Origin of the sequence: Methylopila sp. Yamaguchi (assembly GCF_002897035.1) — a bacterium.
GTDB lineage: Bacteria > Pseudomonadota > Alphaproteobacteria > Rhizobiales > Methylopilaceae > Methylopila.
In genome coordinates this window covers 279,618-335,746 of sequence record NZ_BAUX01000003.1, presented here as the reverse complement: position 1 = coordinate 335,746, position 56,129 = coordinate 279,618, and the positions used below count along the sequence as shown (strand labels likewise).

The 56,129-nt window shown below is 69.6% G+C and carries 50 protein-coding genes (2 of these 50 cut by a window edge); 28 read left to right on the top strand and 22 right to left on the bottom strand.

From position 1 onward, the window contains the following. Positions 1-1,530, bottom strand: the 5' portion of a protein-coding gene (locus METY_RS05825) for a TadG family pilus assembly protein (protein WP_103120432.1). It extends 174 nt beyond the left edge of the window; the window shows 1,530 of its 1,704 coding nt (coding positions 1-1,530); its start codon is at positions 1,528-1,530; its stop codon lies beyond the left edge, outside the window. A 1-nt stretch (position 1,531) separates the two neighbouring features. Continuing rightward, positions 1,532-1,969: a TadE family protein gene (locus tag METY_RS05820; protein WP_103120431.1), complete on the bottom strand. Its 438-nt coding sequence runs from the start codon at positions 1,967-1,969 to the stop codon at positions 1,532-1,534. A gap of 338 nt (positions 1,970-2,307) precedes the next feature. On the opposite strand from METY_RS05820, the gene hisS reads away from it, so the two are divergent. Continuing rightward, the gene (hisS, locus tag METY_RS05815; RefSeq protein WP_103120430.1) at positions 2,308-3,789 is read left to right on the top strand and encodes a histidine--tRNA ligase; all 1,482 of its coding nucleotides are present in this window, start codon (positions 2,308-2,310) and stop codon (positions 3,787-3,789) included. 171 nt (positions 3,790-3,960) lie between these two features. Here the strand turns inward: hisS and METY_RS05810 are convergent, their stop codons facing one another. From METY_RS05810 to METY_RS05795, 4 genes are all read right to left on the bottom strand, one after another. Next, positions 3,961-4,236 carry a hypothetical protein gene (locus METY_RS05810; protein WP_103120429.1) on the bottom strand — a complete coding sequence of 92 codons (276 nt, stop codon included), beginning with the start codon at positions 4,234-4,236 and terminating at the stop codon, positions 3,961-3,963. An 80-nt stretch (positions 4,237-4,316) separates the two neighbouring features. Continuing rightward, positions 4,317-4,454, bottom strand: coding sequence for a cytochrome bd-I oxidase subunit CydX (cydX, locus tag METY_RS05805; protein ID WP_103120428.1), 138 nt, complete (start codon positions 4,452-4,454; stop codon positions 4,317-4,319). 12 nt (positions 4,455-4,466) lie between these two features. Continuing rightward, entirely contained in the window at positions 4,467-5,624 is a 1,158-nt protein-coding gene (gene cydB / locus METY_RS05800; protein ID WP_103120427.1) for a cytochrome d ubiquinol oxidase subunit II, read from the bottom strand. A gap of 29 nt (positions 5,625-5,653) precedes the next feature. Further along, positions 5,654-7,237, bottom strand: a complete 1,584-nt coding sequence (locus METY_RS05795) for a cytochrome ubiquinol oxidase subunit I (protein WP_103120426.1) — start codon at positions 7,235-7,237, stop codon at positions 5,654-5,656. A 151-nt stretch (positions 7,238-7,388) separates the two neighbouring features. Here METY_RS05795 and cydD point away from each other — a divergent pair, with 151 nt between their 5' ends. Both cydD and cydC read left to right on the top strand, forming a co-directional pair. After that, positions 7,389-9,155, top strand: coding sequence for a thiol reductant ABC exporter subunit CydD (gene cydD, locus METY_RS05790; RefSeq protein WP_103120425.1), 1,767 nt, complete (start codon positions 7,389-7,391; stop codon positions 9,153-9,155). Further along, a complete protein-coding gene (gene cydC / locus METY_RS05785; RefSeq protein WP_103120424.1) occupies positions 9,152-10,816 on the top strand; it encodes a thiol reductant ABC exporter subunit CydC in 1,665 nt (554 codons plus the stop codon). Before cydD ends, cydC begins: the two co-directional genes overlap by 4 nt. Positions 10,817-10,906: 90 nt before the next feature. Here cydC and METY_RS05780 read toward each other — a convergent pair whose 3' ends face one another. The 4 genes from METY_RS05780 to METY_RS05765 all read right to left on the bottom strand — a co-directional run bounded on the left by METY_RS05780 (position 10,907) and on the right by METY_RS05765 (position 14,215). Further along, complete coding sequence (locus tag METY_RS05780; protein ID WP_103120423.1) at positions 10,907-11,578, bottom strand: helix-turn-helix domain-containing protein; 672 nt, start codon at positions 11,576-11,578, stop codon at positions 10,907-10,909. A gap of 91 nt (positions 11,579-11,669) precedes the next feature. Further along, complete coding sequence (locus tag METY_RS05775) at positions 11,670-12,047, bottom strand: response regulator (RefSeq protein ID WP_200819605.1); 378 nt, start codon at positions 12,045-12,047, stop codon at positions 11,670-11,672. A 67-nt stretch (positions 12,048-12,114) separates the two neighbouring features. Next, positions 12,115-12,732, bottom strand: a complete 618-nt coding sequence (gene fixJ / locus METY_RS05770; protein WP_103120421.1) for a response regulator FixJ — start codon at positions 12,730-12,732, stop codon at positions 12,115-12,117. Continuing rightward, a complete protein-coding gene (locus tag METY_RS05765) occupies positions 12,722-14,215 on the bottom strand; it encodes a PAS domain S-box protein (RefSeq protein ID WP_103120420.1) in 1,494 nt (497 codons plus the stop codon). The genes fixJ and METY_RS05765 overlap by 11 nt, the downstream gene beginning before the upstream one ends. 125 nt (positions 14,216-14,340) lie before the next feature. On the opposite strand from METY_RS05765, the gene METY_RS05760 reads away from it, so the two are divergent. The 3 genes from METY_RS05760 to METY_RS05750 all read left to right on the top strand — a co-directional run bounded on the left by METY_RS05760 (position 14,341) and on the right by METY_RS05750 (position 17,405). After that, on the top strand, positions 14,341-15,186 hold the full coding sequence (locus METY_RS05760) for a universal stress protein (RefSeq protein WP_103120419.1): 846 nt from the start codon (positions 14,341-14,343) through the stop codon (positions 15,184-15,186). Positions 15,187-15,256: 70 nt separating this feature from the next. Next, entirely contained in the window at positions 15,257-16,606 is a 1,350-nt protein-coding gene (gene hemN / locus METY_RS05755; RefSeq protein ID WP_103120418.1) for an oxygen-independent coproporphyrinogen III oxidase, read from the top strand. A 121-nt stretch (positions 16,607-16,727) separates the two neighbouring features. Then, the gene (locus METY_RS05750; protein WP_103120417.1) at positions 16,728-17,405 is read left to right on the top strand and encodes an OmpW/AlkL family protein; all 678 of its coding nucleotides are present in this window, start codon (positions 16,728-16,730) and stop codon (positions 17,403-17,405) included. A 17-nt stretch (positions 17,406-17,422) separates the two neighbouring features. On the opposite strand, the gene METY_RS05745 is transcribed toward METY_RS05750, so the two are convergent. The 7 genes from METY_RS05745 to METY_RS05715 form a co-directional block, all read right to left on the bottom strand. Next, positions 17,423-18,154: an aspartate/glutamate racemase family protein gene (locus tag METY_RS05745; protein WP_103120416.1), complete on the bottom strand. Its 732-nt coding sequence runs from the start codon at positions 18,152-18,154 to the stop codon at positions 17,423-17,425. Next, a complete protein-coding gene (locus METY_RS05740; protein WP_103120415.1) occupies positions 18,151-18,978 on the bottom strand; it encodes an ABC transporter permease in 828 nt (275 codons plus the stop codon). Before METY_RS05740 ends, METY_RS05745 begins: the two co-directional genes overlap by 4 nt. A 2-nt stretch (positions 18,979-18,980) precedes the next feature. Next, the gene (locus tag METY_RS05735) at positions 18,981-19,829 is read right to left on the bottom strand and encodes an ABC transporter permease (RefSeq protein ID WP_103120414.1); all 849 of its coding nucleotides are present in this window, start codon (positions 19,827-19,829) and stop codon (positions 18,981-18,983) included. 100 nt (positions 19,830-19,929) lie between these two features. Further along, entirely contained in the window at positions 19,930-21,231 is a 1,302-nt protein-coding gene (locus METY_RS05730; RefSeq protein WP_103120413.1) for an ABC transporter substrate-binding protein, read from the bottom strand. A 30-nt stretch (positions 21,232-21,261) separates the two neighbouring features. Continuing rightward, positions 21,262-22,356: an ABC transporter ATP-binding protein gene (locus METY_RS05725; protein ID WP_103120412.1), complete on the bottom strand. Its 1,095-nt coding sequence runs from the start codon at positions 22,354-22,356 to the stop codon at positions 21,262-21,264. 150 nt (positions 22,357-22,506) lie between these two features. Further along, complete coding sequence (locus tag METY_RS05720) at positions 22,507-23,469, bottom strand: GntR family transcriptional regulator (protein WP_103120411.1); 963 nt, start codon at positions 23,467-23,469, stop codon at positions 22,507-22,509. A gap of 154 nt (positions 23,470-23,623) precedes the next feature. Further along, complete coding sequence (locus tag METY_RS05715; RefSeq protein WP_103120410.1) at positions 23,624-25,168, bottom strand: UxaA family hydrolase; 1,545 nt, start codon at positions 25,166-25,168, stop codon at positions 23,624-23,626. 277 nt (positions 25,169-25,445) lie between these two features. Between METY_RS05715 and METY_RS05710 the strand changes: the two genes are divergently transcribed. From METY_RS05710 to METY_RS05685, 6 genes are all read left to right on the top strand, one after another. Beyond that, positions 25,446-26,129 (top strand): amino acid ABC transporter permease, encoded by a 684-nt coding sequence (locus METY_RS05710; RefSeq protein WP_103120409.1) that lies wholly within the window; start codon positions 25,446-25,448, stop codon positions 26,127-26,129. Between the two features lie 13 nt (positions 26,130-26,142). Next, positions 26,143-26,787, top strand: a complete 645-nt coding sequence (locus METY_RS05705) for an amino acid ABC transporter permease (RefSeq protein ID WP_103120408.1) — start codon at positions 26,143-26,145, stop codon at positions 26,785-26,787. 13 nt (positions 26,788-26,800) lie between these two features. Then, a complete protein-coding gene (locus METY_RS05700; protein ID WP_103120407.1) occupies positions 26,801-27,529 on the top strand; it encodes an amino acid ABC transporter ATP-binding protein in 729 nt (242 codons plus the stop codon). A gap of 80 nt (positions 27,530-27,609) precedes the next feature. After that, positions 27,610-28,416 carry a transporter substrate-binding domain-containing protein gene (locus tag METY_RS05695; RefSeq protein ID WP_103120406.1) on the top strand — a complete coding sequence of 269 codons (807 nt, stop codon included), beginning with the start codon at positions 27,610-27,612 and terminating at the stop codon, positions 28,414-28,416. Positions 28,417-28,670: 254 nt separating this feature from the next. Next, positions 28,671-29,594, top strand: a complete 924-nt coding sequence (locus METY_RS05690) for a dihydrodipicolinate synthase family protein (protein WP_103120405.1) — start codon at positions 28,671-28,673, stop codon at positions 29,592-29,594. 52 nt (positions 29,595-29,646) lie between these two features. Beyond that, positions 29,647-31,224, top strand: coding sequence for an aldehyde dehydrogenase (NADP(+)) (locus METY_RS05685; protein ID WP_103120404.1), 1,578 nt, complete (start codon positions 29,647-29,649; stop codon positions 31,222-31,224). Between the two features lie 57 nt (positions 31,225-31,281). Here the strand turns inward: METY_RS05685 and METY_RS05680 are convergent, their stop codons facing one another. Next, positions 31,282-31,968, bottom strand: a complete 687-nt coding sequence (locus METY_RS05680) for a GntR family transcriptional regulator (RefSeq protein ID WP_103120403.1) — start codon at positions 31,966-31,968, stop codon at positions 31,282-31,284. 110 nt (positions 31,969-32,078) lie between these two features. On the opposite strand from METY_RS05680, the gene METY_RS05675 reads away from it, so the two are divergent. The 6 genes from METY_RS05675 (at position 32,079) to uxuA (ending at position 39,020) form a co-directional block, all read left to right on the top strand. After that, complete coding sequence (locus METY_RS05675; RefSeq protein ID WP_103120402.1) at positions 32,079-33,599, top strand: mannitol dehydrogenase family protein; 1,521 nt, start codon at positions 32,079-32,081, stop codon at positions 33,597-33,599. A gap of 70 nt (positions 33,600-33,669) precedes the next feature. After that, positions 33,670-34,641: a sialic acid TRAP transporter substrate-binding protein SiaP gene (locus METY_RS05670; RefSeq protein ID WP_444849067.1), complete on the top strand. Its 972-nt coding sequence runs from the start codon at positions 33,670-33,672 to the stop codon at positions 34,639-34,641. A 155-nt stretch (positions 34,642-34,796) separates the two neighbouring features. Beyond that, complete coding sequence (locus METY_RS05665) at positions 34,797-35,378, top strand: TRAP transporter small permease (RefSeq protein ID WP_103120400.1); 582 nt, start codon at positions 34,797-34,799, stop codon at positions 35,376-35,378. Between the two features lie 3 nt (positions 35,379-35,381). Then, on the top strand, positions 35,382-36,788 hold the full coding sequence (locus METY_RS05660) for a TRAP transporter large permease (RefSeq protein WP_103120399.1): 1,407 nt from the start codon (positions 35,382-35,384) through the stop codon (positions 36,786-36,788). Next, positions 36,785-37,837 (top strand): L-idonate 5-dehydrogenase, encoded by a 1,053-nt coding sequence (locus tag METY_RS05655; protein WP_103120398.1) that lies wholly within the window; start codon positions 36,785-36,787, stop codon positions 37,835-37,837. Before METY_RS05660 ends, METY_RS05655 begins: the two co-directional genes overlap by 4 nt. A gap of 4 nt (positions 37,838-37,841) precedes the next feature. After that, positions 37,842-39,020: a mannonate dehydratase gene (gene uxuA / locus METY_RS05650; RefSeq protein ID WP_200819604.1), complete on the top strand. Its 1,179-nt coding sequence runs from the start codon at positions 37,842-37,844 to the stop codon at positions 39,018-39,020. Positions 39,021-39,030: 10 nt separating this feature from the next. Here the strand turns inward: uxuA and METY_RS05645 are convergent, their stop codons facing one another. After that, on the bottom strand, positions 39,031-39,756 hold the full coding sequence (locus METY_RS05645; protein WP_103120396.1) for a GntR family transcriptional regulator: 726 nt from the start codon (positions 39,754-39,756) through the stop codon (positions 39,031-39,033). Positions 39,757-39,992: 236 nt separating this feature from the next. Between METY_RS05645 and METY_RS05640 the strand changes: the two genes are divergently transcribed. The 9 genes from METY_RS05640 to METY_RS05600 all read left to right on the top strand — a co-directional run bounded on the left by METY_RS05640 (position 39,993) and on the right by METY_RS05600 (position 50,125). Next, the gene (locus METY_RS05640) at positions 39,993-40,979 is read left to right on the top strand and encodes a 4-hydroxythreonine-4-phosphate dehydrogenase PdxA (protein WP_103120457.1); all 987 of its coding nucleotides are present in this window, start codon (positions 39,993-39,995) and stop codon (positions 40,977-40,979) included. 200 nt (positions 40,980-41,179) lie between these two features. After that, positions 41,180-41,680, top strand: coding sequence for a tripartite tricarboxylate transporter TctB family protein (locus tag METY_RS05635; RefSeq protein WP_160147311.1), 501 nt, complete (start codon positions 41,180-41,182; stop codon positions 41,678-41,680). A gap of 12 nt (positions 41,681-41,692) precedes the next feature. Beyond that, complete coding sequence (locus tag METY_RS05630) at positions 41,693-43,228, top strand: tripartite tricarboxylate transporter permease (protein ID WP_103120394.1); 1,536 nt, start codon at positions 41,693-41,695, stop codon at positions 43,226-43,228. Continuing rightward, positions 43,225-44,127, top strand: a complete 903-nt coding sequence (locus tag METY_RS05625; protein WP_103120393.1) for an NAD(P)-dependent oxidoreductase — start codon at positions 43,225-43,227, stop codon at positions 44,125-44,127. Before METY_RS05630 ends, METY_RS05625 begins: the two co-directional genes overlap by 4 nt. A gap of 68 nt (positions 44,128-44,195) precedes the next feature. Next, positions 44,196-45,191, top strand: coding sequence for a Bug family tripartite tricarboxylate transporter substrate binding protein (locus METY_RS05620; RefSeq protein WP_103120392.1), 996 nt, complete (start codon positions 44,196-44,198; stop codon positions 45,189-45,191). Between the two features lie 104 nt (positions 45,192-45,295). After that, on the top strand, positions 45,296-46,180 hold the full coding sequence (locus METY_RS05615; protein ID WP_103120391.1) for a helix-turn-helix domain-containing protein: 885 nt from the start codon (positions 45,296-45,298) through the stop codon (positions 46,178-46,180). Between the two features lie 173 nt (positions 46,181-46,353). Beyond that, positions 46,354-47,007 carry an aldehyde dehydrogenase iron-sulfur subunit PaoA gene (paoA, locus tag METY_RS05610; RefSeq protein ID WP_103120390.1) on the top strand — a complete coding sequence of 218 codons (654 nt, stop codon included), beginning with the start codon at positions 46,354-46,356 and terminating at the stop codon, positions 47,005-47,007. Further along, complete coding sequence (locus METY_RS05605; protein WP_103120389.1) at positions 47,004-47,993, top strand: FAD binding domain-containing protein; 990 nt, start codon at positions 47,004-47,006, stop codon at positions 47,991-47,993. The genes paoA and METY_RS05605 overlap by 4 nt, the downstream gene beginning before the upstream one ends. A gap of 11 nt (positions 47,994-48,004) precedes the next feature. After that, positions 48,005-50,125 carry a xanthine dehydrogenase family protein molybdopterin-binding subunit gene (locus tag METY_RS05600; protein ID WP_103120388.1) on the top strand — a complete coding sequence of 707 codons (2,121 nt, stop codon included), beginning with the start codon at positions 48,005-48,007 and terminating at the stop codon, positions 50,123-50,125. 27 nt (positions 50,126-50,152) lie between these two features. Here the strand turns inward: METY_RS05600 and fhuB are convergent, their stop codons facing one another. The 3 genes from fhuB to METY_RS05585 form a co-directional block, all read right to left on the bottom strand. Beyond that, a complete protein-coding gene (gene fhuB, locus METY_RS05595; protein WP_103120387.1) occupies positions 50,153-52,096 on the bottom strand; it encodes a Fe(3+)-hydroxamate ABC transporter permease FhuB in 1,944 nt (647 codons plus the stop codon). Further along, positions 52,089-52,988: an ABC transporter substrate-binding protein gene (locus METY_RS05590; protein ID WP_103120386.1), complete on the bottom strand. Its 900-nt coding sequence runs from the start codon at positions 52,986-52,988 to the stop codon at positions 52,089-52,091. Before METY_RS05590 ends, fhuB begins: the two co-directional genes overlap by 8 nt. Before the next feature lie 71 nt (positions 52,989-53,059). Beyond that, positions 53,060-55,318 (bottom strand): TonB-dependent siderophore receptor, encoded by a 2,259-nt coding sequence (locus tag METY_RS05585; RefSeq protein WP_200819603.1) that lies wholly within the window; start codon positions 55,316-55,318, stop codon positions 53,060-53,062. A 224-nt stretch (positions 55,319-55,542) separates the two neighbouring features. On the opposite strand from METY_RS05585, the gene METY_RS05580 reads away from it, so the two are divergent. After that, positions 55,543-56,129, top strand: partial view of an AraC family transcriptional regulator gene (locus METY_RS05580; RefSeq protein ID WP_103120384.1) — the 5' portion only. It continues 274 nt past the right edge of the window; 587 of the gene's 861 nt are visible here — the first part of the coding sequence; its start codon is at positions 55,543-55,545; its stop codon lies beyond the right edge, outside the window.

Below are 56,129 nucleotides of genomic sequence, written 5' to 3'. Positions count from 1 at the left end.
CGACAGCCCGATCCCGAGGAATTTGACCTTGGGGTCGAGACCGGCGATCAGGCTCGACAGCGTCGACTTGGCGATGTCGGTGGTCTTGACGCTCTTCACCGTCTGCGCCGCGATCGCCGCCGCGTCGAACGGCACCGCCGTCTCGTTGAGGTTTGTCGCCGCCACATGGGCCGAGCCGGTGATGGTGACCAGCAACGCGTTGACGAGCGTCGCCTCCCCGATCGCCGGGGGCTTCAACGCGTTCCAGTTCGCGAGGCTCGTCGGCTCCCCGATCCAGAGATCGGCGACCGACGGCGTCACGTTCAGCGTGGCCGAAGCGTCGGCCGCAGGCGTCAGGCCGCAGGACACCGCCGACAGCCGGGCCTTGCCCGAGGCGATGTCGATAGCGATCGGGAGCCGCACGGCGGCGCCAAGGATGCCGCCGCCAACCTGAGCGATCAGGCGCAGCCGGGTCTGCGCCGTGCTCACCGTGACGTCGTTCTGTCCTACCGAGAGCCACGGCGAGGACTGCGGACGCTCGCCGGTCACGATCGACGCCGTGAGCCCGAGAAGGCCCGGCGCCTGCAGGCCGAGGTCGAGGTTGATCGCGTTCGTCCCGTTCGCGATCTGCGCGGAGGTGGTGAAGATGTCGAGAAGGGAGACGCTCGTGGACAATCCCGCGGTCGCGCTGGACCCGACGCTCAGCGTGCCCAGCGGCCCGAGCGACGCAAGCTGGTTGAGCTTCACGACGTTCGACAGCTTCGCGCTCGCAAGCCGCGCCAGCGTCGCCTTGGTCGTGGCGCCGCCGCCGCCCACGTCGGCGAGGGCGCCGGCGATCTGGCTGATCGTGGCGTTCGCGGCCAGCACCTTGTCGTAGGACCCGGCCGTCGCCCCGGTGCGGACCGCGAGCGCGTCGAGGAAGGTCAGAAGGTCGACCTTGGCCGAGGCCAACGCGCTGTAGTCCATCACGCTGAGCGAGACCGAGCCGCCCGCGAGCGCCGACAGCAGGGCGTTCGCAACGCCGCCGTTGAGCGCGGCGAGCCGCGAGCCGATGGTGAACGACGCGTACTGCGTGCTGACCGCGAGGCCGGAGGCTTTCACGCGCAGGGCGGGCGTCTTGGAGATCGCCCTCCCGAAGAACAGCGGCGCGTTGACGCCCAGATCGACTTTGGCGGCGTTGATCGGCGTGGCGTTGGCGCGAAAGCGGCCCTCCGGCGCGAGACGGCTGTCGGGCGTGTAGTTGCCGAGCGTGACCGCCAGCGACTGAGGCGTCAGTCCGTTGGCGGCGAGCGTCGCGCGGGCCGCTTTCTCCGCCTTGCCGAGGTTCTGCGCGGCCGAGATGGCGGCCAGATCCACCGCGCTTTGCGCCCGGCGCCGCTCCACGAAAACGCGCGCGACGTCGACGCCGATCGCAAGCGACGCGATCGCGGCGAGGCCGAAGGCGGCCGTCAGGATGGCCGCGACCCCACGATCGTCGGCGGCGAACCCCTTGATCCAACGTCCAAAACACCGCGCGCGGCGGCCTCCGCCCGATCCGAGGACGCCGCACATGTCAAAACCCTCCGCGCTGGATCGCGGCGGAGCGCGTGATCGTCTTCGACGGCAGCGGGAGCAGGCCCTGAAGGCCCCAGATCGCAAGCTTGCTCGCGTCGTACGACACCGCGACTTCGAACACATTCGGGTTGGTCGAAGATACTTTCGCCGTCACCGAAGTCTTCGTGGGGTCGATGAGCGTAAAGCTTGGGGCGGCGCTGGCGACATGCGCGCGCGCGATCGCAATACGCTCCGCGTCGTTCAGCCCGGCGACGGAGGCGCGCGCCGCGTCGGCCGCCAGTTGTTGGACGCTGTTCGCGGCCCCAAGGTAGACGCCATAAAAGATGACGCCCGCGAGCATCGTGATCAGAACTGGGGCGATCAGCGCGAATTCCACCGCCATCGAGCCCGAGGCGGCCGCGTTGATCGCCCGCAGACGTGAGAACACACGTCTCATGGCGAGCCTCAACGGACGATTGCATTCGACGGGCGCGGCGAACCCGCTCGCCTGCGTTTGTGATCAGATGACCATCAACCCTTTAACAGAGTGTTGTGCTGATATTGAAAATGGAACCTATACGTGCATCTATCGGACCCTTAGGCCGCGGGTGTTTTCCGCGCGGCCTGGCGTCAAGAACAAAGCTCGGCTGACTCCGTTTTATAGATCCCGTTGCTGTCTCAACTGCCGCCGTCACGCGCCGGGCTCGTTCGCTCGCGGCGCTCCGTTGCCGAGCGCCTCCGCCTGCGCTAGGGAGCGGGGCCGCCGCACGGCCCCCGACGCATTGTGGACATCCGATGAACGCCCGCCGCACCGATCTCACCCAGGCGCGCACCCCGCGCGGCTTCGCCGACCGCGGCGCGGCCGAACTGGCCTCCACGCGCGCCATGGCGGACCGCATCCGCGAGACCTATGAGCTCTGGGGGTTCGAGGAGGTCGAGACGCCGTTCTTCGAATACACCGACGCGCTCGGCAAGTTCCTGCCGGACCAGGACCGCCCCAACGCCGGCGTGTTCTCGCTGCAGGACGACGACGAGCAGTGGATGTCGCTGCGCTACGACCTGACGGCGCCGCTCGCCCGTCATGTGGCCGAGAACTTCCAGAAGCTCGCCAAGCCCTACCGCAGCTATCGCTTCGGCCCCGTGTTCCGCAACGAGAAGCCGGGTCCGGGCCGCTTCCGCCAGTTCCTGCAGTTCGACGCTGACATCGTGGGCGCGCCCTCGGTCGCGGCCGACGCCGAGATGTGCATGATGATGGCCGACGCGATCGAGGCCGTCGGCGTCCGACGCGGCGACTACGTCATCAAGGTCAACAACCGCAAGATCCTCGACGGCGTGATGGAGGCGATCGGCCTCGGCGGCGAGGAGAACGCGGGCCGCCGGCTGACGGTGCTGCGCGCGATCGACAAGCTAGACCGGCTGGGCGCGGACGGGGTGCGCGCGCTGCTGGGCGCTGGCCGCAAGGACGAGAGCGGCGACTTCACAAAAGGCGCGGGGCTGGACGAGGCTGGCGCCGCGCGCGTTCTGTCGATCCTGGAGGCCAAGCGCGCCACCAACGCCGAGACGGCGGAGGCGCTCGCGGCCGAGTTCGCCGCCACGCCTGTCGGCGCCGAAGGCGCGACGGAGCTCAAGGCGATCGCCGATCTTCTCGCCGCCGCCGGCTATGACGGCCGCGTTTCGGTCGATCCTTCCGTCGTCCGCGGGCTCGAGTACTACACCGGTCCTGTCTACGAGGCCGAGCTGACGTTCCAGATCGCCGGCGACGACGGCAAGCCGATCCAGTTCGGCTCGGTCGGCGGCGGCGGGCGCTACGACGGGCTGGTCGGCCGTTTCATGGCGGAGAACACGCCGGCGACGGGCTTCTCCATCGGTGTCTCCCGCCTGCAGGCGGCGCTTCGGGCGCTCAAGGGCGAGGCCGGGGAGGCCTCGACTGGCCCGGTCGTCGTGCTGGTGTTCGACCGCGACCGCATCGGCGACTCGATGGCGCTCGCGGCGCGGCTGCGGGCCGCGGGAATCAAGGCCGAGGTCTATCTCGGCGGCTCCGGCATGAAGGCGCAGATGAAATACGCCGACCGCCGCAAGAGCCCCTGCGTCGTCATCCAGGGCTCGGACGAGCGCGAGAAGGGCGAGGTTACGCTCAAGGACCTCGTCGAGGGCGCCAAGGCCGCGGCCGCCATCGCCGACCGCGCCGAGTGGACCGAAAGCCGCCCCGCGCAGGTGACCGTGCCCGAGGCGCGGCTGGTGGAGGAAGTCCAGGCCATCCTCGCCCGGCATCGCTGAAGCGAGATCCCGTCCGAGCCCGATCTTCCGACGCGTTAGGCGAGATCGCGGCCGTCCTCGACAGGCGCGCCGTCATGCCCGGCGAAGCCGGGTATCCACGACTTAGCCGCCGCAGCGGTCGACGCCTCAAATCGTGGATACCCGCGCGAAGGCGCGGGCATGAGGGCGTGATCAGTCCGTCCCCTTGGCGAGCGCCGCGGCCACGTCCTCGGCGCTCGCCTGCGCCATCGGCATCAGGAGCTTCACGGCCTCGGTCTTGGCGCCGGCGCGCATGATGAGGATGACGGTCTCGGCGCCGCCGCAGGCGGGGTCCCCGCAAGCGATCTCGCTGACCGTCACCGCGTCGTCCTCGCCCAGTCCCAGCGCCTCGCGGGCGTAGGCGGCCACGCGGCGGGAGGCGTCGGCGCGGGCGGGATCCTCGACGCGGGAGCGGAAGAACAGGGCCATGGCCGCGTTCTACGCCAGGAGGCCCTCCCCCGGCCAGAGCCGAAACGCGAAGGGCGGCCTCGAGGGCCGCCCTCGCTCCTTCAGTCCCGCAGGGGCATCGACGGCTCGCGCAGGGCGTCCGGGGCGCGTCGGTCCTCGCGCATCTCGAACCACATCGCGTTGAGGATCGCGAAGGCGCAGGCGAGGCCGAGCCCGAGGATCCAGGAGAAGTACCACATGGCGGCTCGTCCTCAGTAGGCGTTGGGATTGCGGTCGATCGAGGCCGGCGTGACCGTCCCCCGCATCACCCGGAACACCCAGGCGGTGTAGGCGAGGATCAGCGGAAGGAAGATCGCGGTCGCGAGCAGCATGACGAACAGCGTGAGCTGGCTCGACGAGGCGTCCCAGACCGTCAGGCTCTGCGACGGATCGAGGTTCGACGGCAGCAGGAACGGGAACAGCGCGAGCCCTGCGGTCGCGATGATCCCCGCCACGCCGAGGCTCGTGCCGGCGAGCGCGGTCCAGCCGCGGCGCGCGGCGAAGCCGAGGAGCGCCAGCAGCAGTCCGGCCGCCGCCGCCATGGGCGCCGCGATCATCCAGGGATGCGCCGCGAAGTTGCCGAGCCAGGCGCCGGCTTCCAAGCTTACGGTTTTGCCCAAGGGGTTGGACGGGCCCTGCGGATCGACGACGCTCGCGTAGACGTAGCCGTCCATCAACGCGATCCAACCCCCGCCAATGGCGAACAGCACGAGCGCGGCGGCAGCCGCCGCCGCGCCGAACAGGCGCGCGCGCTCCGTCACCGGGCCATGGCAGCGCAGCGTGATCATCGCGGCGCCATGGGCCACGAGCATCGTGAGGCTGACGAGCCCGGCGAGCAGCGCGAAGGGGCGCAGCAGGCCGAAGAACTTCAGGAAAGTCCCGCCCTCGTAGATCGGCCGCAGCGTCGGGTCGAAGCCGTGGGGCACCCCGAGGAACAGATTGCCGACCGCGACGCCGAAGATGAGCGCGGGCACGAAGCCGCCGACAAACAGCGCCCAGTCCCAGGCCTCCCGCCAGCGCGGATCGTGCGCCTTGCCGCGAAACTTGAAGCCGACCGGCCGCAGGATCAACGCGAGCAGGATCGCGATCATCGCGAGGTAGAAGCCGGAGAAGCTCGCGGCGTAGAGCGGCGGCCAGGCTGCGAAGATCGCGCCGCCGCCGAGGATCAGCCAGACCTGGTTTCCCTCCCAGGTCGGGCCGACGAGGTTGATCAGGACGCGGCGCTCGTCGTCGGTCTTGGCGACGAAGGGCAGCAGCGCGCCGACGCCGAGATCGTAGCCGTCCATCAGCGCGAAGCCGATGAGCAGGACGCCGAGCAGCAGCCACCAGATCAGGCGCAGCGTTTCGTAGTCGAGCGGGATCGTGTGCATGGGTCCGTCTTTCCTGTCGCGGCTCAGTCTCAGCGATCGGCCGCAGCGGCCGCGCCCGCGGGCACGTGCGAGGCGCCGGCGAAGCCGTCGATGAGGACGTTGCGCGTGGAGGGGCCGCGCCGGATGATCTTGAGCATCAGGACGACCATGATCACGGCGAGCGTCGTGTAGAGGGTGAGGAAGAAGCCGAGGCTGATCGCAAGGTCGCCGAGGGTCAGGCCGGAGGCGGCGTAGAACGTCGGCAGCACGCCTTCGACCACCCAGGGCTGGCGGCCGTACTCCGCGACGAGCCAGCCGGCCTCGATGGCCACCCACGGCAGCGGGAGGCTGACGAGAGCGATCTTCAGCAGGGCGCGGTTGGCGTCGATGCGGTGACGCGTCGAGAGCCAGAAGGCGACCGCGAAGAACGCGATGAAGTAGAGGCCGAGAGCGACCATCAGCCGGAACGACCAGAACAGCGGCGCGACGGCGGGCACGGTGTCGAACGCCGCCTGCCGGATCTCTTCCGGCGTCGCGTTGGCGACGTCGCTCCGGTAGCGCTTCAGCAGCAGCGCATAGCCGAGGTCCCGCCAGTTCTCCGCGAACCGCGCCCGCGCGGCCTGGTCCTTCGGGTCCTTGCGGATCGCCTCGAGGTCCGCCGCCGACGCCATGCCATTGCGGATGCGCGTCTCCGCGTGCTCGACCAGCGGCAGGATGCCCGGCAGCTCGGTGTTCAGGCTGCGGGTGGTGATGAGGCCGAGGACATAAGGGATCTTGAGCTCGAACCGGTTACCGTCGGCTCCGGGCAGCGCGAACACGGTCAGGCCCGCCGGCGCGGGCTCGGTCTCCCACATCGCCTCCATGGCGGCGATCTTCATCTTCTGATGCTCGGTCGCGACGTAGCCGCTCTCGTCGCCCAGCACGACCACCGAGAGGCTGGCGGCCAGGCCGAAGCTCGCCGCCACCGCCATCGAGCGCTTGGCGAGGTCTTGGTGCAGGCCGCGCAGCAGGAAGTAGGCGCTGATCGCCATGACGAACATCGCGCCGGCGACATAGCCCGCGCTCACCGTGTGGACGAACTTGGCCTGCGCCACCGGGTTGAAGAGCACCGCGACGAAGTCGGTCACCTCCATCCGCATCGTGTCGGGATTGAAGGTCGCGCCGACCGGATTCTGCATCCAGCCGTTGGCGATCAGGATCCAGAGCGCGGAGAAATTGGCGCCGAGCGCGGTCAGCCAGGTGACGCAGAGGTGCGCGACCTTCGACAACCGGTCCCACCCGAAGAAGAACAGGCCGATGAACGTCGCCTCGAGGAAGAAGGCCATGAGGCCCTCGATCGCGAGCGGGGCGCCGAAGATGTCGCCGACGTAGTGGCTGTAGTAGCTCCAGTTCATGCCGAACTGGAACTCCATGACGATGCCGGTGGCGACGCCCATGGCGAAGTTGACGCCGAACAGCGTGCCCCAGAACAGCGTCATCCGCCGCCAGATCTCGCGGCCGGTCATCACGTAGACGCTCTCCATGATGGCCATCAACAACGACAGCCCGAGCGTCAGGGGAACGAAGAGGAAGTGGTACATCGCCGTGGCCGCGAACTGCAGTCGCGACAGGTCGACGACCGTGAGGTCGATCATGGTCTGCCCGCCTATTCTGAGGCCCGGCCAAGACAGGCGGCCGGTTCGACCATGGCGGTACGCCGACGCTTCGGGCGTCGCTTTGATCTGGAACAAGGTGACAGAAAGCCCGCGTCCTTAAGCGCTGGAGCGTGATCCAAAGGACTGCTCCATGACGAACGACGCGCGCACGACCTCCGCCCGCACGGCCGCGCGGGCCGCCGCGCGACGGCTGTCCGCCCTGAGCCGCGGCGCCGCGGCCCCCCTCGCTCTCGCCGCCGGCGCGCCGCTCGTCGGCGGACTGCTGCTGATCGCCCAGGCGGCGCTGATGGCGCGCGCGCTCGACGGGGCGATCTCGGGCGGGACGACGCGCGCGGACCTCGCCCCCGTACTGCTCGCGATCGCTGGACTGATCGTCGCCCGCGCCGGCCTCGGGTTCGTCGGCGACTGCGCCGCGGCCGCCGCAGCCGAGACGGTGAAGCGCCGGCTGCGGAACGACCTGTTCCGGCGCCTGCTCGCGGGCGACGCGGTCGCCGCCGCGGACCGGCGGTCCGGCGCGCTCGCGAGCGCGCTCGTAGACCAGGTCGAGGCGCTCGACGGCTTCGTCGCCCGCTTCCTTCCGGCCGCCGTGCAGGCCGCGCTGCTGCCGCTCGCCTTCGCCGCGGCGGCCTTCGCCTACGACGTGACGGTCGGGCTTCTGTTTCTGCTGACCGCGCCGCTGATCCCTGCGTTCATGGCGCTCGTGGGCTGGGGCGCGCAGGCCGCCGGCGACGCGCAGGCCGCGGCCCTCGCTCGCCTGTCCGGGCGCTTCGCCGACCGGCTGCGCGGACTGACGACGCTGCGTCTGTTTGGCCGGCTGGAGGCGGAGGCCGCCGCGCTGGAGGCCGCCACCGACGAGCTGCGCGTCCGCACGCTGCGCGTGCTGCGCATCGCGTTCCTGTCGTCGGCGGTGCTGGAGTTCTTCGCAGCGCTGGGGGTCGCGGGCGTGGCGCTCTACGTGGGCCTGTCCTACCTCGGCCTCGTCGATCTCCGCGCCGCGCCGCTGACGCTGGGCGCCGGCCTCGCCTGCCTGCTGCTCGCGCCCGAGGTCTACCAGCCGCTCCGGCTTCTCGCCGCCCATCACCACGACCGCGCCGCGGCCATCGCCGCGGTGCAGGAGATCGAGCGCCAATTCGGCGCGCTCGCAACGTCAGACTTCACCCTTGCCGCCCCGGCGCTCGTCCGCTGCGACGACGGCCCATGGGCGATCGAGGCGAGCGCTTTGACGCTGCGCACGTCCGACGGGGTCACGATTCTCGACCGGGCTGATCTGCGCGCGTCGGCAGGGGCGCGGATCGCCGTCGTCGGCCCTAGCGGCGCCGGGAAGTCGACGCTGCTCGACGCGCTCGCACGGCTGCGCCCGGCCGAGGGGACGATCCGGCTGGGCGCCCGGGCGCTCGCGGGGATCCCGGAGGCGCGACTTCGCGCCGGGCTGGGCTACGTCGGCCAACGCTCCCGCCTGTTCCACGGCACCATCGCCGACAACATCCGTCTTGGGGATGCCTCCGCCAGCGACGACGCCGTGCGCCGCGCGGCGGACCGCGCCGCAGCGCTCCCCTTCGTGGAGCGGCTGCCGGACGGATTCGAGACCCTTGTCGGCGAAGGCGGGCTTGGCCTGTCCGGCGGCGAGGCGCAGCGGATCGCCCTCGCCCGGCTCTATCTCCGTGATCCCGCCGCGATCCTGCTCGACGAGCCCACGGCCCATCTCGACGCCGCGACCGAACGCCTTGTGCTGGACCGACTGCTGACCTTCGCGCGCGGCCGCACGATGCTCGTCGCCACCCACTCCGCGACCGTCGCCGACGCGATGGACGGCGTGCTGCGCTTCGAAGCGGGTCGTCTCGCGCCATGCGGCCCGCGTCAGCCGCGCGCCAGCCTCGTCAAGGACGCCGCGGCATGATCGCGCTGCTCTCGTTCCGCCGCCTGTTCGCGGCCCACGCCGGCCGCTTCGTTGCGGCGCTCGCCCTGTCGCTCGCGACGCTCGCCGCCGGCGTAGCACTGCTTGGCCTGTCCGGGTGGTTTCTGACCGCCGCCTTCCTCGCGAGCGCCGCCGCGAGCTTCAATCTGTTCGGGCCCTCGGCCGCGGTGCGGGGCCTGTCGATGCTTCGCATCGCCTCCCGCTACGGCGAGAAGCTCGCGGGACACGACGCGACACTGAAGGTTCTGGCCGAGATCCGGGGCTGGACCTTCCGCGCGCTCGGACGCGGCGGGCTCGACCTCGGCCGTTCGCTGCGCCGCGGCGACGCGGTCGCGCGGCTGACCGCCGATGTCGACGCGCTCGACAGCGTCTTCATCGTGGCGGCGGGACCGCTCGCGACCGGCGCTCTCATCGGACTCGGGCTCACGGCGCTGCTGGGCGTCCTGCTGCCCGCCGCCGCTCCGGTCTACGGGCTCGCCATGGCGTCCGCGCTCATTGGCGCGCCGCTGCTGCTGGTCGCGGCCACGCGACGGCTCGGGGCGGACGCGGTGAGGCTCTCGGCCGAGTTACGGATGGCGACCCTCGACGCGCTCGAAGGCCGCGCCGACCTCGTCGCCTTCGGCGCGACGGAGGCCGCGCGCCGACGCTCCGCCGCGATCGCCGAACGGCTTGCGCGGGTGCGGCGAGGCCTCGCGGCGCGCGCCGGCCTCGCCTCCGCCGCGGTCGCGGTCTGCGCCGGCGCTGGCGCCCTCGGCCTGCTGGTCGCAAGCCTTGAGGCGCACGCCGCGGGCGCCCTGAGCGGCCCGCTTGTGGTCGGCCTTGTTCTGGCGGCGCTCGGCGGCTTCGAGGCGACGGCCGTCGTCGTGCGCGCGATCGGCAAGTTTGGCGCGGCCGCCGCGGCGGCGGAGCGGCTGAAGACGATCAACGACGCCGTCTGCCCGGTGGCGGAAGCGCTCCGTCCGCCGCCGCTGCCGCGCGGCGGCGGCTTCGCTTTCGACCGCGTGACCTACGGCTATGACACCGGCCGTCCCGTGCTGCGGGCCCTCTCGTTCTCGGTCGCCGCCGGCGAACGCGTGGCGATCGTGGGGCCGAGCGGCGCGGGAAAGTCGACGCTCGCCGCATTGCTGCTGCGTCTGGCGGATCCCCAGGCCGGCCGCGTCAGCGTCGCCGGTCGTGATCTCCGCGAGGCGGCGTCGAGCGACCTGCTCCGGCGTGTGGCGCTGCTCGAACAGCACGCGCCGATCTTCGGCGGCTCGGCGCGCGAGAACCTCGCGATCGGCGACCCCTTCGCCGACGACGCCGCGCTGTGGGCCGCCCTTCGGAAGGCGCGGCTGGACGACGTGATCGCGGCGCTTCATGGCGGTCTCGACGCGCCGCTCGGCGAAGCGGGCGGGACGCTGTCCGCCGGCCAGGCCCGCCGGCTGTGCCTCGCCCGCACGCTGCTGTCTCCGGCGGAAATCCTCGTGCTGGACGAACCGACGAGCGGCCTCGACCGCGCGACCGAACGCGCCTTCCTCGAAGATCTCGGTCCGGCGACCGAAGGACGCACCGTGCTGCTGATCACCCACGCCGCGCTGCCCGAGGGCGTCGCCGACCGGACGCTGCGGCTCGTCGACGGTGTGGCGATCGAAGCGACGCCGTGATGGCGCGCGGCGCGCCGACGGACATGCGAACGCCCCGGCTTTGCGGCCGGGGCGTTCGTCGATCGCTCGAAGTGGGGAAGCGCGTGACGCTCAGGCGTCGAGCCGGCGTAGCGCGGCCTTGTCGCGCAATACGATCGATCGGCGATGGGCGGGAAGCTCGATCACCCCTCGACGCTCCAGTTCCGTCAGCGTGCGGGAGACGGTCTCGATCGTCAGGCCGAGATGATCGGCGATGTCGATGCGGGCCATCGGAAGGTCGACCGCGCCGGGATGCGGCAGCCTGCGCGATAGCCCGAGCAGAAAGGTCGCGACTTTCTCCAGCGCGCATTTCCGCCCGAGCAGCAGCATGTGGTCCTGCGCCCGCTCCAGCGCGTTCTGCATGGCCGACACCACCTGCCGGGCGAGCGCCGTGTCGCCGGCGGCGAGGGCCTCGAGTCCGCACGCGCGGTAGGCGACGACCGTCGCCTCCCCAAGCGCTTCCGCGGTGAAGCGGTGCTCCTCGCCGGCTTCGACGCCGAAGATCTCGCCAGGGAGGTGGAAGGCGTCGATCTGCCGGCGGCCGTCGCTGAGCAGCTTGTAGGTGCGCACCGCCCCCGTGATGACCTTGTAGAAGTAGGCCGCCGGCTCGCCTTCCGCAAAAATCTCCGCGTCCTTGATGAACGCGCGGATCGGAGCGGCCGCGCGTGGCGTGTGAAGCTCGTGGATCGGGGCGAGCGCGACGGCCGGCGAGACGGCCTCAACTGCGGCGTGAGAAGCGAGCATCGGAACCTCCGTCGGCGATGACCTGACGGGGACCAGCGTTAGGCCCGACTTCACAGTCCGAAAATTCAGATGCTCTCCTAAGGGGAAGCCCTTAAGGAGCGGCCAGGGCGCCGCGAATGCCCGCGACAAGAGCGCCGTCGTGCAGCGGCTTCTCCAGCACGAGGCCGAAGCCTGCGGCGTGCGCCCTTGCGCGAAGCCCGTCGCTCGCCTTCGCCGTGATCATGATGGCGGGAAGGCGCACCTGGCGCAGACGCAGATGCGTCATCAGCTCCACGCCTTCCATGCCCGGCATGAACTGATCGACGACGAGACAGCCGGTCGCCGGCAGATTGGCCTCGTCGCCGAGCAGCGCCGGCCCGTCGACGTAGAGCCGGACGTCGAGGCCTTCGAGCTCAAGCGCGAAGCGCAGCGAGCGGCGGACCGCCTCGTCGTCGTCGACCACGAGCACTGGGCCTCGGGAGGCGGGCATGGGAGCGTCCTGACTGAGCCGGAGGCTGAGCCCTACGCCCGAACGCTCAAGCGCTCCTTGATCTTCCTCAACGGGCGCCGCGCTCCGCCGCAAGCGACAGGCGGACCAGCTCCGACAGGCTCGCGGCCTGCATCTTCGTCATCACATGGGCGCGGTAGATCTCGACGGTCCGGGCGCTGATGCCGAGGTCGTAGGCGATCACCTTGTTCGCCTTGCCTGCAACGAGGCCCTCGAGCACCTGCGCCTCCCGCTCGGTCAGGCTGGCGAGCCGCTCGCGGATCGCGGCGGTCCGGGCGTCGGTCTCGCTCGCGGCGGCTCGGCGCGCGAGCGCCCCGCGGACGGCGGCGAGCAGGAGGTGGTCGTTGAACGGCTTCTCGATGAAGTCGATCGCGCCTTGCTTCATCGCCTCGACCGCCAGCGGGACGTCGGCGTGACCCGTCATGACGATGACCGGAATCCCGACGCCGCGCGCCTTCAGCCGGCGCAGCAGCTCGATGCCGTCAACGCCGGGCATGCGCACGTCGGTCAGCACGCAGCCCGGTTGAATGGCGTTGAGGCCGTTGAGGAAGGCCGAAGCCGACTCGTGGAGGCGGACCGGCAGCCCGTCGGAGGCGAACAGGAAGGCGAGCGACTTCCGCACTGCGAGGTCGTCGTCCACGACGTGCACGACCGCGTCACTGGACATCCGCAAGCTCCTTCTCGTCCACCGCCCGAAGCGTGAAGGCGAAGCGCGCGCCCTGCCCCGGCTCGCTCTTTGCCCAGATCCTGCCTCCGTGCGCCTCGACGATCGTACGACAGATCGACAGGCCGACGCCCATTCCCTGGGCCTTGGTCGTCTGGAAGGGCTGGAACAAGTGGTCCGCAATCTCCGGCGCGAGCCCGGGGCCGGTGTCCATCACCTCGACGGTCACGAGACCCGCCTCTTCGCCGGCGCGCGTCGCGACCGTCAGCTCCCGCCGCGCCGCTGACTCCATCGCCTCGATCGCGTTGCGCACCAGATTGAGCAGCACCTGCTGGACCTGAATGCGGTCGGCCAGCACCAGCGTCGCCCGGGGGTCGAAGTCGAACGTGACGCGGACGCCCCGCTCCTTGACGCCGACGAGCGCCAGCGCGCTCGCTTCCTCGATCAGCCGCGGCAGGCTCTCGACCTGTCGCTCGCTGTCGCCCCGGCGCACGAAGTCGCGAAGGCGCCGGATGACGAGGCCCGCGCGCATCGCCTGTTCCGCGGCCTGCCCCACGGCGTCGCGCAGGAGGTCCACCTGCTCGCCCTCCATACGCTCCAGGATGCGTCGCGAGCCGGTGAGGTAATTGGCGATGGCGGTCAGCGGCTGGTTGATCTCGTGGGCGAGCGTCGAGGCCATCTCGCCGAGCGCGGTGAAGCGGGACATGTGGATGAGCTCGGCCTGGAGCTCCTGCAGGCGCGTCTCGGTCTCCTGCCGCTCGGTGAGGTCGCGGATGAAGCCGGTGAAGTAACGCGCGCCGGCGGAGCGCATCTCGCCGACCGAAAGCTCCATCGGGAAGGTCGAGCCGTCCTTGCGCCGGCCGACGACGACCCGGCCGACGCCGATGATGCGGCGCTCGCCGGTCGCGAGGTAGCGGGCCATGTAGCCGTCGTGCTGGCCGCGGTAGGGCTCCGGCATCAGCATGCTGATGTTGCGCCCGACGACCTCCTCCGGGCTGTAGCCGAACTGACGCTCGGCGGTCGTGCTGAAGGACTGGATCGTCGCCTGCTCGTCGATGACGATCATCGCGTCCGGCACGGTCTCCAGGATCGACCGTAGATGCGCCTCGCGGGCGCGCAGCGCGTTGTCGGAGGCGAGGCGTTCGCCGAGATCGCGAATGGCGACCGCGAAGACCTCCGTGTCGCCCTCGCCCGCCGTCGCCGCGATCGCGACGAGCGCCGGAAACGAGCCGCCGCCGGCGCGAACGAGATCGCAGCGCGCTTCCGCCGAGCCCTCCGTCTGCGCGCGGGCGAAGACGGCCGTTCCCGTCGCGGCGTCGGCGTGCAGCGTCGCGAGGCGTCGCCCCTGCGCGTCCCCCGCGCTCAGGTCGAAGATGCGCTCGGCCGCCGGCGGCCAATGGATCACGCGGCCCTGCGCGTCCACGAGCACCAAGGCGAGGTCTGTCGCGGTCTGGGCGATCGGGTCGTCGGGCGGGGCGGAGGTCATTGCGCGATCCTATAGCGGCTTCCCGACCCGGGGCCACAGCCGGCGGCGCGCGCGCATTGCGCAGGATCAAGGCGGGCTCGTCCGCACCGCGCAAAGATCGAGCGTCACCAGACGGGAGATCGACGATGACGCCTCTGACGGACCCTGCGCCGGGCTACGCGAGCCTCGCGGTCCATTTCGACCTGACGCCCGCGGCCCGGGACCGCGGCCGGCTCGCGGTCGACCTCGCCGACCGCTTCGGCGCCCACGTCATCGGCCTCGCGGCCGAGCAGATGCTGCTGCCGATCTACGGCGACCTTGGAGGTCCGCATGTGGCGGCCACCATCGCCGAGGACGAGCAGGGCCGCGTCGAGGAGGAGCTGGCGGGCGCCTACGCCGCGTTCAAGGACGTGGTCGGCTCGCGCAACGACGTCGAGTGGCGGCAGGCCCTTCAGGAGCCGAGCCGGCAGGTCATCGCCAACGCTCGCGCCGCGGACTTGATCGTGCTCGGCCGGCGCTCCAGCAAGGACGCGGTCGACGTCAACCTCGGCGTCGCGCCCGGCGCCGTCACGCTCGAATGCGGTCGGCCGGTGCTGATTGCGCCGCCCGGCGTCGACCGCCTGTCCGCCCGCTCGATCGTCATCGCCTGGAAGGACACGCGCGAGGCGCGCCGGGCGGTGCGCGACGCGCTGCCGCTGCTCCTGCGCGCCGAAACGGTCGTCGTCGTCACCTCCAGCGGGTCGTTCCGGGACGAGAGCGCCGAGGACGTCGCGGCCTTCCTCGCGCGTCACGGCGTCAACAGCCGCCCGGAGGTGCGCGCGGGCGAGATCTCGTCGATCGCCGACGAGATCATCGACGCGGCGGACGAGATCGGCTCGGACCTCATCGTCGCCGGCGCTTACGGCCACAGCCGCACGCGCGAGTGGATGTTCGGCGGCGTGACGCGGTCGCTGCTCGAGACCTCGCCGATTCCGCTGCTCCTGTCCCACTGACGCGACGGGCGTCTGCGCCGCCTTTGATCTCGGTCAAAGCCTGCGCGCGCGCCGAGTGCAGGATGGCTCCATGCTCCCGCTTCGCCTGACCGACCTGGCTGATCGCCAGGTCCCCCGCTACACGTCGTACCCGACCGCGCCGCAGTTCCACGACGGCGTCGGGGCGGAGGATTACAGTCGCTGGCTCGGCGCGCTGCGCGAGGCGGACGCTCCCGTCTCCCTCTACCTGCACGTCCCCTACTGCCGGTCGATTTGCCATTACTGCGCCTGCACGACCAAGGCGACCCGGCGCGACGAGCCGGTGCTAGCCTACGCCCGGCGGCTGACGCGCGAGATCAGCCTCGTGGCCGAGCGGACAGGGCGGTTGCGGGTGTCCCACATCCACTGGGGCGGCGGCACGCCCAACCTGCTGCCGCCGGACCTGTTTGACGCCCTTGTCGCGGACCTCTGCGACCGCTTCGACGTCGACCCCTACGCCGAGCACGCGATTGAGCTCGACCCGCGGCATGTGACCCGCGAAAGCGCCCGGCGGCTCGCCGCCTCCGGCGTGACGCGGGCGAGCCTCGGCGTGCAGGACTTCGCGCCCGAGGTGCAATCCGCGATCGGCCGCATCCAGCCGCACCGGGTGGTGGCCGCCGCGGCCGAGGCCGTTCGAGCGGCCGGGATCGAGGGGCTCAATTTTGACCTCATCTACGGCCTGCCGCGCCAGACGCTGCGCTCGGTTCGAGAGACAGCGCTGCGCGCCGTCGCCCTGGCCCCCGATCGCATCGCCCTGTTCGGCTACGCGCACGTGCCCTGGTTCCGGGCGAACCAGCGGCTCATCGACGCCAAAGATCTTCCCGACGTCGAACTCCGGCTCGAACTCGCCGCGACCGCCCGCGAGGCGATCGAGGCGGCCGGCTACGTCCCCGTCGGGATCGACCACTTCGCCCGGTCGGACGACAGCCTTGCGACGGCGGCCGCGTGGGGGACGCTCCGCCGCAATTTTCAAGGCTACACGACCGATCGGGCGGAGACCCTCATCGGCCTCGGCCCTTCCTCCGTCGGGCGCCTGCCGGAGGGCTATGTCCAGAACGCCGCCGACGTCGGCGCCTGGGCCCGCGCGATCGACGACGGCCGGCTCGCGGTCGCCAAGGGACGCGCCCTCACCCCGGACGACCGGCTGCGCGGGGCGGTGATCGAACGGCTGCTCTGCAGCTTCGAAGCCGACCTCGGCGCGATCGCGATGGCCCACGGCGCCTCGCCCGCCGCTCTCCTGCCCGCGCTCGAGCGCCTGGAGCCGCTGATCGCCCAGGACTTCGTCCGCCTCGAGGGATCCCGCCTCAGCATCGTGCGCGACGCGCCGGCGCTGGCGCGGATCGTCGCGAGCGCGTTCGACGCCTACCTTGGCGCGGGCGCGCGTCATTCGCTGGCCGCGTGACGAAAAACCGTTTTCCAAAGCCGGCTCTACGTTTGACGCACGTCAACGAAAGCCCCGCCGCTGGAGTCTAAATCTCGAAGCGCTCCCAAGCACTTGGCTCGCACTTTGAGGATATGGACCCATGAAATTCCTGCTTGCGCCGGCGCTCGCGCTCGCCGCCCTTGCGCCCGCCATCGGCGTCGCCCGCGCGGCGGACGCGCCCCTCGACCCGCCCACCTTCGAGACCGCAGCTCCGTTCGACTGGAGCCGCTTCATGGTGAGAGGCCGGGTGATCGGCGTGGTTCCGCACAAGTCGAAGGCCAACTTCAACATCCCCGGCAGCGCGCATATCTCGTCCGACGTGATGCCCGAGATCGACTTCACCTATTTCTTCACGCCGAACCTCGCGATCGAAGTGATCTGCTGCGCCTCGAAGCACAGCATCAAGGGCCGCGGCGCGCTGAAGGGCCTAAACGTCGGCGACACCTGGGTCATCCCGGCGACGGTGACGGCGCAGTACCACTTCACCAACTTCGGAAAGTTCAAGCCCTACGTGGGCGTCGGCGTGAACTACTCAATCTACTTCAACGAGGACGGCGCGGGCCCGACCGTGCGGCGGCTCAACCTCAAGAACTCGGTCGGCGTCGCTGGCCAGATCGGTTTCGACTACATGATCGACGAGCACTGGGGCGTGAACGTCGACGTGAAGAAGATCTACATGGAGCCCAAGATCTCGCTCGCGGCCGGCGGCGCGAACGTCCATGGGCGCGCCAAGATCAATCCCTGGGTGATCGGCACCGGCGTCACCTACCGCTTCTGAGCGTTCGACGGCGGCTCTCAGGCCGGCGGCGCGAAGGCCGAGAGAACGCCCGAATATGGCTTGGAGCGCGGCGTCGCATAGGCGCCGCGCTTGCTTGTCTTGAGGCCGAGCAAAACCAGAGCCTCGGCCTGCTTCACCGCGGCGGCGACGCCGTCGACGACGGGCGCGCCGAAGCGCTCGGACAGGGCGGCTGCGAGGTCCGCCATGCCGGCGCAGCCGAGCACGATCGCGTCCGCGCCGCGGCCGAGCGCACGTTCGATCTCCGCCTCGAGCTTCGCGCGGGCGTCCGATCCTTCGTCCTCGAGCGCCAGCACCTCCACGTCGCAGGCGGAGACCCGCACGCGGGCGGCGTAGCCGTAGCGGGCCACGATCTCCTCCAGAGGCACGACCGAACGTTCGAGCGTGGTCACGACCGCGATGCGCTTCGCGAGCTGGCCCGCCGTGACGAGGGCCGCCTCGCAGATGCCGACGACGGGGATCGCGACCGCCGCCCGGGCGGCGTCGAGCCCGGTGTCGTCGAAGCAGGCGATGATCGCGGCTTCCGCTCCCGCGCCTTCGCCCTCCCGAATCGCCGCGATCAGGCCGGGAACCGCGAAGGCCTCGTCGTAGTAGCCCTCGATCGAAGCCGGCCCCATGGCGGAGGTCGCGGCGACGATCTGCGTGTCCGGAGCCGCCGCTGCGCCGGCCGCGGCCGCGATCTTGGCGGTCATCGAGGCGGTGGTGTTGGGATTGACCACGAGCAACTTCATACCGGCTTCAACGTCTTGCGGCGCCGCGCGATGGCCGACATGGCGACGAGCGCCGCCGCGATCGCGGTGAACGAAACCAGGGTGGTGACCGCGCCCAGCGCGTAGAGCACCGGCGTCGTGACGTTGGTGGTCATGCCGTAGATCTCGAGCGGAAGGGTGTTGAAGCTGCCGGCGGTCATCAGGGTGCGGGCGAACTCGTCGTAGGACAGCGTGAAGCCGAACAGGCCGACGCCCACGAGGCTCGGCGCGATGATCGGCAGCACCACGTGGACGAAGGTCTGCCAATTTGAGGCGCCGAGATCGCGCGCGGCCTCTTCGTAGGCCGGCGAGAACCGATTGAACACGGCGAACATGATCAGCACGCCGAAGGGCAAGGTCCAGGTGAGATGGGCGCCGAAGGCGGAGGTCCACCACGCCGGCTGCACGCCCGCCACCTGGAACGCGAGGCCAATGCCGAGGCTGACGAGGATCGACGGCACGACGAGGCTCGCGACTGTCAGGTAAAACAGCGCCGTCGAGCCGAGGAAGCGGCGGCGGAAGGCGAGCCCGGCGCACAGCGACACCGCAACGGTCGTCAGCGTCGTCATCACGCCGAGCGCCAGCGAGCGGGCGAACGAGCCTCCGAAGTCGCCGACGGCCTGCTGCTCGAACAGGTTCTCGAACCAGCGCGTGGAGACGCCGTTCATCGGGAACGTCAGCCCGCCGCCCGGGCCCTGGAACGACAGGATCAGGATGGTCGACAGCGGACCATAGAGGAACAACACGAAGAGCGCGAAGAACGCCGCCAGCGCATAGAACTCCAAGCCGCGCCCTTCGGACGCCATCCTCAAAGCTCCTTGCGGATGTCGACGATGCGCAGCATCGCGGCCACCATCAGCAGGACGAGCGCGAGCAGGGCGACGGCGTTCGCCGCCGCCGCCGGGTACTGCAGCAGCGAAATCTGGTTCGCGATCATCAGGCCGACCGAGGCCGACTGCCCGCCCGACATGAAGCGCACGGTGACGAAGTCGCCGAGCACCAGCGTCACCACGAAGATCGAGCCGATCGCGATCCCGGGCTTGGCGAGCGGGATCACGACGTTCGTCAGAGTCTGCCATCCGTTCGCTCCGGCGTCGCGCGCGGCCTCGATCAGGGCGCGGTCGATGCGCATCAGCGAGTTGAAGATCGGCGTGACCATGAAAAGCACGTAGAGGTGCACCATCGCGAGCACGACGGCGAACTCCGAGAACAGCAGGAACTCCAACGGCGCCGGGACGATCCCGAGTTCCACCAGCGTCGTGTTCAGCAGTCCGTTGCGGCCGAGGAACGGCACCCAGGAGATCATGCGAATGATGTTCGAGGTCAGGAACGGCACCGTGCAGATCAGGAACAGGACCATCTGCATGGTCGCGCTGCGGACATGGAACGCGAGGAAATAGGCGACAAGGAAGCCGACGACTGTCGTGATCGCCCATACGATCGCCACGAACTTCAGCGTGTTCAGGTAGGTCTTCCACGTGACCCAGGAGCCGAGCGCCTCGACGTAGTTCAGCGTGATGAAATCCGGGTAGATTTGGACGCTGTCGTAGTCCCAGAAGCTCACCGCCACGATGGCGGCGAGCGGCAGCAGCAGGAACGCGCCGAGGATCAGCGCGAGCGGCGCGGCCTGCAAATAGGGGGCGAGCCGGGCGATCATGGGCGCGCCCCGAAGCGCGCGCAGCAGCCGCTCCGCCTTCGAGCCTGGCTTTGCTGGGTCCCGGCGTTTCCCAAGACGCGAAAGCGGAGCGTTGCGACGGTCACGCGGCGATGAACTCGTTCCACTTGCGGACCATGTAGCGGTCCTTGTCCATCACGGCGTTCCAGCACGCGACCTTTCCCATCCGCTCCTCGAACGAGCCGCCGTCGCGCACCGCCCCGGCCTTCTCCAGCAGCTTGCCGTCGGGCGAGAGAATGTCCGAGGCCGCGGGCTTGCCCTCCATCCAGAAGCCCCACTCGTCCGCCGACATGTGCTGCTTCGCGGTCGACAGGCAGGCGGAGTAGTAGCCCTGGCGGTTGAGATAGGCGCCGCACCATCCGGACAGGTACCAGTTGATGTATTCGTAGGCTGCGTCGAGCACGAGGCCTTTGACGTTCTTGCCGATGCCGAGCCCGCCGCCCCAGGCGCGATAGCCTTCGGCGAGCGGCTGGTAGACGCAAGGAACGCCCTTCGCCCGCACGGCGGTGACGGCCGGCGACCACATCGACTGGATGATCACCTCACCGGAGGTCATCAGGTTTACGCTCTCGTCGAATGTCTTCCAGAAGGCGCGGAACTGGCCGGCCTTCTTGGCCTCGATCAGCGTGGCGATCGTCGTGTCGATCTCCGCTTCGGTCATGTTGCCCTTGTCGCCGTACTTGATGATCCCGGCGCTCTCGCAGATCATCGCGGCGTCCATGATGCCGATCGAGGGGATGTTGAGGATCGACGTCTTGCCCTTGAACTTCGGGTCGAGAATGTCCTTCCAGTTTGCGATTGGCCGGCCGACGAGGTCGGGCCGGATGCCCAGCGTGTCGGCGTTGTAGATCGTCGGAATCAGCGTCATCCACTCGGTCGGCGCCTTCGCGAACGTTTTCGCGCCGGGACCTTCCACGAAGCCGACCGTGCTGGGCGCCGTCCCCTGGGCGACCACGCTGTCGGGCGTCAGCTTGCCGGTGGTGAAGATCGGGACGATCTGGTCGTAGTACTTGATCTTCTTGACGTCCATCGGCTGCAGCGCGCCGGTCGGGAAGACCTTCTTCGCGATCCAGTACTCGATGTCGGCGATGTCGTAGCTGTCGGGCTGGGTCACCGCGCGCTGGGTGACGCTGTCGCTGTCGAGCGCCGTCATGCGCAGGGTGAAACCGAGATCCTTCTTCACCTGATCGGCGATGGCGTTGAGGTTGGAGACGCCGGTGCCGAACTGGCGCAGCGTGACGTCCTTGATGTTCTGAGCCCAGATCGTCGGGAACCCGGTCACCGCGCCGGAGCCGGCGGCGGCGCCGACCGCGGCCGCCGCGCCTTTGAGCACGGCGCGGCGATTGAGGCCGGGGGTCGGATCGTTGGTCTTCGGATCAGTCATGGCCGGTCCTTGCGTCATGCGGGGTCGGGATCACTGGAGCGAGGGGAGGAGCACGTGGACGTCGGCGAGGCTCCAGGCGAGCGGCGCGGCCTCACCGATCTCGTGCGGCGCGGAGTCAAAGACCGCCTCGTCGGCGTAGACGGTGAAGTCCTCAACGCCCGGCGCGTCGAGGGTCATCTTCATGGACCCGCCCCGGTATTCGACGTTGCGGACGTGGCCGGTGAAGCCAAGGCCCGGCGCGGCGGCCTCGCCGATCCGGATGCGATCGCGCCGGACCGCGGCCTGGGCCGGTGCGCCGAGCTCGAGATGGGCCGCCGCGGGCAGACGGAACGACGCGCCGCCTGAACACGTGAGGATCGCGCCGGCGTCGTCGAGGGCGGTGACCTCGCCGGACAGCACGTTGTGCTCGCCCATGAAGCTCGCCACGAAGGCGGTGGCGGGCCGGTGGAAGATGTCGCGCGGGGCCGCCGCCTGCTCGATCCGGCCGTTCGACATCACCACCACCAGATCGGCCAGCGCCATGGCCTCCTCCTGGCTGTGGGTGACGTGGACGAAGGTGACGCCGAGATCCCGCTGCAGGCGCTTCAGCTCCTGCCGCATCTTGACCTTCAGGAACGGGTCGAGCGCCGACAACGGCTCGTCGAGCAGCAGCGCCTGAGGGCTGGTGATCAGCGCCCGGGCAAGCGCCACGCGCTGCTGCTGGCCGCCGGAGAGCTGCGCGGGGCGCCGCGAGGCGTACTGATCCATGTGCATCAGCTTGAGCATGCCAAGCGCCTTCTCCCGCCGCTCGGCCTTCGCCACGCCCTTCATCTTCAGCGAGAAGGCGACGTTGTCGACGAGGTCGAGATGCGGGAACAGCGCGTATGACTGGAACATCATCGAGGTCCCGCGCCGGGCGGGCGGCAGGTCCGTCACCACGACGTCGCCGAGGCGGATGTCGCCCGAGGTGACGCTCTCGTGGCCGGCGATCATGCGCAGCGTCGAGGTCTTGCCGCAGCCGGAGGGACCGAGCAGGCAACAGTAGGTCCCGGCCCTGATCTTCAGGCTGATCGCGTCGACGGCGACGGCGTCGTCGCCGTAACGCTTGGTGACCGAGGCGAGGTCGATCTCGGCGGCTTGCGGCATCTGTGCTCCGGACTGGGTCGCAGACCAGCAACGCGCGTGCCAAGCGCGGGTCGCTCGGAACGGACGGAGCCTGCCGTTCAGCTGATGGCCGCACAGCTTAAAACAGCGTCAACCGCCCAACCGATGCGCAGCCGTCGGAGGCGAGCGCGCTCACGCCATCAGGAAGGCCGGCGCGGAGGGCCCCCCTTGCGCGCGGAACGCCTCGAGACGCTCCGCCGCCTTCCGCATGCTCGACAGCAGATGGTCGCTGAGCGCCGCCGCGGCGCGGTCGCCGTCGTTCGCCTCCAGCGCCGCGAGAATGGCGAGATGCTCGTCCATGAAGGGATCGATGCGGGGCGCCTTGGCGATCGCCGCCTGGATGTGCTTGCCGACGACCAGCAGGCAGCGCGTGCGTTCGAGCGCGGCCCGGGCCTCCGCGTTGCGGCCGAAGCCGAGGCAGGTCACGTGGATGTCCGCTTCGAGCGCATCGAGCTCGGCGACGCCGTAGTCCGGAGCCGCCCGGTTCGCGGCGGCGTGCCGCGTGGCCATTTCGCGGAGCAGGTCGCCCGGCACGCGGCCGGCGGCGCTTTTGATCAGGGGCGGCTCCAGCATCAGCCGAAGCTCGTAGAGATCGCTGATGCGGGCTTCGTCCATCGGCACGATCTGCCAATGGCCGCTGTCGGTCTTGACCGCGATCCCCGTGCCCTGCGCCCGCAGCAGCAGGTTGCGCGCCACCGTCCGCCCGACGCCGAAGTGGCGCGCGAGCGCCAGTTCGTTGATGCGAAAGCGCCCGAAGACCGAGGCTTCGATGACCGCGCGCTCCAGCGCGTAGTAGAGCGTGTCCCAGGCGTCGTCGCGCGCGGCGCCTGTCGCGAGCCCCAGAATCTCGGCGGTGAGCGCCACCCGCTTCGGCGGCCCGTCGCCGACGAGGACGCCGCGCCCGTCGAACCGCCGCACCAGCTTCTCCGCCTCGAGCTGCGCGAAGGCCTGCTTCACCGGCGAGCGGCTGGCGCCGAACAGGCTCGCCAGCGCGCCCTCGGCCAGCACCGCGCCCGCCGGCAGCCGCCCGGACGCGATCGTCTCGCGCAGCGTGTCCGCAATCAGGGCGTAGGCCGGGCGCTTGCGTTCGAACATCTTTCTGCCGACTCACGGGACCATTGAGACGCCCGGAAGCATCGCGTCATACCCGCCTTCGGGCGTCCACGACGTCCGTCCCGGGACTCCGTCCAAGTGATGGATGCTGCGAAGTCGGGGCCGACGCCGTCCCTCGACGCCTGACGTCCAGTCGTCAGGTCACCGCGCCGAGCGGCCAGGGCACGAACTCGTTGTCGCCGTAGTCGAAGGTCTCGCTCAAGGACGGCTCGCCGGAGGCGACCGCGATGATCTTCTCGAAGATGCGCTCGCCCGCCGCCTCAATGGTATCGGCGCCGGTGACGATCCCGCCGCAGTTCACGTCCATGTCCTCTTCCATGTGCTCGTACATGGCGTCGTTGGTCGCGATCTTGATGCAGGGCGCCGGCTTGAAGCCCGAGACCGAGCCGCGCCCGGTCGTGAAGCAGATGATGTTGCAGCCGCCCGCCACCTGGCCGGTGACCGCCACCGGGTCGTAGCCCGGCGTGTCCATGAACACGAAGCCGGTGCGATCGATCGGCTCGGCGTATTCGTAGACGGCTTCGAGCGGCATCGTGCCCCCCTTGGCGACAGCGCCCAGCGACTTCTCGAGGATGGTCGTCAGGCCGCCGGCCTTGTTGCCGTGGGACGGATTGTTGTTGAGCTCCGCGTCGTTCTTCGCGGTGTAGTCCCGCCACCACTCGATGCGGTCCATCAGCTTCTGGGCGACCTCGGGCGTCTGGGCCCGGCGGGTCAGCAGATGCTCGGCGCCGTAAATCTCGGGCGTCTCCGAGAGCACCGCCGTGCCGCCATGGCGAACGATCAGGTCCGCGGCGTGGCCGAGAGCCGGGTTCGCCGAAATCCCGGAGTAACCGTCCGAACCGCCGCACTGGAGCGCGAGCTTGAGCTTCGACAGCGGCTGCGGCGTGCGCTCCGCCGCGTTGACCGTGTCGAGCATGCCGCGGATCGCCTCGGACGCCGCCTCGATCGACTTGCGCGTGCCGCCCGTGCGCTGGATCGTCATGGTCTTGAGGAACGGCCCCTCCGCGAGGCCGGAACGCTCCAGCAGCATGTCGATCTGGTTGGTTTCGCAGCCGAGCCCGATCATCAGGATGCCGCCGAAGTTCGGATTGCGGGCGTAGCCCGCGAGCGTCCGGATCAGGAAGCGGTAGCCTTCCGAGGCGGTGTTGATGGCGCAGCCGCCGCCGTGCGTCAGCGCGACGACGCCGTCGACGTTGGGATGGCCGGCGAGCCCGCCCTTGTTGTTGAAATGGTCCGCGACCGCCTTCGCGACGGTCGCGGAGCAGTTCACCGAGCTCACGATCCCGATGTAGTTGCGGGTCCCGACGTCGCCGTTCGCGCGGGCGAAGCCCAGGAACGTGCGCCGGTCCCCTTCCGGCAAGAGCGGCGTCGGACGGGCGTCGGCGGCGAAGTGGTGCACCACCTCGCTGTCGTGCATGGCCATGTTGTGCAGATGCACATGGTCGCCTGCCGCGATGTCGCGCGTCGCGTAGCCGATGGTCTGGCCATACTTGATGACCTCCGCGCCGCTGGCGATGAACGCCACGGCGACCTTGTGACCGCGGGGCGTCTCGCCCGACGTCACGACGCCCGCGACGCCGATCGGCGTTCCCGCCGCGACGCCGGAACGGACCACGGCGACGTTGTCGGCGGGGTTCAGAAGGATGGCCTCGGCCTGACGATCAAGTGCTTCCACGGACATGTGCGCGCCTCCTCCGGACGATGCGCCGACCCTGGGTGCGCCGGGCCGATCAATTTATTGGCTATTGCGTGCAATGTACGACCATGATAGGCGATGAAAGTCAACAGCGACGTCAGAGCGCTGATCATGAGGAAACCGGACGGATCGATCGTTTCGACCGTCTTCACGTTCTTTCGGCTCGTATTCCTGCCCATCAGCTCCAAGACGACGTCGCAACGCGACTTGTCCTGAAGACGAAACGCGGATTGACGACAGCCAGTCTGGAACGGATCGAGGAATGGGCTACGAGTTCGACTTCAGTTTTCTGAGCGAGTACGCCCCGGATCTGTGGCGGGGGGTGTGGCTGACGCTCTGGATGACGGTCGTCTCAATTGTGCCGGGCTTCGTCCTGGGGACCCTCTGCGCGATCGGCCGGATCTACGGCTCGCCGCCGGTGCGGCGCGTGGCGACGATCTATGTCGAGGCGATCCGCAACACGCCGCTCGTCATCCAGGTGTTCTGGCTGTTCTTCGGCCTGGCGGTGCTTGGCGCCCGTCTCGACGCCTTCACCGCCGCCGTCATCGCGCTTTCGATCAACGTCGGCGCCTACACCGCCGAGATCATGCGGGCGGGCTTCGAAAGCATTCCGCGCGGCCAGCGCGAAGCCGCCTCCTGTCTTGCGCTCAGCGGACCCCAGCGGGTGCTCTACGTGGAGCTGCCCCAGGCGGTGGAGCGTGTTTACCCGGCGCTCGTCAGCCAGTTCATCCTCATGATGCTTGCGACCTCGATCATGTCGCAGATCTCAGCCGAAGAGCTGACCGGCGTCGCCTACCAGATCCAGTCTTTCACCTTCCGCGGCTTCGAGGCCTACCTCGTCACCGCCGGGATCTACCTCGTCCTCGTCACCATGCTCCGGCTCACGCTGCACGGAGTCGCGCTCGCCGCGTTCCCGCGCCGGCGGCGGCTCGGCACGCCGCTTTAGAGGGATCGGCGCGATGCTCGGACTGACCGTCGATCAACTCCTCTTCCTCGTCCGCGGCGCGGGCTGGACCCTGGTTCTGTCGCTGCTGGGCTTCGTCGGAGGCACGATCCTCGGCCTGCCGGTGGCGCTCGCCCGCTCGTCGAAGCTCAAAGCGCTGCGGATGATCTCGAGCGCCTATGTCCAGCTGATCCAGGGCGTTCCGCTGCCGGTGATCATGTTCGTGGTCTACTTCGGGCTATCGATCGGCGGTTTCGAAGTGCCGGCGCTGGTCGCGGCCGGGCTCGCGATGACCGCCTACTCCAGCGCCTATCTCGGGGAGATCTGGAAGGGCTGCATCCAGGCGGTGCCGAAGACGCAGTGGGAGGCGGCGGAGTGCCTCGCCCTGACCGGACCGCAGCGCTTCGTCCACGTGATCCTGCCCCAGGCGCTCAAGATCGCGGTGCCGCCCACGGTCGGCTTCCTCGTCCAGATCGTCAAGAACACGTCGTATTCGGTGGTGATCGGCTTCTTCGACCTGACCTATTCGGCCAAGGTCCTGAACAACTCGACCTACAAGCCTTTCCTCGTCTTCTCGGTCGCCGCCGCGCTCTACTTCGTCATCTGCTACCCGCTGTCGCTGCTCGCCGGTCGGTTCGAGCGCAAGCTGAAACGCGTCTGAGGAGACATCTTCCATGGATCCCATGGTCCGCTTCCAGGACGTCCACAAATCCTTCGGCGCCGTCGAGGTGCTGAAGGGCATCACGCTCGACGTGCCTCGCGGCGACGTCGTCGTGCTCGTCGGGCGCTCGGGGTCCGGAAAGAGCACCGCGCTCCGCTGCATTAACGGCCTCGAGACGGTGAACGGCGGCGAGCTGCACGTCTGCGGCGAGAAGCTCCACGACGGCAAGACCGACCTGCGCAAGCTGCGCCAGGAGGTCGGGATCGTGTTCCAGAGCTACAACCTGTTTCCGCACCTCACGGTCGAGCAGAACGTCACCCTCGCCCCGCGCAAGGTGATGAAGGTCGGCGCGAAGGAGGCGAAGGAGCTCGCCGCCCATGTGCTGGCGCAGGTGGGCCTGTCGGAGAAAGCGCAGAGCTATCCCGAGCAGCTGTCCGGCGGCCAGCAGCAACGCGTCGCGATCGCCCGCTCGCTAGCCATGAAGCCGAAGCTGATGCTGTTCGATGAGGTCACCTCGGCGCTCGATCCCGAGCTTACCGGCGAGGTGCTGCGCGTGATCGAGCGACTCGCCCAGGACGGCATGACCATGGTGCTGGTGACGCACGAGATGGGCTTCGCCCGCGGGGTCGCCGACCAGATCGTCTTCATGCACCACGGCAAGGTTTGGGAGCGAGGCGGCGCGGAGATGCTGCGCGCGCCCCAGACGCCCGAACTGCAGCAGTTCGTCGCCACGGACCTCTGACGTCTCGCGACGTCTTTGACGCATCACGCCTTCATTCAATCGGCCGCGGTAAGACGGCCGGCCCTCGAGAGGAACAACCCATGACCTTCGCCACCGTCTCCCGTCGCTCCGCGCTCGCGCTGGCCCTTGGCCTCGCGGCGTTCGCCGCCCCCGCTTACGCGGGCACGCTCGAGACCATCAAAGAGCGCGGCGCGGTCCTGGTCGCGATCGACGTGAGCCATCCGCCCTATGGCATGCTCGATTCCTCCGCCAAAGAGACCGGTTCCGACGTGGAGACCGCCAAGCTCCTCGCCGACGACCTCGGCGTGAAGCTGCAGATCGTCCAGGTGTCGGGCGCCAACCGCGTGCCCTTCCTGCTCTCCGGCAAGGCGGACGTCGTGATCGCCTCGTTCTCGATCACCGAAGAGCGGAAGAAGGTCGTCGCCTATTCGAAGCCCTACGGCGTCGTGCCCGTCGTGATCTCCGCCCCTAAGGACGCGACAATCGCGAAGCCCGAGGATCTGGACGGCAAGACCATCGCGGTCGCCCGCGGCACCACCGCCGACATCGAACTGACCAAGGTGACCAAGGCCTCGGCTCCGGGCGCCCGCGTCGTCCGCTACGAGGACGAGGCCACCGCCAACGCGGCGGTCGCCACCGGCCAGCAGGACATCCTGGCGGCCGCGCTCTCGACCGCGAACGCCGTGCGCGACGCCAACCCGGGCAAGAACCTCGAGGTGAAGCTGACCATGGCCGCCTACCCGATGGCGATCGGCCTGCGCAAGAACGACGAGGCGTTCCAGGCCAAGCTCGACGAGTGGGTGTCGGCGAACCTCAAGAACGGCAAGCTCAACGAGATCTACCAGAAGTACTTCGGCATGGCGCTGCCGGCCGAACTGACGAACTGATCCCCCGGCGAGAGCGCGCGGCGGCTGGAACGCCGTCATCCCCCTGCTTGTCCGGGGGATCGATGCCTTCCCCTCGCGTCGACGGTCCCTTGGCCTGGACGGCACGGGCAGGCCGAGCTTGACGCCGTCATGGCAGGCGCCGCGGGACGCGGCTGCCGCGCTCCGCCCAGGCATCGCGCCACGTCCGGCTTCCCCTCTCCCGCGCATTCCGCTATCTCACCCTCGAACAAATGTTCGATTGAGGATCATTTGATATGGCCAGCCCCGCTCCCTATCGCGGCGTGTTTCCCGTCGCCCCGACCGTGTTCGACGCCGACGGGCGGCTCGACCTCGACGGCCAGCGCCGCGCCGTCGACTGCATGATCGACGCGGGTTCGAACGGCCTCTGCATCCTCGCCAACTTCTCCGAGCAGTTCGTGCTGACCGACGCCGAGCGCGACCAGGTGCTGGACTGCGTGCTTGAGCACGTCGCCGGCCGCGTGCCCGTGATCGTCACCACGACCCATTTCGGCTCCCATGTCTGCGCCGAGCGCTCGAAGCGGGCGCAGGACGCCGGCGCCGCGATGGTGATGGTGATGCCGCCCTACCACGGCGCCACCTTCCGGGTGCCCGAGCCGCAGATCTACGCCTTCTTCAAGACCGTCTCGGACGCGATCGACATCCCGATCATGGTGCAGGACGCGCCTGTCGCCGGCACGCCGCTTTCGGTGCCGTTCCTCGCCAAGATGGCGAAGGAGATCGAGCACCTCTCCTATTTCAAGATCGAAGTGCCCTTCGCCGCCGCGAAGCTCCGCGCGCTGATCGAGGAGGGCGGCGACGCCATCGTCGGCCCGTGGGACGGCGAGGAGGCGATCACGTTGATGGCCGACCTCGACGCCGGCGCGACCGGCGCCATGACGGGCGGCGCCTACGCCGACGGCATCCGCCAGATCGTCGACCCCTATTTCGCCGGCGACCGCGAGGCGGCCGCGACGGCCTACGAGCGCTGGCTGCCGCTGATCAATTACGAGAACCGCCAATGCGGCCTCGCCGCCTGCAAGGCGCTCATGAAGGAGGGCGGGGTCATCAAGCACGAGACCTTGCGCTCGCCCCTTCCGCCGTTACATCCCGCTACGCGGGCCGGCCTGATCGAGATCGCCAAACGCCTCGACCCGGTGGTGCTGCGCTGGGGCAAGTGACGCGGGTCTCTCCAACGATCGCGCGCTCCCGAAACGTCCGAAGGAAAACCACATGTCCATCACCGGCGAGAACCTGATCGGCGCGAGCGCCGTCCGCGGAACAGGCGAGAGCTTCCAAGCGATCGAGGCGGCGACCGGCAAGCCGATCGAGCCGGCGTTCGGCGGGGCCTCGCTGGAGGACCTCGACCGGGCGCTCACGCTCGCGACCGAGGCCTTCGGGACCTACGCCGAGACCGACCTCGAGACGCGCGCGAAATTCCTCGAGACCATCGCCGACGAGATCCTCGCCGTCGGCGACGAGCTGATCGAGCGCGCCATGGCGGAGAGCGGCCTGCCGCGTCCGCGGCTCGAAGGGGAGCGCGGCCGCACCGTCGGCCAGCTCAAGATGTTCGCCGGCGTCGTGCGCGACGGAACGTTCCTCGACCTCCGCATCGACCCCGCGCTGCCGGAGCGCAAGCCGCTGCCGCGTCCGGACCTGCGGCTGCGCAACATCCCCGTAGGCCCGGTCGCGGTGTTCGGCGCCTCGAACTTCCCGCTCGCCTTCTCGGTCGCCGGCGGCGACACCGCCTCGGCGCTCGCCGCGGGCTGCCCCGTGGTGGTGAAGGCGCATCCCGCGCATCCCGGCACGTCGGAGCTCGTCGGCCGCGCGGTGCAGAAGGCTGTCGCGGCCTGCGGCCTCCCCGAGGGCGTGTTCTCGCTGCTGTTCGACGCCGGCCGGACCATCGGCCAGGCGCTCGTCGCTGATCCGCGCATCGCGGCGGTGGGCTTCACCGGCTCCCGCGCCGGCGGTCTCGCGCTGATGAAGATCGCCCGGGAGCGCGACGTGCCGATTCCGGTCTACGCCGAGATGAGCAGCATCAACCCCGTCGTGCTGTTCCCCGGCGCCCTCGCCGCGCGCGGCGACGCGATCGCCAAAGCCTTCGCCGGCTCCGTCACGCTCGGCGCCGGTCAGTTTTGCACAAATCCGGGCCTGATCCTCGGGCTTGAAGGCGAAGGGCTCGACGGCTTCGTCGCCGCCGCGGGCGCGGCGCTGTCCGAGACGCCGGCCTCCACCATGCTGACGCCCGGCATCCACGCCGCCTACGAGAAGGGCGTCGCGAAGCTCGCCGGCCATGCGGCCGTGAAGGAGATCGCGCGCGGCAAGCCCGGCGCAGGCACTGCGGGACAGGCCGGCCTCTATGAGGTCGACGCCGAGACCTTCCTCGCTGATCCTGCGCTGCAGGAGGAGATCTTCGGCGCGACCGGCCTTGTGGTGCGCTGCGCCGACCTCGACCAGCTGCGCCGCGTGCTCGCGAGCCTCGAAGGCCAGCTCACCGCCGCGATCCACATAGACGAGGCGGACCACGACGCCGCCCGTTCGCTGCTGCCGCTGCTGGAGCGAAAGGTCGGCCGCATCCTCGTCAACGGCTTCGGCACGGGCGTCGAGGTGGCGCACGCCATGGTGCATGGCGGCCCCTTCCCCGCGACCTCCGACGGCCGCACGACGTCGGTCGGCAGCCTCGCCATCAACCGCTTCCTGCGGCCGGTGAGCTATCAGGATCTGCCCGACGAGCTGCTGCCGGCCCCGCTGAAGAGCGACAACCCGCTCGGCGCGCCGCGCCGCGTCGACGGCGCCGCCCCCGCGCGCTAACCGTCCACGAGGCCTACACGATCATTCGCCCGCCGCATGCCGGCGGGCGAACGCGTTTCAGGGCTCGAACAGCTCGGCATGCGCCGCGGCGAGCCGCGGCATCGACTCGAGGATGAGCGTGAGATGCGCGCGCATCGCGCTCTCCGCCGCGTCCGGGTCGGCGGCGATCACGGCCTCGGCGATCGCGGTATGGTGCGCCGCTACGATCGCCATAGGGACGGCCTCGGCCATGTCGATGTAGCGCACGCGGTCCATCTGCGCCTTGACGTCCTCCAAGACGTCCCACGCCGCGGTGCGGCCGGCGACGCCCGCCAGCAGGCGGTGGAAATCCTCGTCCAGCGCGAACAGCGCCGCGCCGTCGCGCGCCGCGACCGCCGAACTCTGCCGCTTCAGGCTCGCCTTGAGCAGGACGCGCGCCTCGCGATCGACGCGCTGGGCCGCCTCCCTCACGACGGCGCATTCGATCGCCTCGCGCACGAAGCGGGCGTTCTCAACGGCCATGCGCGAGATCTTCACCACCAGCGTTCCCCGTTGCGGGCGGATCCTCAGCAGCCCCGCGTCCCCGAGCCGGATGAAGGCCTCGCGAACGGGCGATCGGCTGACGCCATACCGCGTCGCGATCTCCTGCTCCGAGATCATCTCGCCCGGCCGCAGCTGCATGGTCACGATCGCGTTGCGTAGGGCGCGGGTGAGCTGCCGGGTCACTGGGACGGCGTCGTCGAAAACGAAGCCTAAAGCGTTCATCGCAGCGTCCGCGATAGATAAGTTCGAGAGGCGAACATTTGCGTCCGCGTGGTTGCCGCGGTGAAACTACCATACTAGCATAGCGAAAAGCTCGCTCTGGGAGGAGCGTCATGACGCCGAATGCGGCGCACAGGATCGACGGCGTCGCGGCGCCGAGGGCGCGGCTCAACGCCGACACGCTCGCCCGGCTGCCGGCGGCGGTGCGTCGGCCGGCGTACGACCGCGCCGCCCTGTCCACCGGGATCGTCCATCTCGGCGTGGGCGCGTTCCACCGCGCGCATCAGGCGGCGTTCACGGACGATCTGCTGGCGGCTGATCCGCGTTGGGGCATCGCCGCCGCGAGTCTTCGAACTCCCGACACCCGCGACGCCCTCGTCCCGCAGGACGGGCTCTACACTTTGCTGGTGCGCTCGGGGGCCGGCGACGCGCCGCGGGTGATCGGCTCAATCACGCGCCTGCTCGCCGCGCCCGACGAGCGCGACGAACTGCTGCGAACGATGTCCGATCCGGGCGTCAGGATCGTCAGCCTGACCGTCACCGAGAAGGGCTATTGCCACCGGCCCTCCACCGGCGAGCTCGACGAAGACCACGCCGACATCCGCCACGATCTCGACAATCCGCACGCGCCCCGCTCGGCGCCGGGCGTGATCGTCGAGGCTCTACGGCGGCGGCGGGAGGCGGGCGCGGCGCCCTTCACCGTGCTGACCTGCGATAACCTCCCGTCGAACGGACGCGTGGCGAAGCGCGTCATCGCGCGGCTCGCCGCCTTGCGCGACCCGGAGCTCGGCGCCTGGGTCGAAGGCGAACTCGCCGCGCCCTCAACCATGGTCGACCGCATCGTGCCCGCGACCACCGACGCGGACCGCGCCCGCGTGGCCGAGGCGCTCGGGGTTGAGGACGCCTGGCCGGTGACGGCGGAGCCGTTTTCTCAGTGGGTGATCGAGGACCGGTTTCCGACCGGCCGCCCGGCGTGGGAGACGGTCGGCGCGGAGATCGTCGGCGACGTCGAGCCCTATGAGAACATGAAGCTGCGGCTGCTCAACGGCAGCCATTCGATCATGGCCTATCTCGGCTATCTCATGGGCTACGAGACCATCGCGGAGGCCGCCTCCGACGAGGCTCTCGCGGCCCTCGTCGGCGCCTACATGGACCAAGAGGCGACGCCGACGATCGCCGTGCCCGCGGAGGCGGACGTCGAGGCCTACAAGCGGGCCCTGTTCGAGCGCTGGCGGAACCCGGCGCTCCGCCACCGCACTTGGCAGGTTGCCATGGACGGCTCGCAGAAGCTGCCGCAGCGGCTCGTCGCTGTGGCGCGCGAGCGTCTCGCCGTGGGCGCGCCGATCGGCGCCTCCGCCCTCGGGCTTGCGGCCTGGATGCGCTACGCGACCGGCGTGGACGAGCAGGGAGCGCCGATCGACGTGCAGGACCCGCTTGGGCCCCGGCTCCGCGCCATCGCCCAAGACGCAGGCCCGGTCGCGGAACGGCTCGCCCCCGCGATGATCGGCGTGCGCGAGGTTTTCGGCCAAGACCTGCCGCGCGATCCGCGCTTCGTCGAGGCCGTCACCCGCGCCTTGGCCCGGCTCTACGACCGCGGCGCCGCCGCGACCGTCGCGGCTTACGGAGGCGCCTGACCTTCCAGCCTCGCTTCAAGCGTCAACGAACGCGACAGAATAAAAAAGAACACCTGAGGGAACGCCAATGATGAAACGCACGCTCGCCGCGCTCGGCGCGGCCTTCGCCATGATATCGGTCGCGCCGGCCTCGGCCCAGACCGCGCTGAAATGGGCGCATGTCTACGAAGCCTCAGAACCGTTTCACACCGAGTCGGTCTGGGCGGCGGAGGAGATCAAGAAGCGCACCAACGGACGCTACACGATCACGGTGTATCCGGCCTCGCAGCTCGGCAAGGAAGCCGACATCAACCAGGGCCTCACGCTCGGCACCGTCGACATCATCATCTCCGGCTCGAGCTTCGCGGCCAAGGAGTACAAGCCGATCGGGGTGACCTATTACCCCTACATCTTCCGCGATCCCGCCCATCTCATCGCTTACACCAAGAGCGACGTCTTCCGGAAGCTCGCCGCGGGCTACGAGGAAGAGACCGGTCACCACATCCTGGCCGCCACTTACTACGGCACCAGACAGACGACGACGTCGAACCGGGTGATCAAGACCTGCGCCGACCTCAAGGGACTCAAGATCCGCGTGCCGGACGCGCCGGCCTACCTCGCCATGCCGCGGGCTTGCGGCGCCAACACCGCGCCGATCGCCTTCGCCGAGGTCTACCTCGCGCTGCAGAACGGCACCGTCGAGGCCCAGGAAAACCCGCTGACCGCGATCGACGCCAAGAAGTTCTATGAGGTTCAGAAGAACGTCATTCTGACGGGCCACATCACCGACCACCTCAACATCATCATCTCCCAGAGCCGCTGGGCCTCCCTCTCGGATGAAGACAAGAAGATCTTCACCGAGGTGACGCAGCAGGCGGCGGAGCGGGCGACGAAGATCGTCGAGGAGCGCGAGGCCAAGCTTCTGACAGCGTTCAAGGAGCGCGGACTCAACATCGTCGAAGTCGACAAGAAGGACTTCGAGAAGACGGTGCTCGAGAAGGCGCCGGTCGAAATGTACGGCTACCGGAAGGAAGACTACGACGCCATCCGCGCGGTGAAGTGACGCCGAGCGAGCGCGAGGCGTCATCCCGGCCGACGCGCAAGCGGAGAGCCGGGATCGCCCGCCGATAGCGGCGCCCCTTCCTCACGACGATCCCGGCTCTCCGCGGCTACGCCGCGGCGGCCGGGATGACGCACCTCCCTTCCCCGGATCCGCCCATGTCAGCCGATTTCGCCCAGCCCCACACCCCCGTCACGGCGGAAGAGCTCGCCCACGCCTTCGAGGACCAGCCGGTCGTCGTCGATCTCTCGAAGTACGCTTTCGAGGACTGGCTGACGCTGGCTCTGTTCGTCGGCATGGCGGGCTGCGTCGTCCTGCAGTTCGTCACCCGTTACGTGCTGAACGACAGCCTCGCCTGGACTGAGGAGATCGCGATCAACGCGCTCGTCCTCGTCGTCTTCCTCGGCTCCGTGATGTGCGTGCGCATGTCCCGGCACATCCAGGTCGACGTGCTCTACCACTACCTCGGCGCGACGGCGGGCCGGGCTCTGGCGACCGGCGTCGACCTCGTCCGGATCGGCTTCTTCGCCTACGGAACGTACCTGATGTTCCGCTACGCCCGGCTCGTAGCGCGCGAGCGGATGACCACCATCGACCTGCCGCGCAGCGTCGTCTTCTACCTGATCCTTGCAGCCTTCGCGTTGATGCTGGCCCGCGCCATCCAGGTCGCGGTCGCCAACTGGCGCCGCGGCTATTCCGTGCTCGAGCGCCCCGGCGCCTTCGACGGCTCCGGAGACTGACCGATGCTCCTCCTCCTCGGCTGCTTCCTCGTGCTGATGGTCGTCGGCGTGCCCGTCGCGATCGCCATGGCGGTCTCGTCGGTGCTCTACATCGTCACCTACGGCGCCGCCCCCGACATCATCGTCGCCCAGCGCATGATCGCGGGCGTCGAGAGCTTCCCGCTGCTCGCGGTGCCGTTCTTCATCCTCGCCGGCAACCTGATGAACATCGCCGGCGTCACGGGCCGCATCTATTCCTTCGCCGTCGCGCTGGTCGGCTGGATGAAGGGCGGGCTGGCGCAGGTGAACATCATCGGCTCGGTGATCTTCTCCGGCATGTCCGGTACGGCGCTGGCGGACGCCGCCGGCATCGGCACGATCGAGATCAAGGCGATGAAGGACCACGGCTATCCGACGGAGGTCGCGGTCGGCGTCACCGCCGCCTCCGCCACGCTGGGGCCGATCTTCCCGCCGTCGCTGCCCTTCGTGATCTACGGCATGATGGCGAACGTCTCGATCGGCGCGCTGTTCATGGCCGGCATCCTGCCGGGCGTCGTCATGACGCTGCTGATGATGATCACGGTCGCAGTCTTCGCCTACAAGTACGGCTGGGGCTCCGACACGCCGTTCGCGATCAGGAAGCTGTTCTCAGCCACGGTCGAGATCGTCGTGGTGTTCTCGTTCCCGCTCGCGATCTATCTTCTCACGCTCGCCGGCGTGTCGCTCAACGTGGCAGTTCTGGTGGCGCTTGCGGCGCTGCTTGCGCTCGACTGGTGGTTCGACTTCGAGGCCGTGATGGCGCTGATGACGCCGGTCATCTTGATCGGCGGCATGACGCTCGGCTGGTTCACGCCGACCGAGGCCGCGGTCGCCGCGGTGATCTGGTCGCTGTTCCTTGGCCTCGTGCGCTACCGAACCATGACCTTCCGGACACTGGCGAAGGCCGGGTTCGACACCATCGAGACCACGGCCTCGGTGCTGTTCATCGTGACCGCAGCCTCGGTCTTCGCCTGGCTGCTGACGGTGAGTCAGGCCGCAGCCCTGCTCTCCGAAGCGTTTCTGTCGATCACCGAGAACAAGTGGGTGTTCCTCATCCTGGTGAACCTCCTGGTGCTGTTCGTCGGCTGCTTCCTCGACACCATCGCGGCGATCACGATCCTTGTGCCGATCCTCCTGCCGATCGTGCTGAAGCTCGGGATCGACCCTGTGCATTTCGGCCTGATCATCACGCTCAACCTGATGATCGGCCTGCTGCACCCGCCGCTCGGCATGGTGCTGTTCGTCCTGTCGCGGGTGGCCAAGCTCTCCGTGGAGCGCACCACCATGGCGATCCTGCCGTGGCTGGTCCCGCTGTTCGTCGCCCTGCTCGCGATCACGTTCATCCCCGAGCTCAGCCTCTGGCTGCCTCGGCACATGGGACTGCTGAAATGACCGCCGCCACGGCGCTCGCCGTCACGCTCTACGCTCCCGAGGACCTGCGCATGGTCGACCGGCCGCTGGGGGACCTCGAGCCCGGCATGGTCCGCATCCGCTTCGGCGCCGGCGGCATCTGCGGCTCCGACATGCACTACTTCCGCCACGCCCGGACCGGCGACTTCGTCGTCACCTCGCCCCTTGTGCTGGGGCACGAGGTCGCCGGCGAAGTGGTCGAGATCGCAGGCGACGCGCCGGGTCTCGCTATCGGCGACCACGTGGCGGTCAATCCCTCCCGCTGGTGCGGAACCTGCGCCCGCTGCCGGGAAGGCCGGCCGAACCTCTGCGAGAAGATCTACTTCATGGGCTCGGCCTCCAAGACCCCGCACATGCAGGGCGGCTTCGCGAGCCTGTTCGACGCGACGCCGGCGCAATGCGTGAAGGTGCCCAGGGACCTGCCCTTTGCGGCCGCGGCGCTCGCCGAGCCTCTGGCCGTGTGCCTACACGCGGTGCGTCGCGCAGGCGAGGTGGCGGGGCGGAACGTGGTGATCTTCGGCGCGGGACCGATCGGCCTGCTGACCCTGTTGGCGGCGAAGCGCGCACGCGCCGCGGAGGTCGCCATGGTCGACATGGCCGCGGCGCCGCTCGCTTTCGCCGCCCGGCTCGGCGCGGACCATGCGGTTGATCTGTCGCAAGGCGACGCCGCGCTCGACCAGTTGGCGAAAGACAAAGCGTTCGACGTCGCGATCGAGGCGTCCGGCACGGCGGCGGGCCTCGCCTCCGCCATCAAGGCGGTGCGGCGCGGCGCGACGATCGTCCAGCTCGGCAACCTGCCAGGAGGCAAGATCGAGATCCCGGCCAACGCCATCATGGCGAAAGAGCTCGATCTACGGGGTACGTTCCGGTTCGACGCCGAGTTCGCCGAGGCGGTCAACCTCATCGTCGCCGGAGAGGTGGACGTCATGGCGCTGGTGACCGCCGAGCGCCCCTTGTCCGAGGCACCCCAGGCGTTTCGGCTCGCGCTTGATCGCTCACAGAGCGTCAAGGTCGTGTTGACGGCGGGCTGATCTGATGCGGGAGTCCTGGCGCTGGTTCGGACCGGACGACCCGGTCAGCCTGGACGACGTCCGGCAGGCGGGGGCGCGCGAGGTCGTCACCGCGCTCCATCAGGTTCCGATCGGCGAGGCCTGGACCGTGGCGGAGGTCGAGGAGCGCAAGCGGATCATCGAGAGCGGACCGCGGTCGCGGCTCGACTGGACGGTGGTGGAGTCGATCCCGATCCCCGACGACGTCAAGCGAACCGGCGGCGTGGCGACGCGCTCGATCGCGGCGTGGATCGCGAGCCTGGAGGCGCTCGCCGCCTGCGGCATAAGAATCGTCTGCTACAACTTCATGCCCGTCGTGGACTGGTGCCGCACCGATCTCGAATGGGAGCTCCCGAACGGTGCCCGGGCCATGCGGTTCGACCTCGCCCGGTTCGCAGCCTTCGAACTGCACATTCTCCAGCGCCCAGGGGCTGAGCGCGACTTCGACGCCGCGACGCGGGCGCGGGCGAAAGCCGTCTACGAGGCGATGACCGAGGACGACGTCGCCGCGCTCGTCACCAACATCGCGAGCGCCCTGCCGGGATCCACCACCGAGCCGCTGACCATCCCCGCCTTCCGGGACAAGCTCGCGGCCTACAGGGACGTCGACGCCGCCGTTCTGCGGAGGCATCTGGTCGAGTTCCTGCAGGCTGTCACCCCGCGCGCCGAGGCGTTGGGCGTCACCCTGACGCTGCACCCCGACGACCCTCCGCGCCCGCTGTTCGGCCTGCCGAGGGTCGCCTCCTCAGGCGACGATTACGCCGCGCTGTTCGACGCCGTCCCCTCGCCAGCGAACGGCATGTGTTACTGCACGGGCTCCTTAGGCGCCGGCCCAGCGAACGACCTTCCCGCGATAGCGCGCCGCTTCGGGCCGCGCATCGCCTTCGCGCACCTGCGCGCGACGCGGCGCGAGGCGGACGGCTCGTTCTACGAGTCCGACCATCTCGACGGCGAGGTGGACATGGTCGCGGTGCTGAAAGTCCTGCTCGCCGAAGACCGCGCCCGAACCGCGGACCGGAAAATCGTGTTCCGGTCCGACCACGGCCACCGGATGCTGGACGACCTTCGCCCGACCAAGCGCACCAATCCGGGCTATACGGCTATCGGCCGCCTCCGCGGCTTGGCCGAGCTTCGCGGCGTCATCCGCGCGCTCGAGGCGGGTTGACGCCAGCGGCTCAGGAGGCGAGCGGCTCCTCCGCTGGCGCGGCAGGCGCGCGCTCGGGCAGAGCGTCCTGCACGCGCAGCCAGGTGCGGTCGATGTGGCGCCCGATGACCTCCGCCAGCGCGTCGCCGTCGTGGGCCTCGAGCGCGACGATCATCTCTTCGTGCTCGGCGACCGCGGCCGCCCATTTGTCCTCGCTGCCGTTGCCGACGAACCGGATGCGCTTCATGCGCGCCTGGATCGACTCGTGCGCCCAGAGCAGCGTGGCGTTGCCGGAGATGCGGGCGAAGCCGGAATGGATGTCCTGGTTGAGCTTGAAATAGTTCAGCCGGCTCCGGACCGCGTAGAGCTCCATCATCCGGTCGTGGACGGCGCGGAGCGAGGCGATGTCCGCGTCGCTTGCCCGGGCGCAGGCAAGACGGCCCGCTTCCTGTTCGATGATCTTCAGCGCTTCGAGCATGTCGAAGACGTCATGGCGGGTGAAGGCGCGCACAACAGCGCCGCGCCCCGGCACGTTTTCAATGAGCCCCTCGGCCGCGAGCGTCTTCAGGGCCTCCCGCATGGGGGTCCGCGACACGCCCAGGCGACGGCCGACGTCGCCTTCGTTCACCCGATCCCCCGGCGCGAGACGGCCGTCGATGATCATGTCGCGCAGCCGGGCGACGGTCTCGTCGTGCAGCGAGCGCCGCAGGATCGGCGTTTCCGGGGCGCTTCCGTCGAAAGAGGTCAGGTCGGTCAACGATGTGGCCCTCTGGATCGACCATCCGGCGCAGTGGCTGTCCGGCGGCGACCGCAGTCTGCAGCATGGCCAAGCGGGCGCCGAAGGTCAATTCTGTGTCATGCAACATGCTGTATGCAGCATACTTGATCTTAGATGACGGCGGCGCTACCGTTCGGGCAACAACGAAGAACGGACAGGGAGCGACCGTGACCATCGCCACGCAGACTTCGCAAAAGCCTTTGATCGCGCTCGCCATGGGCGATCCCGCCGGCATCTCGCCGGAGCTCGCCGCCAAGGCGCTCGCTCTGCCGGAGGTGCGGGAGGCCGCCGATTTCATCGTGTTCGGCGACCTGCGCGTGCTGCAGGACGGCGCTGAGACTGCGGGCGTGACGCTCGACCTCGACGTCGTGGACGCCCCGCGCGAGCCTCAGGGCAAGCCGGTGTTCGTCGACCTCAAGAACCTCGACCCGGCGAGCGTCGCTCGAGGCAAGGTCTCGCTTGCAGGCGGCGAATTCGCCTCGCAGAACTACCGTGCGGCGCTCAAGCTCGCCCGCGAAGGCGTGGCGGACGCGGTGGCCTTCACCCCGTTCAACAAGCAGGCGATGCGGCTCGCGAACCCCGGCTACGACGACGAGATCAAGTTTTCGGCGACCGAACTCGGCGTCGACGTCGTGGCGAGCGAGTTCAACGTGCTGCCCGAATTCTGGAACGCGCGCGTCACCAGCCATGTGCCCCTGTCCGGCGTCTCCGAGCGCATCACCAAAGACGCGGTGATGAAGGGCCTGACTCTGACCGACGCCTCGCTCAAGGCCTCCGGGATCGCCCGTCCCCGCATCGCGGTCGCGGGCCTCAACCCGCATGCGGGCGACGGCGGCAACTTCGGCTCCGAGGAGATCGAGCAGATCGAGCCGGCCGTGCGCGAAGGCAAGGCGCGGGGCATCGCCTGCGAGGGGCCCTACCCCTCCGACACCGTGTTCGTGCGCGCGGTAGCCGGTCACTTCGACGCGGTGCTGACCATGTACCATGATCAGGGGCAGATCGCGATGAAGCTCATTGGCTTCGACAAGGGCGTGACGCTGCTCGGCGGCTTCCCCGTGCCGATCTGCACTCCGGCGCACGGCACAGCCTACGAAATCGCGGGGCAAGGCGTCGCGAACGTCGGCGCGACCCGCGAGGCGCTGCTGCTTGCGGCCCGTATGGGCGCGACGCGCAAGGCCACGAAGGCGCAGCGCGCGGCGTAACGGACGGCCGTCATCCCGGACGGCGGCGCAGCCGACGATCCGGGATCGTCCTCCGGACGAGGCGCCGTCCGGCGTCCAATGCTGAAGACGGTCCCGGCTCTCCGCTCCGCTGCGGCCGGGATGACGCTGCTGAGAAGATAGCGGAGAGCCGCCGCGAGATGCGGCCCCGTTCCCGAGGAAACGGATCGAGGAGGGGCTCCATGTCCGCCGAAGACCGCACGATCGTGTCGCGCTTCACCATGGAAGTGGCGGCCGCGCTGGGCGCAGCCGCCATCGGCGCCCTGGTGATCTACGGCGCGAACGAGCACTCCATCGGCTGGGGCGACGCCGGCCCGGAGCCGGGCTACGTGCCGTTCTGGCTCGGCCTTATCATCGTGGGCGCGAGCCTCGCCGTGCTTGTCCAGACGCTGGTCCAGCGGGTCGGCGCCGGCGACAGCTTCATCACGCGCGAGCAGGGCAAGCGGATCGCCGCCTTCGCCATTCCGGTCGCGCTGTTCGTCCCGGTCAGCCTGTTCCTCGGGCTCTATGTCGCGACCGCGATCTACCTGCTGGCGACGACCACGCTGCAGGGCCGCTTCCCGCTCGTGAAGGCGATCCCGATCGCGATCGGCGCGCCGGTCGTCATGTTCGTCCTGTTCGAACGCTGGTTCCAGACGCCCCTGCTCAAAGGGCCGCTCGAAGCGGCTCTTGGGCTGTACTGAGGAGCGGCGGCCATGTTCGACAACGTCCCGCTGCTCCTCCACGGCTTCGAGATCGCGCTTTCCTGGCACCATGTCGCCCTGATGATCGGCGGCGTGCTGCTCGGCATCCTGGTGGGCGTTCTCCCCGGCCTCGGCGCCCCGAACGGCGTGACGCTGCTGCTGCCGCTCACCTTCTCGATGGATCCGGTCTCGGCCATCATTCTGCTGACCTCGATGTACTGGGGCGCCCTGTTCGGCGGCTCCACCACCTCGATCCTGTTCAACATCCCGGGCGAACCCTCGTCCGTCGCGACCACCTTCGACGGCCATCCCATGGCCAAGAACGGCCAGGCGACCGAGGCGCTCACCTACGCTTTCATGTCCGCCGGCTTCGGCGCGATGGTCGGGGTAATCGTCATCACGCTGCTCTCGAGCGCAGTCGCGGATTTCGCTCTGAAGTTCTCGTCGCCGGAGTTCTTCGCCGTCTATCTCCTCGCCTTCGCGAGCTTCGTCGGCCTCGGCGGCGGCAACCCCTTTAAGACCATCGTGTCGCTGACCCTCGGCCTCGCCTTCGCGACCGTGGGACAGGACACGATCTCGGGGTCGCTGCGCCTCACCTTCGGCTTCGACGAACTGCTCCGCGGCATCTCCTTCCTCGTCGCGGTGATCGGCCTGTTCGGCCTGGGCGAGCTGGTGCTGACCATGGAGGAGGGGCTGCGCTTCAACGCGGTCGCCTCCCGCATTTCGCCGAAGAAGGTGTTCCAGACGATCGCCAAGATGCCGCGCTACTGGTTCGCGCTGCTGCGCGGCAGCCTGATCGGCGTGTGGATGGGCGTGACGCCCGGCGGGCCGACCGCGGCCTCGTTCATGAGCTACGGCGTCGCGCGCCGTTTCTCCCGGCGCTCGGCGAACTTCGGCAAGGGCGAGCCGGAGGGCGTGGTGGCGCCCGAGACCGCCGACCATGCCGCCGGCTCCTCCGCCATGCTGCCCATGCTGGCGCTCGGCATCCCGGGCTCCGCGACGGCCGCTGTCATGCTGGGCGGACTGATGATCTGGGGCCTGACGCCCGGGCCGACCCTGTTCGTCGAGCGGCCGGACTTCGTGTGGGGCCTCATCGCCAGCATGTATCTCGGCAACGTGGTCGCCGTTGTGCTGGTGCTCGCCACCGTGCCGCTGTTCGCCGCGATCCTGCGCATCCCCTTCGCCGTGGTCGCGCCGCTGATCGTCTCGGTGTGCTTCATCGGCGTCTGGACGGTCGCCTCCGCGGAGTTCGACCTCTGGCTTGTTCTGGCCTTCGGCGTGATCGGCTACCTCTTCAAGAAGCTCGAATACCCGATCGCGCCCCTCGTGCTCGCGATGGTGCTCGGCGACAAGGCCGAGGACGCCTTCCGGCAATCGATGCTCATGTCGGGCGGCTCGCTGGGCGTGTTCTTCTCGAACCCGCTCGTCGGCACGCTCACCGCAATCGCCCTCATCCTGCTTGCCTGGCCGATCGTGGCGATGTTCCTCGGCCGTCGCCGCGCCGGCGTCGCGGCGGTCCCAGCCCACGCCGAACGGAGCCCCTCATGACCGCGGCCAAACCCACCGTCGCGTTTCTTGGCATCGGTCTTATGGGGCGCCATCAAGCGGCGAACCTCTTGAAGGCCGGCTACCACGTCACGGCCTGGAACCGCTCCCGCGCAAAGGCCGAGGCGCTCGAAGCGCTGGGCGCGCGCGTGGCCGACAGCCCGGCGGAGGCCGTCGCGGGGGCGGACGTCGTCGTGGCCATGCTTGAGAACGGCCCGATCGTCGCCGAGGTGCTGTTCGCTTCCGGCGCCGACGCGGCGCTGAAATCCGGCGCGGTCGTGGTCGACATGAGCTCGATCAAGCCCGCGGAAGCGCAGGACCATGCGGCCCGGCTCGCCCGCAGGGGCGTTGCGCATGTGGACGCGCCGGTCTCGGGCGGCACCGTAGGCGCCGAAGCCGGCACGCTCGCCATCATGGCCGGCGGCGAGCCCGACGCCTTCGCCCGCGTCGAGACGCTGCTCAAGGCCATGGGCAGGCCGGTCCACGTCGGCCCCTCCGGCTCAGGGCAACTCGCGAAGCTCGCCAACCAGATCATCGTCGGCGTCGCCATCGGCGCCGTCGGCGAAGCGCTGATGCTGGCGGCCAAGGGCGGCGCCGATCCCGCCAAGGTCCGCGAGGCGCTCCGCGGCGGTTTCGCCGAGAGCCGCGTGCTGGAGCTGCACGGTCAGCGGATGGTGGAGCGCGACTTCGTCACCAAGGGCCGTTCGGTTACCCATCTCAAGGACATCGACAACGCGCTCTCGGCCGCCGAAGGGCTCGGGCTCGACCTGCCGTTCTCCGGGCTGCTGGCGGACCTGTTCCGCGGCCTGCTCGCGAACGCCGGCGACCTCGATCACTCCGGCCTGCTGGTCGAGCTCGAGCGCCGCAACGGACTGGACGGCGCGGACAGCCGCGCCGCCTGACATCGCAGATTCGATCAACGCCCACGCCAGAGGGGCGCGACGGACTTTAGGACCTGGAGGAACAGCTGATGCCTAGCCTGACCACGAAGATCGCCCTCGGCCTGCTTGGCGCCGCCGCCGTCGCCGCGCCCGCCGCGGCGGAGTGGAAGCCGGTGAAACCCGTCGAATTCGTCGTCGCCTCGGGCGCCGGCGGCGGCACCGACCAGTTCGCCCGGCTGATCCAGTCGATCATCCAGAAGCACGAGCTGATGCCGGTGAACATGATCGTCACCAACAAGGGCGGCGGCGCAGGCACCGAAGCCTTCGTCTACGGCAAGCTCGCGGGCGCCGATCCGCACAAGCTCGTCTTCGGCACCAACAACGAGTGGCTGCTGCCGCTGGTGACGAAGTCGGGCTACCAGCCGGACGACCTCCGCCCCGTCGCCGCCATGGCGGTCGACGAGTTCCTGCTCTGGACGCACAAGGACGCGCCCTACAAGGACGCCGCCGCCTTCGTCGCCGCGGCCAAGGAAAAGCCGCTTCAGGTCGGCGGCAGCCAGTCGAAGGACACCGACCAGATCCTGTCGAAGCGGATCGAATACGCGACCGACGCGAAGTTCACCTACATCCCGTTCAAGTCCGGCGGCGAGGCCGCGACGCAGCTCGCCGGCGCGCACATCGAGGCGAACTTCAACAACCCGCAGGAGAACGTCGGCCAGTGGAAGGGCGGCCAGGTCCGGCCGCTCTGCGTGTTCTCGCCCCAGCGCATGTCCTACGACCAGAAGGTCACGGCCGACATGTCCTGGGCCGACATCCCGACCTGCAAGGAATCCGGGATCGCGGTCGAGCAGTACCAGATGCCGCGCACGGTGTGGCTGAACGCCAAGGCGACCGACGAGCAGGCGGCCTACTACGCCGGCGTCATGGCCAAGGTGCGCGAGACGCCGGAGTGGAAGGAGTGGCTCGCCCGCACCTCCCAGACCGACCGCTTCGTCACCGGCCAGGCCTTCGCCGACCAGGTGAAGAAGGAGCAGGCTGAGGCTCGCACCCTGTTCGAGAAGGCGGGCTGGCTCGTCACCAACTGAGGCGGGGCGAAGGGGCAGCGCGGGGCCCCTCCCCCGCGCTGCTGCTTCTCGCTTGCGCTTCGGCGCCCTACCATCCGCCCGACGATCCGCGGAAGGTGAGGACGATGCGGCCTCTGGTCGGCCACGGCAGGGTGACGGAGCGAGGCGGCGCGGTCAGTGCGCCGGCCGCGCGACGCTGGGCCGGCGGCGCCGTCACCTTTGACCGCCGCTCCTGGGTCTGCGACCACGCCCCGCTGGATTGGACATCGCCCTCTCACCTGATCGTCCTCACCGAAGCGGGCGGGACGGGCGCGACGGAGGTGCGCGTCGATGGCGGCGGCCCCTACGCCGGCCGCGACGCTCCGGGCGCCCTGAGCTTCGTGCCCGCGGGCGTCCGCCGTCGCGGATCCTATCGGCGGGCGGACCTCTCCTACGCCGCGCTTTGGATCGACCCAGCCCTCGGCGAGAGCCTGGCGGGCTGCGCCGGCCTCAAGGCGCCGCAGGCCTTCGTCAACGGGGAGGATCCGGTGATCGCCGCGTTGCTGACGGGCCTCCGCGACGCAGTCGGCGACGGAGGCGATCCGGGAGCCGCCTACATCGAGCACATGACGGCGCTGATCCTTCTGCGCCTGTCCGCGCTCGGCGGCGCCCCTGCCCCGACCGACGCCGGCGGCGGGCTCTCCCGTCGGGCGCTGGCCCGGATCGTCGACCACGTCGAAGACCATCTCGACGAAGACATCGCGCTTGTCGACCTCGCCGGGCTGCTCGACATGCCGGTGGACCGGTTCGCCCGGCGCTTTCGCGCGGCGATGGGCGTCGCGCCCTACGCTTATGTCCTGGAGCGGCGCGTGCGACGCGCCGAGCGGCTGTTGGGCGAACGGCGTCGGAGCCTGGCCGAGATCGCCCTCGCTTGCGGCTTCTCCAGCCAGAGCCATTTCGCGACAGCCTTCCGGGAGCGCACCGGCCGCACGCCGGGCGCCTACCGCGCGGAGATCGCCGCGCGATCCTGAAATTCACGCCGGGATCCTGGAAGCCGGCGGCGACCGTCCAATCTAGAACCGCTGTGAACAGCGCCCGCCCCCGATGAGCGCCGGACGCGGCCGCATCCGCACGCGGGGGTGGCCCGGACGACTCCGAATCGGGCTTCGCGCGGGCGGCCCGCACCGATCTGCGAGGACGCCGCATGATGCCGGAAACCGAATTTCTTCGCCTGTCGCGCCGAGAGGTGCTGGAGGCCTCCGTGGCCGCCGCCGCCCTGGGCGTCTGCGCGCCCGCGGCCGCCGCCGCTCCCGACGCCCTTCCCGCCTCGGCGCCGTCGGTGCACGCATCCGAGGTCCGCTTCATCGTCAACGGAACGCCGCAGACGCTTAGCCTCGATCCCCGCACGACGCTGCTCGACGCGCTGCGCGAGCATCTGCATCTGACGGGCTCCAAGAAGGGCTGCGATCACGGCCAATGCGGCGCCTGCACGGTCATGGTCGGCGGGCAGCGCATCAATTCGTGCCTCACCCTCGCGGTGATGCACGCGGGCGACGAGGTGACCACCATCGAGGGGCTCGCCGCCGAAGCCGACCTGCACCCGATGCAGGCGGCCTTCCTCCGTCACGACGGCTTCCAGTGCGGCTACTGCACCCCCGGCCAGATCTGCTCCAGCGTCGCCATGCTGAAGGAGGTCGAAGCAGGCTGGCCCAGCCACGTCACCGAGGACCTGGGCATCGCGATCGACCTTACCGACGCCGAGATCCGCGAGCGCATGAGCGGCAACCTCTGCCGATGCGCCGCCTATCCCAACATCGTCGCCGCGATCCGCGACGCGTCCGAAGGAGGCGCCCTGTGACGCCCTTCACCTACGAACGCGCCGCCGACGCGGCGGCGGCCGCCAAGGCGGTCGCGGAGCGCCCGGACGCAGCCTTCATCGCCGGCGGCACCAACCTCGTGGACCTGATGAAGCTCGGGGTCGCGCGGCCGAAGCATCTCGTGGACGTCTCGCGGCTGAAGCTCGACGCGATCGACGAGACCGAGGACGGCGGTCTGGTCGTCGGCGCGCAGGTGAAGAACTCAGCGCTCGCGGCCGACGCTCGGGTGCGCCGGGCCTATCCCCTGCTGTCGCGCGCGCTGCTGGCCGGCGCCTCGGGGCAGTTGCGCAACGCGGCCTCCACCGGCGGAAACCTGCTGCAGCGGACGCGCTGCCCCTACTTCACCAACACGGCGACGCCCTGCAACAAGCGCACGCCCGGCTCGGGCTGCTCGGCGCTCGGCGGCTTCAACCGCATCCACGCCGTGCTCGGCGCGAGCGACGCCTGCATCGCCACGCACCCCTCCGACATGGCGGTTGCCATGACCGCGCTCGACGCGCAGGTGCGGACGGTGACCGGCGACGGCGCAACCCGCGAGATACCGGTGTCCGAGCTCTATCGCGACCCGGCGCAGGGCCCCGACGCGGACACGGTGCTGGCGCACGGCGAACTCATCACGGCGGTCAGGCTGCCGCCGCCGCCCCCCGGCCGTCAGGTCTACCGCAAGGTCCGCGACCGGGCGTCCTACGCCTTCGCGCTGGTCTCGGTCGCCGCGGTGGTCGACGCCCGCGACGGGCAGGTGCTGGGCGGCCGGCTCGCCCTCGGCGGCGTCGCGCACAAGCCGTGGCGGGTCGCGGAGGCCGAGCAGGCGCTCAGCGCTGAGAGCCGACCAGAGGCGAGCTTTGACGCCGCCGCGGATGCGGCGCTCAAGGGCGCGCGCGGATACGGCGCGAACGACTTCAAGATCGATCTTGCGAAGCGGACGATCCGGCGCACCCTCGCCGACGCCGCCGGCCTGTCGTCGTGAGGAGGCCGGACATGGCGCTCGACATCTCCGCAAACCCCATCGGCCAGCCCGTCGACCGCGTCGACGGGCGCCTCAAGGTGACGGGCGGCGCGCCTTACGCCTACGAGCACCGGCTCGAGCGTGCGCCGGCCTATGGCGTCATCGTCCCCGCGACCATCGCCAAGGGGCGCGTTCGCGCGATCGACGCGACGGCGGCGGAGGCTGCGCCTGGCGTGCTGCTGGTGATGACCCACCGCAACGCGCCGAAGCAGCCCGCGTTCGGCCCGCCGCGGGCCTCCGCGCGCTTCGCCCGGGCGCGGCCTTATCTCGGCGACGACCGCGTCCGGCACTGGGGCGAGCCGGTGGCCTTCGTCGTGGCCGACACCTTCGAAGCCGCTCGCGCCGCGGCCGCGCTGGTGACGGTCGAGTATCAGGCCGAGACGCCCGTTCTCGGGCTGGAGCGACATTTGAAGGCGGCCTACGCGCCGGAAACCATCAACGTCGGCATGAAGACCGACACCTCCGAGGGCGACTTCGAGGCGGCGTTCGCCGCCGGGCCCGTCACGGTGGACGCCACCTACCACGTCGCCCAGCAGCACCACATGGCTCTGGAGCCCCACGCCGCAATCGCCTCCTGGGAGGGCGACGAGGTGACGGTGCGGACCTCGACCCAGAACGTCGCCAACACCCGCAAGGCGCTCGCGGCCACGCTCGAGATCCCGCTCGAGAAGGTCCGGATCGTAAGCCCCTACGTCGGCGGCGGCTTCGGCGGCAAGCTCGGCATGCGGGCCGAAGTCGTGCTCGCGGCTTTCGGCGCGCGGACGCTGAAGCGGCCGGTGAAGGTGGCGCAGAGCCGCCAGCAGGTGTTCTCGAACGTCGGTCACCGCCCGGAGGCTATCCAGAGGGTGCGCCTGTCGGCGACCCGCGACGGCAAGCTGACCGGGGTGTCCCACGAGGTCTGGATGCAGTCCTCCCCGATCGAGGAGTTCGCGGAGCAGACCGCGAGCTCCACCCGGGCGCTCTACGGCGCGCCGTCCATTCTGACGCGTCACCGGCTGGTGAACCTGGACATGCAGGGCGGCGAACCCGTGCGCGCGCCGGGCGAGGCGCCGGGCCTTCTGGCGCTCGAAAGCGCCGTTGACGAACTCGCCCACAAGCTCGGCCTCGACCCCGTCGAGATGCGCATCCTGAACGACACCCAAACCGACCCGGAGAAGAAGGTTCCGTTCTCGTCGCGCAAGCTGGTCGAATGTCTGCGCGAGGGCGCGGCCCGCTTCGGCTGGAGCGACCGTCCGAAGGCGCCGCGCGAACGCCGCGACGGGCCGACGCTGATCGGCTACGGCGTCGCCGCCGCGATCCGCCCGAACTACCTCGGCCCCTGCGCCGCGACCGTGCGCGTCGCCGAAGACCGCACCGTTCGGGTGAGGACCGACATGACCGACATCGGCACCGGCACCTATACGATCCTGGCGCAGGTCGCGGCGGAAGAGCTGGGCGTACCGCTCCACGCGGTCACCGTCGAACTCGGCGACAGTCGCTTCCCCGTCAGCCCCGGCTCCGGCGGCTCCTGGGGCGCGGCGAGCTCCGCCTCCGCGGTGCTGGACGCCGCGCGCAAGGTCAAGGCCGAGATGGCGCGCACGGACGAGGCACGGGTGTTCGAAGCGACGGGATCGGTGAAGGGCATGCGCGAAACCCAGTCCTACAAGGACTACTCGCAGTATTGCTTCGGGGCGCATTTCGCCGAGGTCGCGGTCGACGAGGATACCGGCGAGATTCGCCTGCGGCGGATGCTCGGCGCCTTCGCGGCCGGCCGGATCCTGAACGCGAAGACCGCCCGCTCCCAGATGATCGGCGGCATGATTTGGGGCGTGTCCTCGGCGCTGTTCGAGGAGGCGGTGGTCGATCCGCGCTTCGGCCACGTCGTAAACGGCGATCTCGGCGAGTACCACGTGGCGGCCCACGCCGACGTGCCGAACGTCGATGCCTTCTTCATCGAAGAGCATGACGACAAGGCGAACCCGCTGGGCGCCAAGGGCGTGGGCGAGCTTGGCATCTGCGGCGCGGGCGCGGCCGTCGCGAACGCGGTGTTCAACGCCACCGGCGTGCGGGTGCGGGAGTTTCCGATTACGCTGGACAAGGTGCTTGTCGGCTGACCGGGAGGCCGGTTGGTGGCGCCGGCCTCACCGTGTGCGCAGCAGTAAGGCCAGATAGGCGCCGCCGACCAACGATGCGAAAAGCCCGAGCGGCAGCTGGTAGGGAAAGATCACCGTGCGGGCCAGAAGGTCGGCCGCCACCATCAGGATCGCGCCGATGAGCGCGCCGCCGGAGAGATGGGCGGTCGGCCGCGTCAGTCCGCTGGCGTAGGCGGCGTGGGGCGCGACCAGCCCCACGAAGCTCAGCGGCCCGACGATCAGCGACGCAGCGGCGGCGAGCAGGGCGGCAAGAGCTGTGAGCGCCAGCCGCGCGGGCCGCAGGCCGAGCCCCAGGCTGCGGGCGACGGGAGTCCCAAGCGGCAGCACGTCGAGCCAGCGGCCGACGAAGGCCAGCGGCAACGTCAGGGCCGCCGCCGCCGCGCAGGCGATAAGCGCTTCGTCCGGCCCGATGGCGCTGGTCGAGCCGGAGATCCAGCCGAGCAGCGCGAAGGCCCGGGCCGACGCCGTGGCGATCACCGCGTTCAGCGCCGCGAGGCACAGCGCGGAGAGCGTCGCTCCCGCGAGCAGGAAGCGCTCCGCCCCGACGCCCCGCGCGCCGGACATCGCCAGCATCAGCACGAGCGCCGCCAGCGCGCCGCCGGCTGAGCCCGCGAACCGCAGCGGCAGCGCCGTGTCGGCGGAGAGCAGCATCGCCGCCGCGAGGCCAAGCCCCGCGCCGGCGCTGACGCCGAGTACCTCGGGACTCGCCAGCGGATTGCCGGTCATGCGCTGCACGATCACGCCCGCCGCCCCCAGCATGGCGCCGGCCGCCGCCGCCGCCGCCGTGCGCGGCCAGCGGAACGGCCAAAGTTCGACAAAGTCTGTTCCGACCGCCACATGCCAGCCGTCCGGCGAGCGGCCCAGCGCCACCGCCGCGAGCAGCGCGACGGCCGCGAGCGCGAGAAGCACGGTAAAAGTGCGGTCTGCCGGCCGGGACGAGGCGCGCACCGGCCTCTGCGGGCGATCCGCCATCTTGAGGCGCGGCAGCAGCCACAGCATCAGCGGCGCGCCGAGCAGCGCTGTCGCGGCGCCCGTGGGGATCTGGCTGAAGCCGCCGGGCAGGCTCTGCACCGCGCCGTCCGCAAGCCACAGCAGCACGGCGCCCACGGCCGGCGAAGCCAGCAGGACGGTCTTCGTGGTCCGAGCCCCGGACAACCGGGCGAGCGCCGGGCCGGCCAGACCCACGAAGGCGATCAGCCCGACCTCCGCCGCGACAGTCGTCGCCAAGGCGACCCCAACGCCGAGCGCGAGCAGCCGGATCGCCGCGACAGGGGCGCCGAGGCCGCGGGCGCCGGAGTCGCCCGTCGCGATCACGCCGAGCGGCCGCGCCAGCAACGCCGCGGGAAGCGCCGCGAGAGCGAGCGCCGCCGCGATCGCGCCGGCCGGCGCCCAGCTCTGCTGGCTCAGCGAGCCGCCGCCCCAAATCAGCAGCGCGAACAGGTACTCGCCTTGCGACAGGATCAGCGCGGCGCTGAGCGAACTCGCGACCATGGCGACGATCATGCCGGTGAGGACGACCGAGACCGGATCGAGCCCCCGCCGCCAGGTCAGCGCCAGGACGGCCGCCACGGCCCCAGCGCCCCCGGCGAAGGCCGCCGCCTCGCGGCCCAGACCGCCCAGACCAGGCGCCAGCAGCGCGGTCAGCGTCAGCGCGAGCTGCGCTCCGGCGGAGACGCCGAGCGTCGCGGGCTCCGCCAGCGGATTGTCGAGCGCGGATTGCAGCAGCGCCCCCGCGAGCCCAAGCGCCGCTCCGGCGAGCAACGCGGTCGCCGCCCGCGGGAGGAGGCTGTGCAGCAGCAGCAGACGGTCGAGTTCGCTCGACGGCCGGAGTCCGGCGCCGAGATGCGCGCCCAGCGTCGCCGCCCACAAGGCTCCCGCGACGAGCCCGAGCAGCAGCCAGGGCGCCCATCCCCGCAAGACCGCCTCACGCATGGTCGCGGCCCGCCAGCGCCTCGCCGAGCAGGCGGGCGAAACGCAACGCCGCAGGCAGCGCGCCGAACGGATTAACCGGGCCGAGATCGACCACGCGCCCGCCCGCGACCTGGGGCATCGCGCGCCAGAACGCGCTTCCGTCGAGGCTCGCCCGAACGCCGGGCGGGGTCGGCCCAACGATGACGATCCAGGCCTCGGGCATGGCGGCGAGCGCTTCCAGTCCCACGCTCGCGACTGCGCCATAGGCGCTGCCGCCCGCCCAGGCGGAGCGCAGCCCGAGCCGCGCCAGCACGTCGACGAACATGCTGTCGGCTCCGAAGACGCGGAAGTGACGGGCGTCGCCGAAGTTCGCCACGAGGAACGGACGCGTGGCGAAGGATACGAGCCGGCTCCGGGCGACGGCGAGGTCGGCGTCGGCGCGGGCGACGAGCGCCTCGGCTTCGGCTGCGCGGGAGAGGCGTGCTCCCACCGCCCGGCTCGCGGCTTCCGCCGCGGCGTAGGGCGACCGTCCGGACTCGTAGATCGAGACGCTTTCGACCGGCGCGACGCGCTCCAACTGGGCGCGATACTTCTCGTACCACGGCGAGCTCAAAATCAGGTCGGGCCGCGCGTAAAGCAGCATCTCGGCGTTGATCTCGCCCCTGAGGCCGAGATCCGCCACCGCGGCGGGCACGGCGGGTTCGACCGCGGCCCGGCGGAACAGCTTCAGCTCGGTCGCCGCGACAGGTGTCACGCCGAGCGCCAGCGCCGTCTCCAGCATCGCCCAGTCGATGGCCGCCACCCGCAGGTCCGCGGCGCCGGCGCGGGCGCCGAGGGAGCCGGCCAGGCCGGTCCCAGCGAGCGAGGCCAGCAGCGCGCGCCGGGTGAGGCCGAAGGAGTGCGGTCCGTTCAAGCGCCAGCTCTTTCAAACGCACGAAGGGGCCGGCGAGCCGGCCCCTTCCACAGATCGGAGACGCATTCAGATCACCAGGTGTAGCTCGCCTTAACCAGCGCTCGGCGACCTTCGCCGTAGGAGCAGACATTGATGCCCTGGCAGCCCGAGACGTAGCGCTTGTCGAACAGGTTCGTCACGTTGAGGCTGACCTTGTAGGCGTCCCACTCGTAGCGCGCCGCGACGTCAAACAGCGTGGCGTCCGGCACTTTGACCGTGTTCGGCTGGGTGGCCTCCGACTTGCCGAGGTAGCGAACGCCGCCGCCGAGACTGACGCCCTTCAACACGCTGTTAGTGAAAGTGTAGTCGAGGAAAGCGGAGCCGATGATCTCGGGAACGAGGAACGGCTGCTCGCCCTTGAGCGAGGCTCCCGTGTCGGACCTACCCTTACGGATCTCCAGATCGTAGGCTGTGAACGAGCCGATAAACTTCCAGTTTTCCGTCAGGTTGGCCTGCGCCTCGAACTCAAAGCCCCGCGACCGAACCTTGCCCAGCTGGGTCTGCGCGTTAAACGGCCCCGAAACGTAGTTTTCCTTGGTCAGGTCGAAAATCGCCGCAGTGAAAAGGCCAGAGAACCACGTGGGAGCATATTTCACGCCCGCTTCGTACTGGACGCCGGTTTCCGGCTTGAACGGGGACCGGACGATTTCTCCGTTGCGGACCGCCGGATTATATCCAATCAGAGGATTGAACGTGCTTGCGATGCTTACATACGGCACCAACCCGTTGGCGAACTCGTAGCCCAGGCCCGCGCGACCGCTGAATCGCCCCTTTTCGAGGCTGACATCGTTTCCGTACAGCGGATTGGAGTCGCCATCGAGCCACATGCGGTCGTAGCGCCCGTTGAGCGTGGCGATGAAACCACCACCAAACCTGACTTGGTCCTGCAGGTATACGCCCGCCTGATGCAACGTGCTGACTTGATCGAGATAGGGGCTCGTCGCCGGCTGCGGATCGTTCAAGTCGGGATTTCGGATGTCGACCGACGTTCCGATGCTCGAAGACTGAACCTCGTCGATCCGGTAAAATTTATAATCGACGCCGAAAAGAAGCGTGTGATCGAGCGCCCCCGTAGCGAACTTGCCGACGACGCTGTTGTCCGTCGCGAAACTGAATGACTCGGTGTCGTGATCAAAGCGGATGCGCGCCAACTGCGTATTGCCCGCGCTTGGGCGCTCTGCGAAGCCATAGCCGAACGGGTAGAGTTGCGCTTCTTCGAGGTGAGCGTAAGCGAAACGTGCCTTTGAATTCACCGTCCACGCATCGTTGAGTTCGTGGCGGAACTCATAGCCCAGCATCGCCTGCCGCCGATCGTAATCGTCGATATCCGGATCGGAAAAATTCTCTTTCCGACTGATCCGGCCGAGATCGATCGTCCCGTCTGTCGAAGTCGCGCGTTTCACAGTGCCGTAATAGGGCAGAAAGTCGCTGCTGCCGTGCGTTTGGTCGGCGTGTTGGTAGTTTGCATAGACCGTAAGGTCCGTGCCGGCATCCGGTGAATAGGTCGCCGCGCCCTGAATGACGCCGCGAATGCCGTCCTCGTGCTTGGCGTAACCGTCGCCGCCTTCAAGCTTACCTGTCACGCGATACTTCCAGATCGGTGACAGGGGCGCGAGCTTGCTGACGCCGCCGTTCGGCACGACCTTATTTATGTCGAAGGCCGCGAAGCCGGTCGGGTAGTTGTCGATCCCGATCTCGATCTGACCGAAGTCGTAGTCCAGAGGACGCTTGCTGACGTAATTTATGATGCCGCCAATGTTTCCACCGCCGTACAGCGAAGAGGACGCCCCGCGAAGCACTTCGACGCGCTCCAGCAGATATGAGTCCTGGTAGAAATTACCAAAAGCATAGCTCAACAGCTGCATGCCATCGCGGTAGACGCCGGTCTGCGTCGCGTCGAAGCCGCGGATGTAGAACCAGTTGGTGTCGCTGTCCTCGCCGAAGGGCTGCGCGAACACGCCGGCCGAATAGCGCACCGCCTCGTCGGCTTTCATCGCGCCGAGGTCGTCCATCTGCTGGCGACCGACGACGCCGATCGACTGCGGGATCAGCTGGACCAAGGTGTCGGTCTTGGAGCCGGTCGTGGTCGCGGCGGGGACGTAGCCCTGCACCGGGGCGGTGCCCGACCCCGGTCCCGTCTGCACGCCGCGGCCGGTGACGGTGAGTTCGTCGAGGGCGACCGTCCCGCCATCCGCGGCCTGCTGCGCCATGGCCGGAGCAACGAGGAGGGCGGACGCTGCAACCCCGATCAACAGTGCGCTCTTCAGTCCAGCGCCGCGGCTCTTTCTCATCACACGCCCATGTATTGTTAGTTTAGAGCGACTATAAAGAGCCAGATTAGAACTCTTAAAACCAGCGCCGCCCCTGGAGATTGTGTCCTAACAGCGGCATATCGCTTTTTATTGATCGTTTTTGCTTGAACGTTGTCGCCTTTTGGGCTGTTTCGCCGAATGTAGCGAGAGCGTCGCTGAGCGGTGCCGCGCCGCAACAGTGCGGACGCCAGAGGAGACGGGCGATGGCGGCCTTTCGACCACGCATGGAGTCGCGGCGCGACGGGATCGAGGTGGTCGACGGCTGGCGACGCACCGGCGCCTCGGGCTGCGTGGAGCTGTGGCGGGCGAACTGCGCCTCGGGCGCCAGCGGCGACTATGTTTCGCAAGACCCCCGACTGTTCGTCGTGCTCGAGCCGCTCGCCGCTCCGATGGCGTTCCGAGAGGCGGGGCGCCAGGTCGCGGTGTCGACGGGCTCCGGCTTCAGCTTCGTGCCCGCCGGCGTGCGCCTGTCCTCCCGCTTCGCCGGCGCGACGTCGATCCTTCACCTCGACGTGCATCTCTCCGCCGAGTGGCTGCGCGAGATGATCGGGGAGGACGGCGCGCTGACCGAACCGCGGCTGATGGCGAGCGACGAGCGCGCGCTTTCACTGGCGCGCATGCTCGCCGCGGAATGCGCCAGCGCCACGCCCCTGCCCCCGCTTTACGGCGACAGCCTGACGGCCGCGCTGATCTCGGCCGCCATGGGCGCGACCGTTCCCGTCGCGCGCAAGCGCAGCGGTCTGCCCAAGCGCAAGCTCGACGCCGCCATCGGCTACATCGAGGCCCACTG

Bases quoted from the DNA above. Each gene is read 5' to 3' on its own strand.
- METY_RS05820 (WP_103120431.1), bottom strand. From the start codon at position 1,969: ATGAGACGTGTGTTCTCACGTCTGCGGGCGATCAACGCGGCCGCCTCG.
- hisS (WP_103120430.1), top strand. From the start codon at position 2,308: ATGAACGCCCGCCGCACCGATCTCACCCAGGCGCGCACCCCGCGCGGC.
- METY_RS05810 (WP_103120429.1), bottom strand. From the start codon at position 4,236: ATGGCCCTGTTCTTCCGCTCCCGCGTCGAGGATCCCGCCCGCGCCGAC.
- cydX (WP_103120428.1), bottom strand. From the start codon at position 4,454: ATGTGGTACTTCTCCTGGATCCTCGGGCTCGGCCTCGCCTGCGCCTTC.
- cydB (WP_103120427.1), bottom strand. From the start codon at position 5,624: ATGCACACGATCCCGCTCGACTACGAAACGCTGCGCCTGATCTGGTGG.
- METY_RS05795 (WP_103120426.1), bottom strand. From the start codon at position 7,237: ATGATCGACCTCACGGTCGTCGACCTGTCGCGACTGCAGTTCGCGGCC.
- cydD (WP_103120425.1), top strand. From the start codon at position 7,389: ATGACGAACGACGCGCGCACGACCTCCGCCCGCACGGCCGCGCGGGCC.
- cydC (WP_103120424.1), top strand. From the start codon at position 9,152: ATGATCGCGCTGCTCTCGTTCCGCCGCCTGTTCGCGGCCCACGCCGGC.
- METY_RS05780 (WP_103120423.1), bottom strand. From the start codon at position 11,578: ATGCTCGCTTCTCACGCCGCAGTTGAGGCCGTCTCGCCGGCCGTCGCG.
- METY_RS05775 (WP_200819605.1), bottom strand. From the start codon at position 12,047: ATGCCCGCCTCCCGAGGCCCAGTGCTCGTGGTCGACGACGACGAGGCG.
- fixJ (WP_103120421.1), bottom strand. From the start codon at position 12,732: ATGTCCAGTGACGCGGTCGTGCACGTCGTGGACGACGACCTCGCAGTG.
- METY_RS05765 (WP_103120420.1), bottom strand. From the start codon at position 14,215: ATGACCTCCGCCCCGCCCGACGACCCGATCGCCCAGACCGCGACAGAC.
- METY_RS05760 (WP_103120419.1), top strand. From the start codon at position 14,341: ATGACGCCTCTGACGGACCCTGCGCCGGGCTACGCGAGCCTCGCGGTC.
- hemN (WP_103120418.1), top strand. From the start codon at position 15,257: ATGCTCCCGCTTCGCCTGACCGACCTGGCTGATCGCCAGGTCCCCCGC.
- METY_RS05750 (WP_103120417.1), top strand. From the start codon at position 16,728: ATGAAATTCCTGCTTGCGCCGGCGCTCGCGCTCGCCGCCCTTGCGCCC.
- METY_RS05745 (WP_103120416.1), bottom strand. From the start codon at position 18,154: ATGAAGTTGCTCGTGGTCAATCCCAACACCACCGCCTCGATGACCGCC.
- METY_RS05740 (WP_103120415.1), bottom strand. From the start codon at position 18,978: ATGGCGTCCGAAGGGCGCGGCTTGGAGTTCTATGCGCTGGCGGCGTTC.
- METY_RS05735 (WP_103120414.1), bottom strand. From the start codon at position 19,829: ATGATCGCCCGGCTCGCCCCCTATTTGCAGGCCGCGCCGCTCGCGCTG.
- METY_RS05730 (WP_103120413.1), bottom strand. From the start codon at position 21,231: ATGACTGATCCGAAGACCAACGATCCGACCCCCGGCCTCAATCGCCGC.
- METY_RS05725 (WP_103120412.1), bottom strand. From the start codon at position 22,356: ATGCCGCAAGCCGCCGAGATCGACCTCGCCTCGGTCACCAAGCGTTAC.
- METY_RS05720 (WP_103120411.1), bottom strand. From the start codon at position 23,469: ATGTTCGAACGCAAGCGCCCGGCCTACGCCCTGATTGCGGACACGCTG.
- METY_RS05715 (WP_103120410.1), bottom strand. From the start codon at position 25,168: ATGTCCGTGGAAGCACTTGATCGTCAGGCCGAGGCCATCCTTCTGAAC.
- METY_RS05710 (WP_103120409.1), top strand. From the start codon at position 25,446: ATGGGCTACGAGTTCGACTTCAGTTTTCTGAGCGAGTACGCCCCGGAT.
- METY_RS05705 (WP_103120408.1), top strand. From the start codon at position 26,143: ATGCTCGGACTGACCGTCGATCAACTCCTCTTCCTCGTCCGCGGCGCG.
- METY_RS05700 (WP_103120407.1), top strand. From the start codon at position 26,801: ATGGATCCCATGGTCCGCTTCCAGGACGTCCACAAATCCTTCGGCGCC.
- METY_RS05695 (WP_103120406.1), top strand. From the start codon at position 27,610: ATGACCTTCGCCACCGTCTCCCGTCGCTCCGCGCTCGCGCTGGCCCTT.
- METY_RS05690 (WP_103120405.1), top strand. From the start codon at position 28,671: ATGGCCAGCCCCGCTCCCTATCGCGGCGTGTTTCCCGTCGCCCCGACC.
- METY_RS05685 (WP_103120404.1), top strand. From the start codon at position 29,647: ATGTCCATCACCGGCGAGAACCTGATCGGCGCGAGCGCCGTCCGCGGA.
- METY_RS05680 (WP_103120403.1), bottom strand. From the start codon at position 31,968: ATGAACGCTTTAGGCTTCGTTTTCGACGACGCCGTCCCAGTGACCCGG.
- METY_RS05675 (WP_103120402.1), top strand. From the start codon at position 32,079: ATGACGCCGAATGCGGCGCACAGGATCGACGGCGTCGCGGCGCCGAGG.
- METY_RS05670 (WP_444849067.1), top strand. From the start codon at position 33,670: ATGAAACGCACGCTCGCCGCGCTCGGCGCGGCCTTCGCCATGATATCG.
- METY_RS05665 (WP_103120400.1), top strand. From the start codon at position 34,797: ATGTCAGCCGATTTCGCCCAGCCCCACACCCCCGTCACGGCGGAAGAG.
- METY_RS05660 (WP_103120399.1), top strand. From the start codon at position 35,382: ATGCTCCTCCTCCTCGGCTGCTTCCTCGTGCTGATGGTCGTCGGCGTG.
- METY_RS05655 (WP_103120398.1), top strand. From the start codon at position 36,785: ATGACCGCCGCCACGGCGCTCGCCGTCACGCTCTACGCTCCCGAGGAC.
- uxuA (WP_200819604.1), top strand. From the start codon at position 37,842: ATGCGGGAGTCCTGGCGCTGGTTCGGACCGGACGACCCGGTCAGCCTG.
- METY_RS05640 (WP_103120457.1), top strand. From the start codon at position 39,993: ATGGGCGATCCCGCCGGCATCTCGCCGGAGCTCGCCGCCAAGGCGCTC.
- METY_RS05635 (WP_160147311.1), top strand. From the start codon at position 41,180: ATGTCCGCCGAAGACCGCACGATCGTGTCGCGCTTCACCATGGAAGTG.
- METY_RS05630 (WP_103120394.1), top strand. From the start codon at position 41,693: ATGTTCGACAACGTCCCGCTGCTCCTCCACGGCTTCGAGATCGCGCTT.
- METY_RS05625 (WP_103120393.1), top strand. From the start codon at position 43,225: ATGACCGCGGCCAAACCCACCGTCGCGTTTCTTGGCATCGGTCTTATG.
- METY_RS05620 (WP_103120392.1), top strand. From the start codon at position 44,196: ATGCCTAGCCTGACCACGAAGATCGCCCTCGGCCTGCTTGGCGCCGCC.
- METY_RS05615 (WP_103120391.1), top strand. From the start codon at position 45,296: ATGCGGCCTCTGGTCGGCCACGGCAGGGTGACGGAGCGAGGCGGCGCG.
- paoA (WP_103120390.1), top strand. From the start codon at position 46,354: ATGATGCCGGAAACCGAATTTCTTCGCCTGTCGCGCCGAGAGGTGCTG.
- METY_RS05600 (WP_103120388.1), top strand. From the start codon at position 48,005: ATGGCGCTCGACATCTCCGCAAACCCCATCGGCCAGCCCGTCGACCGC.
- fhuB (WP_103120387.1), bottom strand. From the start codon at position 52,096: ATGCGTGAGGCGGTCTTGCGGGGATGGGCGCCCTGGCTGCTGCTCGGG.
- METY_RS05585 (WP_200819603.1), bottom strand. From the start codon at position 55,318: ATGAGAAAGAGCCGCGGCGCTGGACTGAAGAGCGCACTGTTGATCGGG.